Raw genomic sequence first — 57671 nt, 5'->3', positions numbered from 1 at the left:
ATTGATCGAGCACGGGCTCGCCCCAACCACGCCGGCGTTGTTTGCCGAATCGCTCGGCCGTCCCGATGAGCGGCTGGTCCGCACCACCATTTCGGAACTTGCAGAGCAGCTTGCGCGGGGCGGAGCGGCCTCCACGGCGGCCGTCATCCTGTTCGGCGCGCTGGCGGGGAATTATCCGTCATGACCGCCTCGTCCGCCCGTCGCCCCTTGACGCCCGGCCGGCGAAAGAGGCACACAGGAGACGCATGGTGCTCGATGCGGCGCAAAGCGCCGGAGCATAATCGGGAATGGGGATGGGCGGACCCAGTTGCGGCGCCCAAAACCCCAGCCGCCCCCGCGACTGTAAGCGGTGAGGGACTTCGATCAGCCACTGGGCCGCGAGGCCCGGGAAGGCCGGAGACTCCCAGTGAACCGCGAGCCAGGAGACCGGCCGTGCATGTTTTGAGGCCAAGGCCGTCGGGTGTGACGGCAAGAAGGATCTGAGCCATGCATATCGAACCCGGACTAGTCTCGGACGCCAAGCTCGTGCTGAGTTATGCAACCGGCATTGCCGTCGGCGGCGTTGCCTTGAAGCTCGCGGTTGAGACCGTGCGCGAGCAGGGCATCACGTCGTTCGCGGCGCGGACGCTCGCCACCACGGGACTTGTGTTTATCTTCTTCGAGATCCTGCCGCACTTCCCGGTCGGCGTCTCCGAAGTGCACTTCATCCTCGGCTCGACCTTGTTCCTGCTGTTTGGCGCGGCGCCTGCGGCCTTCGGCCTCGCGTTTGGCCTGCTGTTCCAGGGCATCTTCTTCGAGCCGCCCGACTTGCCGCAATATGGCATGAACGTCACCACGCTATTGGTGCCGCTGTTCGGAATCCAGGCGATCGCCACGCGGATCATTTCGAGCAACACGGCCTATGTCGATCTGAAGTACCGCCAGGCGCTGGCGCTTTCGACGACCTATCAGGCGGGCGTCATCGCCTGGGTGGCGTTCTGGGCGATTTATGGCTCCGGCTTCGGCGCGACCAACCTCGCCAACATCGCGACCTTCGCGGCGTCCTATGCGCTGGTCATCGTGATTGAGCCGCTCGCCGATCTCGGCGTGCTCGCGCTGGCAAAGTCGCTGCGCGGCGTCACCGCGCCCGGCCTCGTCACGCCGCGTTTGCACAGCGCGGCCTAGAGACAAGCGAACGGGCGGCCATGATGGCCGCCCTTCGCAGCCACCATGCTCACGCTCTCTCTGATAGGCATCGGTTGCGGCGATCCCGAGCAGCTCACGCGTGCCGCGATTACTGCCATCAACGCGGCCGATCTCGTCCTGATCCCCCGCAAGGGGACGGCCAAGTCCGACCTCGCCGATCTCAGGCGGACGATCTGCGCCGATCTGCTCACCAGCGACACGACCCGCATTGCCGAGTTCGATCTGCCCGTGCGGGACGCCGCTGAAGCGGACTATCGCAAGGGCGTGGACGATTGGCATGATGCCGTGGCCGCCGTCTGGTCGCAGACGATCGGGGATCATCTCGAAGGAGAGGGCAAGGTCGCGCTGCTGATCTGGGGCGATCCCTCGCTTTATGATTCCTCGCTGCGCATTGCGCGGCGGCTCAATCCCTCGCCAAAGATCGAGGTCGTGCCCGGCATCACCTCGATCCAGGCGCTGTGTGCGGCGCATGCGTTGCCGCTCAACGACATCGGCGAGCCCTTTCTAGTTTCGACCGGACGCCGCTTGCGCGATGGCGGTTGGCCGGCAGGTGTCGATACCGTGGTGGTGATGCTCGACGGCGGCACGGCGTTCCAGTCGCTTGATCCGGCGGGCCTGCACATCTGGTGGGGGGCCTATCTCGGCATGCCCGATCAGATCGTGATGTCCGGCGCGCTGGCCGAGATCGGCCCGCGCATCGTCGCCGTGCGGCAAGAGGCGCGCGAACGGCACGGCTGGATCATGGACAGTTACATCCTCAAGCGCAGGCTGTGAGGCAAGCGAGGCAGCATGCTCCCCGAATGGGTCACCCAACAATGCCCCGATATCTCCGCAGTCCATCGCGGGGCGGCGGTGGCGCGGCAGGCGCAACTGACGAAACCGACCGGCGCGCTCGGCCGGCTCGAGCAGCTCGCGATCGAGCTTGCGGGCCTGCAAGCAACCGAGCAGCCGCGCGCGGCGCGGGTGCCGATCATCATCTTCGCCGGCGATCACGGCATCGTCGCGCAGGGCGTCTCGGCCTATCCGCAGGAAGTGACGATCGCGATGCTGGCGAACTTCGCCTCCGGCGGTGCCGCAATCTCGGTGCTGGCGCGTGAGCTGGGCTCCAGCCTGGAGGTCGTCGACGCCGGCACGCTGGCGCAGGAGGAGATGGCTGGAATCGTGACCGACAAGCCGCGCAGCGGTACGCGCGATTTCAGCGTCGAAGCTGCGCTCACCCCCACGGAGCTGGCATTTGCGTTCGAAGCCGGCCGACGTGCGGTGACGCGCGCACAGGCCGGGCAGCCCGATCTTCTGATCTTCGGCGAGATGGGCATCGGCAACACCACGACATCGGCGGCGATCGCGGCCGGCTTGCTCGGCGTGAGCGCCGCGGAGATCGCGGGCAGCGGTACCGGCATCGACGCGGCCGGCCGTGCGCACAAGGCGCGGGTGATCGACGCTGCAATCGCACGCCATGACATTGCGGGCGCTGCGCCCGAAAAGATCCTGTGCGCCGTCGGCGGTCTCGAGATCGCCGCCATCTGCGGTGCCGTTATCGCGGCTGCACAGCACCGCATCCCCGTGTTGATCGACGGCTTCATCGTGTCGGTCGCGGCGCTGGCGGCGGTGCGGCTCAACCCTTCGTGCCAGCTGTTCCTGCTGGCCTCGCACCAGTCGGCGGAGCAGGGGCATCGGCTGGTGCTCCGCGCGCTGAACGTGCAGCCGCTGATCAGCCTGGATCTCAGGCTCGGCGAAGGATCGGGCGCGGCCATCGCGCTGCCGCTTGTGCGGTCGGCCTGCGCGCTCCACAACGGCATGGCGACCTTTGCGCAGGCCAATGTGCCTGATCGTCCGGCCTGATCAAATCGTCCGCTGATTGACGGAGACGACGCGCCAGCCGGTCGCGAGCCGGTCAATCCTGGTCAGCGACAGCGGATCGATCACGAAGCGCAGGGCCGCTTGTGGCGTCAGGTCGAGCGCGATGCACAGCGCCGCCCGGATCGTGCCGGAATGCACGACGAGCGTTGCGGCCCCGGTGCCGATCTTCGACAAACCCAGGCGGACCCGCGCGACCTGTTCCTCAAAGCTTTCGCCGCCGGACGGCCGTCCGCGCGCCGGATCGCTCCAGAACCGTGCATAGGCCTCGCCACCGGTCGCGGCGAGTTCGTCATGCCGACGGCCGGTCCAGTCGCCAAAGTCTTGCTCGCTGAATTCGTCCAGCTGCAGCGGCTCGAGCCCCAGCGCGCGGGCCGTTTCGACGGTGCGCCGCGACGGGCTCGCATAGCTCGCGGCGTCCCGTGGCAGGCGCTGCCGCAGTGCCTCCAGCTGCGCCCGAGCGCCGAGATCGGCCGGTGCGTCGGCCGCATGGATCGTCCCCGCGACGCCATCGACGGGCGCGTGCCGTATCAGCCAGAGGAAGGTCTCGCCTCCCATGCTTATCTCCAAGGAAACTGGTCGTTGTGGCAATAACGCCGCAACTGGCACATTGACTCTGTCTGGATCGTAATCCTAGATGCTCGCGACGGTTTCCCCGAGAGGGGATGAAAAGGGAATGCGGTGCGGGGAGTTTGTCCCCAATGCCGTGGCTGCCCCCGCAACTGTAAGCGGCGAATCTTGCGTCACGAGCCACTGGGTATCTCGGTCCCGGGAAGGCGATGCAAGGTACTGACCCGCGAGCCAGGAGACCTGCCGTCAGCCGTGGTCACACGCGAAGATGTCGGTCGGGGAGTACAGACATTCGGCTTCATCGGAAGGCTGCAAGCCGGACGATGGGACCCTGGTTCGCGGTGACGTGCCACTGACGTCACTCCGAGGTCCAAGACCGTGTATTCCCTTCGTATCGTACGACCACGCCGTTTCCTACTGGCATCCGCCGCTCTCACATCTTTCGTCGCCATCGACATGCCAGCGGCCTTGGCGCAGCAGGCCCGCGAGCCACTGCCGCCCGTCGAGGTGTCGGCGCCACAATCCCGCAGGCAGTCCAGCCCGGCCGGACGGGACGCGCAGAGCTCACGCCGCGCAGCAGCGCGCCGGCCGGGGACTGCATCCGCAGTGCCCAAGCCCGTCGTGCCGACCACGGCGGCACAGACGCCGCTCAACACCAATGCCGTCGCCGAAAGCGCTTCGCGCCTCGGCCTGACCGTGCGAGAAACACCCGCGACCGTGGAGGTGATCTCGGCCGCAACCATGCGCGAGCAGGGCTACCGCACAGTCTCCGACGTCGCGCACGGAGCGGTGGGCGTCACAGCCGGCGACAATCCGGCCGAGCCTTCGGCTTTCTCCATGCGCGGCTTCACCAACAGCCAGATCAACACGCTCTACAACGGCATCAAGATCGGTCCGCAGAACATGACCTCGCGGATCATGGACACGGCCAATCTGGAGGCTGTCGAATTCCTGAAGGGTCCGGCATCACTGATGTCAGGCGAGGGCGCCGCCGGCGGCGCGATCAACTTCGTCACCAAGCAGCCGCACACCGGTCCGATCCGGAACGAGGCGGATTTCTCCTGGGACTCGCTGAACTCGTTCCGGGCGCATTACGGCTCGGGCGGCAGCACCAATGTGCAGGGGCTGGACTACCGCTTCGACGTCAGCCGTTCCTCGCTCAACGGCTTTGCCGACGACACCAACACCAAGACGCTCAATGTCTCCGGCCAGCTCAACTACCGCATCTCCGACAGCCTCAAGGTCTGGGGCGCGATCGAGTATCGGGAAGATCGCTCGAAAGCCTATTGGGGTGCGCCGCTGGTGCCGATTGCCTTCAGCGGCTCGCATGCGACGACGGGGATCGTTTCCGGCAATTACGTCTCGAACTACAACAAAACCGATCTCGGTGCCGTCACGATCGACGACCGCACCTTCAATACTAACTACAACGTCCTCGACAACAGGAACGTAGCGAAGGAGGTGTGGCTGCGCGGCGGTTTCGAGCTGAATCTGGCGCCCGACCTGACGCTGAAAAGTCAAGCCTATGCTTACGGAGCTGAGCGCACATGGTTCAACAATGAGATCGAGGCGTTCAATTCCGGGACCAACATGGTCGATCGTGAGCGCTTCTATGTCGCGCACAGCCAACGCTTGGTCGGCAACGTCACCGATTTGATCTGGGATGCGAATATCGCCGGCTTTGACAACCGTTTGGTCACGACGCTTTCCTCAAGCTACCTTGATTTCGTGAGGCCGGGCGCCGCAAATTTCCCCGGCGATTCCGTTCCGCTGGTCGATCCGCCTCGCGGCTATTACGGCCTGCTCACCATTCAGCAGCAGACCGCGCGCATCGACAATGAGGCGCTGTCGTTCGAGGACCGGTTGAAGTTGACACGGACCTTTGCGCTGGTCGGCGGCCTGCGCGTCGAGCATATCGGGCTCGACCGCAATTCGACCGACAAGTTCGGTCTGGAGAAGGCGAACTTCCCGTTCTCGCAATCCTGGGTCCCGACCACGGGCCGTATCGGCTACACCTGGGAAGCCGTACCGGGCCTGACCTTTTTCAGCCAATACGCCACCGGCGCAGACATCTCGGCCAACAACATCTTCCTGCTCAATCCGACCGATCCGCTGAACCTGACCACCGCGCGCACCTACGAGACCGGCGTCAAGCACCTGTTCTGGGACAACCGGGCGGAGTGGTCGTTCTCGGCCTACGACATCCTGCGCAAGAACGTCTATGCCGCGGCCGGCGGCATGCAGCTCAACCTTGCCGGACGGCAGGAATCGAAGGGCGTCGAGCTTGCCGCGTCCGTGCGTCCGATCGGTCCCCTGCGTCTCTGGGGCAACATCGCCTATGTCGATGCGCGCTACGCCGACTTTAATTTTGTCGGCGGCTCGTTCTCCGGCAACACGCCGCCGAACGTGCCGCGCGTCGTGGCGAATGCCGGAGCGTCGTATCGGTTCTTCACGCCGTGGCCCGTGGAAGTCGGCGTCACCGGCCGTCACGTCGGCGACCGCTACAACACCGATGCGAATGTCGTGACGATGAAGGCCTACACTGTCGCGGACGTCTATGCCTTCGTCGACATCCCGAAGACGGTGTTCAACGCGGTCGACCAGGCTCGCCTGACTTTCCGGGTGCGCAACATCGCCGACAAGCGCTATGCGATCTGGGGCGATCCGTTCTATCCCGACCAGATCCTCTTGGGTGCACCGCGCACCTATGAACTCTCGGCCGCATTCAAATGGTAGGATGCTGATCGATGATGCGCGCGATCGTCCTGCTGCATCGATGGCTCGGGATCGCGTTCTGCCTGCTATTCGCGATGTGGTTCGCGACGGGAATCGTGATGCACTTCGTTCCGTTTCCGTCTCTGACGGAAGCGGAACGCTTCGCCGGGCTTGGGCCGCTGGATGGCGCCGAGACGAGGCAGCTTGCGGTCGCCGATGCCGTGGCCGCGAGCGGCATTGCTGATGCGACTCGCGTTCGCCTGATCCAGCGCAGTGACGGACCGGTCTATGTCGTCTCGGGGCCGTCGCGCGCGGGCGCAGTGCGTGCCTCCGACGGAGCCGGCGCCTCGGTCGCATCTTCCGACGTCGCGCTGGCCATCGCGCGAGACCACGCGCGCAGCCGCGGGCTGGATGCCGCGCGGGCCGCAATCCTTGCGCGCGCGGACTATGACCAATGGAGCGTGCCGAACGGCTTTGACCGCCACCGGCCCTTGTTTCGGGTTGCCCTGGGCGACGCCGCTGGAACGGAGGTCTATGTCTCCTCGCTCACCGGCGAGATCGTCCTGGATACGACGCGCAGCGAGCGGACCTGGAATCTCGTCGGCAGCGTGCTGCACTGGATCTATCCAACGATCCTGCGAAGCAATTGGTCGCTGTGGGATCGCGTGGTCTGGACCTTGTCGCTGCTGGCCCTGATCGCGGCCTTGCTGGGCGCTGTGCTCGGCCTTGCGCGGATCAAACCTCGAAGCGGTCTGATCGGCTCGCCCTGTCGCGGCTGGCATGCGCTGCATCATCTCATCGGCCTCGCGGCGATGGTGTTCGTGCTGACCTGGATTTTCAGCGGCTGGCTCTCCATGGATCACGGGCGGCTGTTCTCGCGTGGGCAATTGATCTCCGCTGAATCACGCGTGATGAACGCCTCACCGAACTGGACGACGGCTCCATCGTTCGATCGGCAGCCTGTATCGCCGTCGGCCCGTGAGATCGAATGGTTTGCCTTCAACGGCAATCTCTATCGGCGGGATCGGATCGCCCTTGCCGGTCAGACCTTGATCGAGGCAGGGGATGCGCCCCGCGATGGACCAACGAGATCTCTGGATGTGCACGAGGTCCAGGGGCTGACCGCGCGCCTCGCGGCCGGCTGCGGCGGTCCGTCTGTACTTGCCGAGGACGACAACTATCCCGCGCGGTCCACTGTCCCGGGCGCCCCGGTCTACCGCTCGTATTGCGGTGACCTCTGGTTCGACATCGACGGCGCCGACGGCAATTTGCTGCAAAGGCTGGATTCATCGCGGCGAGCTTATCGCTGGTTCTACGGCGCGCTGCATACGTTGGATTTTCCGGTTCTCGTCGCGCATCCGTTGCTGCGCGACGGCTTGGTCGTCGGGCTCTGCTCCCTTGGCTTTCTGTTCTCCATCACGGGCATCATCATCGGCTGGCGCCGCCTGCGTCCGTCCTTCGCGGCCTGAGAGCCGGAGCGGGCAAAACCACCGCTTACTGATCGTACAATAAAGAGAGGCTGAGCCGACTGCCATGCATAGCTCATAAGCAATCGCATGGTCCGTAGGGCCGGTCGATCGCCTGCAAATTAGACAGTGCGTGCGGGGCGCGTGGATTGCGCTGCAGCGGATGTGGTGTTTCGTCCGGGAAAATTCGTGGTGCGCCGCACTTATGTCGCGTCGAACGATCCACACCGACGTGCTCTCCATGCGGGCAGGGCTGCACTAAAATGTGCCTCGCCGCGCCGCGCCGGTCGCGGGCTGGTCCAGTGCATTGCGACAACTCTGGCCCTATCCCGAGGCCATCGCTCTGTCCCACGCTCGCAAGCGGTGGCATGACAGGGGATGATGATGAGCGCTCTCGGTTTGCGATTGAACCTCGCGAAGGACGGGAACCACCCGGCGTCCGGTTCGAATGTCGTCCGCAGCTGACCCACACATGAGCACTGACGAAAATCACTGGGAAGTTGGCACCGATATCGGCGGCACCTTCACCGACATCATCGCGATCCGACACTCCCCCGCGGAGGCACGGATCGCGAAGGTGCCGTCGCGACCTCAAGCTCCGGTTCAGGCGATGCTGGAGGCGATCGAGGCGGTCGGCCTGCGCAAGAGCGAGGTCAAGCGCTTCGTCCACGGCACCACGCGCGTGACCAACGCCATCGTCGAAGGACGGCTGCCGAAAGTGGCACTGGTGGCGACCGAAGGCTTTGCCGACGTGCTGGAGATCGCGCGCTATCGCCGCCGCGATCTCTATCGTCTCGACGTCCCGCCAAAATCGCTGCCGCTGGTGCCGCCGGAACGATGCTTCGGGCTTGCTGAGCGCCTCGATCACGAGGGCCGGGTGCTGAAGGCGCTGGATGACGCGGAGATCGAGCGTCTGGTGGCCTGGCTGAAGGGGACCGGCGTGCAGAGTGTCGCGGTCGCGCTGCTGCATGCCTATGCCAATCCGGTGCACGAGAAGATGCTCGGCGAGCGGCTCAAGGGCGTCGTTGCCCACGTCTCGCTGTCGCACGAGGTCAATCCCGAGGCGCGCGAATACGAGCGGACTTCGGCGACCGTGTTCAACGCCGCGGCGATGCCGATTGCGGTGGAATATCTCAGCGAACTGGAGCTGCGGCTGCCGATCGGTCCCGGCCTGCAGGTGTTTCATTCGGCCGGCGCCATGGTGCCGATCTCGGCCGTGAAGCGGCGGCCGCTGGTGATGGCGATGTCGGGCCCCGCGGCCGGCGTCTCCGCATCGGTCAGCATCGCGCGCCAGCTCGGCACGTCCCGGATGCTGACGTTCGATATGGGCGGCACCACGACCGACGTGTGCCTGATCGTCGACGGTCAGGCCGAGATGACCGACGGCCGCATGCTCGGCGACAAGCCGCTGCGCCAGCCGATGCTCGCGGTGCACTCGATCGGGGCGGGCGGCGGCTCGATCGTGCGCAACGGCTCCGGTGGCCTGACGGTCGGACCGGAAAGCGCCGGCTCCGAGCCTGGACCGGCCTGCTACGGCCGCGGCGGTACCGAGCCGACCATCACCGATGCCAACGCCGTGCTCGGCTATCTCAATCCGGACGCCAAACTCGGCGACCGGATCGGAATTGACATCAAGGCAGCCAGTGATGTCATCGCGCCGATCGCGCGCACTCTGGGGCTGAGCCTGACCGAAACCGCGCTCGGCATCATCAAGGTCGCGAACGCGACAATGGCGCGCGCGCTCCGCCGCGTCACCGTCGAGCGCGGCATCGACGGGCGCGACTGCACGCTGCTCGCCTTTGGCGGTGGTGGCCCGATGCATGCCGCGGGCCTTGCAGATCTCTACGGGATTGCCGAGGTCGTCGTTCCCAGCGCGTCGAGTGCGTTTTCGGCACTGGGCTGTCTCACTGCCGATTTCAGCTTCCTCCAGCAGCAAACTCTGCGCGCTGCGCTCGATGGCATCGACCTCGCCCGTGTGTCGGAGCGGATCGGGGTGCTGATCGACGATGCCTCGGCGCCGCTGATCGCCAACGGGGTTGCCGCGACCGAGATTCAGATCGAGCTGGTGGCCTTGATGCGCTACGCGGCGCAGAACGACGCCATTCCGGTGCCGTTCGCGCGACCGCTCGACGTCATCACGCTGAAGAAGGATTTTCTGGCCCGGCACCACGAGCTGTTCGGCTATGCGACGGGCGAGAGCTGCGTCATCGAGTCCGTGCGGGTGCAGGCGCGCCGTCCATCGACGACCGTCGTGAGCCGGCCGGCCATCGCGGTCAGAACGGTCTCCAAAGGCGAGCGCATCTGCTCGTTCGATGGCTTTCACGACATCGCCACAAGCATCATCAACCGTGCCTCGCTGACCGAAATCGTCAGCGGCCCGGCCATCATTGAAGACGCATGGTCGACCGTGGTGGTCCCGCCCGGCTGGCAGGCGAGGCCTGATGTTTCAGGCAATCTGTTCCTGACGCGGGGGGCCGCATGAAGCTCGATCCGTTCGTCGTCGAAGTCATCCGGCACGGGCTTTCGGCCGCCGCCGAGGAAATGAGCCTGGTGATGACGCGCTCGGCGCGCTCGCCGCTGCTGCGCGAGGCCGGCGACCTGTCGTCGGCGATCACGGACGCCCGCGGCGACCTGGTCGGGCAGGGCCGCGACATCCCGATCCATCTCGGCGCGATGGCCTACACGGTCCTCGAATTGCTGAAAGTGGTGCCGCGCGACAGCCTGAACGACGGCGACGCATTGATCTACAATGTCGGCCCGCTCGGCGGCAATCATCTCAACGACGTCAAGGTCGTGCGGCCCGTCTTCGTCGATGGCGAGATCGTCGCGTTCGCGGTCAGCCTCGCACACTGGCCCGATATCGGCGGCACCTGGCCCGGCAGCTATTTTGCGAAAGCCATCGACACCTTCCAGGAGGCGATGCGCATTCCGCCGGTTCTGATCGCCACGGCAAGCGGCGTCAATACGTCGATCGTGCAGCTGCTCAAGGCCAATGTTCGCGATCCCGAATCCTGCGAGGGCGATCTTCTCGCACAGATCGCCGCAACGAAAGCCGGCGAGAAGCGCATCGTCGAGCTCTGCCGCGAGCACGGCAAGGCGGTCTTCACGGCGGCGCAGTCGCGCCTGCACGATCTCTCCGAAATCGAGATGCGCGAGGCGTTGCGCGATCTGCCTGATGGCGTCTACGAGGGTGAGGACTATCTGGACGACGGCGGCGTCGACGACGCGCCCGCGCGCATTCATGTCAAGATCACCATCGCCGGCGACGAAGCGACCTTCGATCTTTCAGGAAGCTGCGACCGCGTCTCGAATTTCTGCAACACGACGCCGTTCATGGCGCGCTCGGCGGTGGCCTATGCCGCGCGCATCATGAGCGGGCGCGACATGAACCAGAACGCGGGCGCGTTGCGGCCGCTGACCATCATCACGCGCCCTGGCTCGATCCTGGAGCCGGGCTGGAATGCCTCGGTTGCTGCCGGCAATCATGAGACCTCGATGCGCATCGTCGATGCGATTTTTCGGGCAATGCAGGACACTATTCCGGAGCGCCTGTCTGCGGGCGGGGCGACCACGGCGGGCGTCCTCTTCTTCGCCGAACCGCGGCAGAACGGTTCGTGGAAGATGCTTTACGAGGTGCACGGCGGTGGCGAGGGCGCGCGGCATGATCGCGACGGCATCTCGGCGACGCGGGTGCATCTGTCCAACACCTCAAACACGCCGGTCGAGGTGATCGAGGCGAATTACGCGATCCAAATCGAGCAGCAGGCCATTCGCTGGCAGTCCGGCGGCGCGGGCGCCCATCGCGGCGGGGACGGCGTCATTCGTAGCTATCGCATCCTGGCACCCTCAATCCATCTGACCACCTGCATCGAGCGCATGGTGATGGCGCCGTTCGGCATGCAGGGCGGTAAGCCCGGCAAGGCCTGCCGCATCTCGCTGATCCGGCAGGGCGCGAACGTCGCGATCGACGGCAAGTCGAACCTGGTGCTGCAGCAAGGCGATCTCGTCACGATCGAGACCTGTGGTGGCGGTGGCTACGGCGCCGAGGCTGCGGAATGAGGGGATTGCAATGAGCAGATTGTTGCGAACCGGGCTGAATGCCGGCGACAGCGCGCCCATGGACGTGGTCGGCGGCGAGGGCGTCTATTTTCATCTCTCGGATGGTCGCAAGCTCATCGACGGCAGCAACACCGGCGGCGGTCTCGGACATCGTCATCCCGCGATGGTGGAGGCGATCCGCCGCGCCGCGGATACGCCCGTCGTGAACGAGGGCTGGACCTGGGTCGGCCGCGAGCAGGCGGCTGACGACTTGATGGCCACCGCGTTCAAGGGCGAAGACGATTGGGTCGGTGCGGTGCGCTTCTGCATCAGCGGCAGCGAGGCCAATGACATGGCGCTGTCGCTCTGTCAGGCCCTGACGCAGCGGTCCGCGCTGGCGACGCGCGAACGCGCCTATCACGGCATTACGGGCCTGTCGCGCAGCATGACCGTGCAGCCGCAATGGCATGGCGGCCTCGCGGTGCACTCAGGCGGCTCGAAGCTGCCGGCGCCGATGGCGCCGGTGCGGATATTGCCGGCGCCGCAGGGCGCGATCTACGGCGCGCCGGCCAACAATGTTCCCCCCAGCGAATATCTGGCCGATGCCACGCGCCTGCTTTCGGATACGGCAGCGACGATCATCGACTACACGCAAGGCGGCATCTACTACGATGGCGCCTATCAGGACGAGGTGGCGCGGTGCGCGCGGCAGGCCGGCTCCTACTGGATCGCCGACGAAGTGGTGACTGGTGCGGGCCGTGCCGGGCGCTGGTTCGCGTTCCAGGGAGCCGAAAGTCGTCCCGATATCGTGACGCTCGGAAAATCGCTCGGCGGTGGCGCGGCGGCGGTTGCCGCGGTCGTGGTGTCGAAAGACATCGTCGAGCGGCTCAAGGGCACGAGCTGGCAGAATTACGGCACGTTGCGCGGGCATCCCATCAGCATGGCTGCCGTCAGCGCCTATCTGAAAGTCATCAGCGATGACGAGATTTTGGAGCACGTCAGGGGTCTCGAAAAGCTGTTCACCCGCCGCCTTCTGGCCATCGCGCAGAAACATCCAAGCGTGCAGCGCCTGGCGGGACAGGGGCTGCACTGGACCGTGGAGTTGCACGGGCCGGACTGGCGCTCCTGGCATGCCGACACCACCGAGGTGCCGATTGCCTCGCGCGTCGCGGAGCGGGCGCTGGAGGCGGGCGCCGTGATCGGGACCAGCGGCGAGCAGACTTCCCTGTTCCTCGCGCCGCCACTCGTGATTTCCGAGCATGAGGCCGGGCAGCTTCTGGACGCGCTGGACCACGGTCTCGATATTGCGGATGAGGAGCAGACATGAGGATGGAGCGTGCAGCGCACACGATGCCGATGTGCAGGCGCCGGCTGGCAAGTCCGGGCGATGCTGCGTTATGCTGCGCGCGCCGGCACGTGCTTGAAACTGTAGCTTAGCTCAAAGACATCACCAGGAAATCGCTGATGCGTATCGTCAATGTTGCCGCCGCCCAGATGGGCCCGATCCAGAAAGCGGACAGCCGCGAGGCCGTGGTCAAGCGCATGATCGCGCTGATGGATGAGGCCAAGAGCAAGGGCGCCGACCTAATCGTCTATCCGGAACTGGCGCTCACGACCTTCTTTCCGCGTTGGTACGTGGAGGACCGGGCCGAGTTCGACAATTGGTTCGAGCGCGAGATGCCGAACGCGGCGACGAAACCGTTGTTCGAGCGCGCGGCGCAGCACCAGATGGCGATGAATTTCGGCTATGCGGAGCTGACGCCGGACGGGCATCATTTCAACACTGCTGTTCTCACCGACAAATCCGGCAAGATCGTCGGCAAATATCGCAAGATCCATCTGCCGGGCCATGTGGAATACGACACCAAGCGCTCGCACCAGCATCTGGAGAAGCGCTATTTCGAGCCGGGCGATCTCGGCTTCAATGTCTGGCGCGAGCTGGGCGGCATCATCGGCATGGCCATCTGCAACGACCGGCGCTGGCCCGAGACCTATCGCGTGATGGGCCTGCAGGGCGTCGAGATGGTGCTGATCGGCTACAACACGCCGTCGGTGAATGCGGAGAGGAGCGATGAAGGCGTCGAGAAACGGTTGTTCCATAACCGCCTCTCGGCGCAGGCCGGCGCCTATCAGAACGCGACCTGGGTTGTCGCGGTGGCCAAGGCCGGTAACGAGGACGGACACCCGCTGTTCGGCGGCAGCCTGATCGTCGATCCCAACGGCGAGATCGTCGCCGAAGCGAAGACGGAGGAGGACGAACTGCTGGTCCATCCTTGCGACCTCGATGCCACCACCTTCGGCAAGACCACGATCTTCAATTTCGCGCAGCACCGCCGCATCGAGCATTACGGCCTGATCACCAGCCGTACCGGCGCGGTGCCGCCGCCGGAGACGTGACGTCGATGACTGGCCAGAGCACATCCGGCATATCCTTGCGCGAGCTCGATCCGCGCGACCGCTACAAGCTGCTCTGCGGCGTGGTGGTGCCGCGGCCGATTGCGCTGGTGACGACGCTCGATGCCAACGGGGCGGTCAACGCCGCGCCGTTCAGCTTCTTCAACGTGTTTTCGGAGACTCCGGCGCTGATCGTGCTCGGGCTTCAGCACAAGCCGGATCACAGCCCGAAGGACACCACCCGCAACATCCATCGCGACGGCGAGTTCGTCGTTCACATGGTTGATGAGGCGCTCTCCGCGGCGATGAATGACTGCGCGGTCGATTTCCCGTCCGGTGACAGCGAGGTCGCCGCGGCAGGGCTGGCGACGCTTCCCTCTGTAGACGTGAAGGTGCCGCGCCTCGCCGCGGCACCCTTTGCGCTCGAATGCCGGCGCCATGTCGCCCTAAATTTTTCGCCCGATCGCGAACTGCTGGTCGGCGAGGTGCTCCGGGTTCACGCCCGCGAGGGCCTCGTCGACGAGGCCAACATGTATGTCGATCTCGACGCCTACCGGCCGATCGGCCGCATGTTCGGCAATCTCTACACGACGCAGCGGGATACGTTCGCGCTTGTCCGGGAGAGCCACGCGCAATGGCTCGCGCGGCAGGACGCCAAAGAGCTGAAGGACGCCTAGTGGTTCGAGAACTGCACCGTACCCAGCGCCATGGTGACGGCCGCCTGTGTCGGGTCGATCACGGCAATGCCGAGCGCCTCTTCCAGCGGGCGGCGGTGCCGTGCCATGCCGGCGCAGCCCATCACGATGGCACGGGCGCCGTCCTCGTCGCGCAGCGCGCGGCCGATTTCGATCATTTTGGCCAGCGTGCCTTCGCCCGAGGCGGTTTCCGCGACGCTCATGTTGAGCGGCCGCTCGCCGGCAAGACGTTCGGTCAGTCCCATCTGCCTGAGATAGCGCATGTGACGCGGGATCGAGCGCTGGGCGATCGCGATGACGCCAAAGGTCTCGGCGCGGGCCATCGCGGTCAGCACGCCGCACTCGGCAATGCCGAACACGGGCCGGTCGGTGCCTTCGCGACAGACCTGAAGCCCGGGATCGCTGTAGCAGGCGATGACAAAGGCCGCCGAGCTGTTGTCGCCCTCGACCAGCCGGCGCAGCGGCATGGCGACGCCATCGACATCGGCCTGGCTTTCGATGCCGAAGGGACCCTCGGCCAGCGTCTGGCAGACCAGTTCCGGCCCGCCCTCGAAACCGAGCGGCTTCAGCGCGTCCTCCAGCCCTCGCGTGACCGCAGGGTTGGAATTTGGATTGATGACGAGAATGCGCGGTCGGGACATGCTGGTCTTCCTGCAAAATTTCGATCACTTAACTTGAGCCTATCATGGAGTGCCTCATGACTGAACCCGCTTACGACCTGATCATTCGCGGTGGGCGCGTCGCGACGACGACCGACGTCTTTGAAGCCGATGTCGCCATCTCCGGTGAGACCATCGCCGCTATCGGCCGCGGGCTTCCGGCTGCGAAGCGCGAGATCGACGCGCGCGGGAAACTCGTTCTACCCGGCGGCGTCGACAGCCACGCCCATATCGAGCAATTGTCCGCTGCCGGCATCATGAACGCCGACACCTTCGAGAGCGCGACCGTCTCGGCGGCCTTCGGCGGCACGACCACGGTGATCCCGTTTGCGGCCCAGCATGTCGGCATGAAGCTGCCGCAGGTGGTGGAGGATTATCACGCCCTCGCCAAGAAGGGCGCAGTGATCGACTACGCCTTTCACATGATCATTGCGGATGCGACCCGGGAAACGGTCGAGGAGCACATTCCGGCGCTGGTGAAGCAGGGCCACGCCTCGATCAAGATTTTCATGACCTACGACCGGCTCAAGGTGGATGATGAGCCGCTGCTGGACATCCTTCTTGCCGCGCGCCAGTCCGGCGCGATGTTGTGCGCCCATGCCGAAAACCACGGCATCATCGCCTGGATGGTGAAGCGCCTGCTCGCGCGCGGCTACACAATGCCGAAATATCACGCCGTCAGCCACGCCCGCGTGTCGGAGGCGGAAGCCTTTACCCGGTTGATCGGCATGGCTGCGCTGATCGACCAGCCCATCATGATCTTCCACGTCTCCACCGCCGAAGGCGCCAAGGTGATCCGCGATTCGCGCGGGCAGGGGTTGAAGGTGTTTGCCGAGACCTGTCCGCAATACCTGTTCTTCACCGCAGCCGATCTCGACAAGCCCGAGGTGGAAGGAGCCAAGTGGATGTGCAGCCCGCCGCCGCGGACGCATTCAGACCAGGAGGCGCTGTGGCAGGCGCTGTCGCTCGGCGATCTCCAGACCATCTCGTCGGATCACGCGCCGTATCGCTATGACGAGACCGGCAAGCTGCGCGCCGGCCCCAATCCGAACTTCAAGCAGGTCGCGAATGGCCTGCCGGGATTGGAGCTGCGCCTGCCGCTGCTGTTCGACGCGATGGTGTCGAACGGGCGGCTGGGCCTGGAAAAGTTCGTCGAACTGACGTCGACGGCGCCGGCCAAGATTTACAATCTGCATCCGCGCAAGGGCTCGATCGCGGTCGGCGCCGATGCCGATATTGCAATCTGGGATCCTAATCGCGAGGTCGAGATCGCCGATGAGATGATGCACGACCTTGCCGGCTACACGCCGTTTGCAGGCCGCAAGCTGAAGGGCTGGCCGGTGTCGGTGCTGTCGCGTGGCCGAGTGATCATCGATGGCAACAAGTGCCTCGCGAGCGCAGGCAGCGGCCAGTTCCTGGCACGCAGCGGCGGCGAGGCGGCCATGCCGACGGGGCGGCTCGTGGCCGACATGGATCCCGAGCGCAATTTCGGAGCGAAGCTACTGTGACGGTGGATCGCGCGCGATGAAGATCGTCATCTTCGGCGGCACCGGCTTTGTCGGGCTCAATGTTGCGGAGGCGCTGCTCGCGCGCGGCCATGACGTGACGCTGTACGACCGTGCAGAGTTGCCGCCATCCGCGCGGCGGTCTCTTGCCGACTACGGCGCACGGCTCAAAGCGGTGCAGGGCGATATCACCGACGCAGATGCCATCGATGCCCTCATCGCCGAAGGAGTTGATGCGATCGTGCTCGGCGCGGCCATCACCGCCGGTGATGAACTGGAGAGGGCATCGACCGCGCGCGTTCTCGAGATCAACGTGATGGCGCAGATCCCGATCCTGCTCTCCGCGATCCGGCATGGCGTGCGCCGGGTCGTCAATCTCTCCTCGGCATCGGCCTATGGCGCCGCGGGCGCGCGGGTCGAGATTCTGGACGAGGACACGCCTTGCGATCCGGTCTCGTTCTACGCGATCAGCAAGTTCACATCGGAGCGATCGGTTGCGCGTCACGCCGAGCTCTTCGGCGGTGATTTCCTAAATGTGCGGCTGAGCGCGCTATTCGGACCGTGGGAGCGACCGAGTTCCGTGCGCGACACGCCAAGCCTCCAGTTCCAGATCTTGGCCGCGTTCGCGCGCGGCGAGCCGGCGATCATGCCTGAAGCGGGCATGCGGGACTGGATCTACGCGCCGGATGCGGCCGAGGCCGTCGCACTGCTGATCGAAGCCGAGCGGCCGCGCCACCGGCTCTACAACATCTCCCGCGGAGAACTTTGGCCTGCGCTGCAATGGGGCGAGGCCTTTGCGGCGTTGCATCCCGGCCTGGAGTGCCGGGTCGCGGCGCCCGGCGAGAAAACCGTCATCAAGCTGCATGGGCCCTATCGCGCGCCGCTGTCGGTGAACCGGATGGCGGATGAATTCGGCTGGCGCGCGCAGTTCGGCTGCGCCGAGTCGGCGGCCGCGATGAGCGCCTGGTTGACGCAGCATAAGGAGTGGATCTGAGATGCGGCTGCAGGGGCGCACGGCCATCATCACGGGCGCAGGCTCCGGCATCGGCCGCGCCAGTGCAAAGCTGTTCGCGGAAGAGGGCGCACGTCTTGCTCTGGTCGATCGCGATCCAGCCGGACTTCAGGAAACGTTGAGCTTGGTCGGCGAGGCCATGACGCATATTGGCGACGTCGGCGATGCCGATTTCGCCGAGGCGGTGGCAAATGATGTGGTAGCCCGGCACGGCCAGCTCGATATCCTGATGACTGCCGCTGGCTTCTCCTGTGGCGGCACCGTGTTGACAACGGACCCCGCCGATTGGGATGCGGTGTTCCGCACCAATGTCGGCGGCACCTGGCTGTGGGCGAGGGCAGCCGTGCCGCAGATGCAGCGGCAGAACAGCGGTTCGATCATCACGCTGGCGTCGCAGCTTGCGATTGCCGGCGGCAAGGGCAACAGTGCCTATATCGCCGCCAAGGGCGCGATTGTCAGCCTGACCCGGACGATGGCGGTGGATTTCGCGGCGGACGGCATTCGCGTCAACGCCATCGCGCCCGGTGCGATCGACACGCCGATGCTTCGCCGCAGCTTTGCGCGCCACGCCAATGCGGACGAGGTGCGCGAAGCCTCCCGCGACCGCCATGCCATGAAGCGGTTCGGCCAGGCCGATGAGATCGCGCAGGCCGCGCTCCACCTCGCAAGCGATGCCTCCTCGTTTACGACCGGCACCGTGATGGTGGTCGACGGAGGCTGGCTCGCGGCATGAGTGATGCGCTGACAGAACTGGAAGCGAACGTTCGCGCCGATCTCGCGCGGATCGCGCATCCCGGTGCCGCCTGGCTCGAACCGAAGACGGGACCGGATGGCAAGCCGGCGCTGGATGTGCTCGTGATCGGCGCCGGCCAATCCGGCATCGCCATCGGCTTCGGCCTGCTGCGCTCCCGCGTCAGCAACATCCTGCTGCTGGACAAGGCCGAGGAGGGGAAGGAGGGGCCATGGCTCGCCTATGCCCGCATGCCGACGCTGCGCAGCCCGAAGGACTATACGGGACCTGACCTCGACATCCCCAGCCTGACCTATCAATCCTGGCATGAGGCCCGCTTCGGCACGGAGAGCTGGCAGACACTCGACCTGATCCCGCGCTGCCACTGGGCTGAGTATCTGCTCTGGCTGCGGCGCACAGTCGGCTTGCCGGTGCGCAACGGGAGCGAGCTTCTGGAAATCCGGCCGGCGCGGGATGGTTTGCTGGCCGCACGCGTGAAACGTGGCGATGGCGTCGAGACACTCCATGCGCGCAAGATCGTGCTTGCGACGGGGCAGGAGGGGATGGGGAACTGGATGATCCCCGAGCCGCTGAGCCATCTGCCCATGAGCTCGGTCGCAACCGTCGCCGACGACATCGACTTCGAAAACCTTCGCGGCAAGCGCGTCGCCGTGATCGGCGCCGGCGCATCCGCCTTCGACAATGCGGCAACCGCGCTGGAGGCTGGCGCGGCGGAGGTGCACCTGCTGTGTCGTCGTGCGCAGATCCAGCTGATCCAGCCCTATCGCTGGCTGACCTTCCGCGGCTTCCTGCGCCATTTCAGCGATCTCGACGATGCCTGGCGCTGGCGCTTCATGCGCACCATCCTCGAGATGCGCGAGGGCTTTCCGCAGGCAACTTACGATCGCTGCGCAAATCACGCCAATTTCACATTGCACGAGGGCGCGCCGATCGAGGCGGCCCGCGAGACCGATCGTGGTGTGGAATTGCAGACGCCGCGCGGCGCCATACCTGCGGATTTCGTCATCTGCGGCACCGGCATCGACATGGATTTTTCCGGCCGTGGCGAGTTGCGCGCATTTGCCGGCAATATCGCAACCTGGGCCGACCGCTACCAGCCCCCGGAGAGCGAGCGCAGCGCGCGGCTCGGTCGCTTTCCCTATCTCGCAGACGATTATGCCTTCACCGAGCGTGTCGCGGGCGATACGCCGTGGATCTCGAATATCCATCTCTTCGCCATCGCCTCCACCATGAGTTTCGGTCCGTCGGGATCGTCGATCAACGCGATGACGACCGCGGCGCCGAAGCTGGTGAATGGCCTGACGCGCGGCCTGTTTCGTGCCGATGTCGAACGGCATTGGGCCTCGCTTCGCGCCTATGACGTGCCGCAGGCCGTGGTGACGCGGGCAGCGCGAAACTTGGAGGAATCGCGATGATCGTCCATGCGCCGCCGCGACAAAGCGTCCACAAGAGCGCATCAAGAGACTGGCGCGCAACTTGCTTCTTTCTTAACCTGTCCTGTCGGCGTTCTTGTCGAAAATTTTGGGGAAAACGAATGCGTTTTGTGTCTTTCAGGATGGCATCCTCCGTGCTCGCCACCACTGCGCTTCTGCTTGTCGCCGCTGCGCCTGCGCAAGCGCAAACCAGGGTGGAGACGCTGCGCTATGTCACCGGTGCATCGGTCAACACGCTCGATCCCAACATCCCGGGCTCGACGCGGGAATCCTTCGCACTGAGCATGAGCACTTACGACCGCCTTGTGGCGTTCGGCCGCAAGCAGCTCAACGGCAAATGGGTGTTCGATCTCGACAAGATCGCCGGCGAGCTCGCCGAATCCTACGACGTCAGTCCGGACGGACTGAAGCTGACATTCCGTCTGCGCAAGGACGCCAAGTTCCAGGACGGCTCGCCCGTGACCGCCGAAGATGTGAAATGGTCGCTCGATCGCTGCGTCACCGCGCCGATCCTCGGCAAGGCGCAATTGCTGACGGGATCGCTGACGTCGGCCGACCAGTTCAAGGTGATCGATCCCCTCACAATCGAAGTGACGCTGCCGAAACCCGACAAGCTCGCGCTGCCGAATCTCGCGACCGTCTACCCGCTGATCATCAACTCGAAAGTCGCAAAGGAGCATGCGACACCAGAGGATCCATGGGCCACGGCCTGGCTGAAGGAGCACACCGCCGGCAGCGGTGCTTATGTGATCGAGAGCTTCAAGCCCGGCGAGCAGGTGATCATCAAGCGCAACGAGGCCTGGAACCGCGGCTCGCCCGACAAGCCAGCCTTTTTCAAGCGCGTGATCGTGCAGTCCGTGCCGGAGCCCGCGACCCGGGCCAATCTGGTCGAGCGTGGCGATGCCGATCTCGTCGTTGATCTCCAGGCCAGCGACGTGCAGTCGCTCGAAGTCAAGGGCAAGCTCAAGGTGATCTCGACGCCGCAATACAATTCGATCACCTTCGTCTCGATGAACAACCAGATCCCGCCTTTCGACAACGTCAACGTCCGCCGCGCCGTCGCCTTCGCGCTGCCCTATGAGGACATGTTCAAGGCTGCCCTGTTCGGTCGCGGAGCCCCGCTGTTCGGTGCGACTTGGCCGGATGGCAAGCCGTTGAACGGCATCTATCCGTTCCAGGCGCCGGTGAAGACCGATCTCGACAAGGCGAGGGAGTATCTGAAAGCTGCTGGACTCCCGGAGGGTTTTTCGACCACCTTCAGCTTCAACGTCGGCCAGGCCTCGACCGCCGAGCCGATGGCGGCCCTCGTGAAGGAATCGCTTGCCAAGATCGGGATCAAGGTCGACATCCAGAAGCTGCCGGATGCGCAGATGTCCACGCAAATCAACGAGAAGAAGCTGCCCTTGTTCACGGAAGGCATCGTCGCCTGGCTGCCCTCGACCGATTACTTCTACCGCAATTTCTACACCGGCAATCAGCGCTGGAACTACAGCTCGATCAACAATCCGGAGCTGGCGACGATCGCGCAGGAAGCGCGCTTCGAGCCCGACAAGGCCAAGTACGAGGAAGCCGGCCGCAAGCTCAACGCGATCCATTTCAGCGAGATGCCGCAGATCCCGCTGTGGCAGCCCAACCAGGACGCCGTGATGGCCTCGTCGATCGAGGGCTACACCTATGAATTCCATCGTCAGGTCGACTATCGCGACGTCAGCCGCAAGTGACTTCAAAAAGTAACTTGAGCAAGAAATCATGTCTGCAAACCAGAGGCTCTGAAGGTGATGACAGGTCTTGGTGCGACGGTGGCGCGGGCGGGGAGGCGGCTTCTGTCGTCGCTGCCGGCGTTGTTCGGCGTGCTGGTCTTCACCTTTCTACTGATGCGGGTCCTCCCCGGAGATCCCGCGGTGTTCTTCGCCTCGGGGCCCAATGCCGGCAAGGAAGAGATCGAGCAGATCCGCAAGCAGATGGGGCTCGACAAGTCGGTACCGGAGCAGCTCGTGTTCTATCTGTCCGATATCGGGCGCGGCAATCTCGGCCGCTCCATGATGACCGGCCAGCCGGTCCTGAAGGACCTTCGCGAACGGCTGCCGGCCTCGCTGGAGCTCACCTTCACGGCGCTGCTGATCGCGCTGATCGCGGCGGTCCCGCTCGGCGTGGTCGCAGCCTTGAAACCGGGATCGCTGGTCGATCACGGCGTGCGGCTGTTCTGTGCGCTCGGCGTCTGCGTGCCGACCTTCGTCTCGGGCCTGCTGCTGATCTATGTGTTCTACTATCTGCTCGGTCTTGCGCCTGATCCGACCGGGCGGATCGACGTCTTCACCTCACTGCCGCCGCAGCGCACTGGGTTCCTGTCGATCGATTTCCTGCTCGCGGGGGACATCGAAGGCTGGTGGGCGGCCTGCAAGCAGTTGATCCTGCCGGCGCTGAGCAAGGCCCTGTTCGTCATCGCGCCGCTGGCGCGGATCACACGTGCCTCGATGCTGGTCTCGCTCGGTAGCGATTTCGTGCGCACCGCGCGCTCCGTCGGATTGTCCTGGCAGAAGGTCGTCGTCACCTATGCGCTGCGCAATGCGATCCTTCCCGTCATCACCATTGCAGGCATCGTGTTCTCGACCATGCTTGGCGCGAATGTCCTGGTGGAGAAGGTGTTCTCCTGGCCGGGCGTCGCCTCCTACGCGCTCGATGCGCTGCTGTCGTCCGACTATGCGCCGGTGCAGGGTTTTGTGCTGCTGATGGCTGGCATCTTCGTGCTGGTCAATCTGGTCGTCGATATCTGCTACGGCATCGCCGATCCCAGGGTGTCGATCGGATGATCAGCGCAACCCTCCGCCATTCGGTCTGGATTTTGCGCGGCAACCCGCTGACCGGCGTCGCCGCGGCCGGTGTCCTGCTGTTCGTCCTGGTCGCGATCTTCGGACCGTGGCTCGTGCCCTATGATCCCATCGTCTCCAATGTCTCGGAGGCCTTGCAGCCGCCGAGCGCGGCGCACCTTGCCGGCACCGACCAGCTCGGGCGCGACGTGTTCAGCCGCCTCGTCGTTGCGGCACGGCTCGACCTCGCCATCGCGGTCTCGGCGGTCGGCATCTCCTTCGTCATCGGCGCCGTCGTGGGCTCGTTCTGCGGCTATGCCGGCGGCAGGCTCGACCGCTCGGTCGGCCGCTTCGTCGATGTCATGATGGCCTTTCCGCTGTTTGTGCTGGCGATGGCGATGGTTGCGGCGCTCGGCAACCGGATCGAGAACATCGTGATTGCGACCGCGATCATCAATCTGCCCTTCTACATCCGCTTCGCCCGTGCCGAGGTCAACGTCCGGCGCAATGTCGGCTGGGTGGAGGCGGCGCGTTCCTGCGGCGAGAGCCATTTCTCGGTGGTGCTGCGCTTCCTGTTGCCGAACATCCTGCCGGCGATGGCGGTGCAGATCTCGCTCAACCTCGGCTGGGCGATCCTGAACGCCGCCGGCCTGTCCTTCATCGGCCTTGGCGTCAAGCCGCCGACGCCGGAATGGGGCATCATGGTCGCGGAGGGCGCGCGCTTCATTTCGACGGGGCGGTGGTGGCTGGTGGCCTTTCCGGGCCTCGCGTTGATGATGGCCGTGCTGTGCTTCAACCTCCTCGGTGACGGGATGCGGGACATTCTCGATCCGCGCATGCGCACATGAGCGAGGAATTGCTCAGGATCGACGACCTCCACGTCGAATTCTCGACGCGACGAGGGATGGTCGAGGCCGTGCGCGGTGTGACGCTCACGGTCGAAGCCGGCGAGATGCTTGGCCTCGTCGGCGAAAGCGGCTCTGGTAAGTCGGTCACCGGTTTTGCCACGACGCGGCTGCTCGATGCGGCCGGCCGCGTCACCGCAGGCAAGATACTGTTTCGCGGGCAGGACGTCACAAAACTCAGGGGTGACGATCTCCGGCAGCTCCAGGGCGCCGCGATGTCGATGATCTTCCAGAACCCGCGGGCGGCGCTCAATCCGATCCGCGCGATCGGTTTGCAGATCGCGGACGCGATCCTCACGCACAAGCGGATATCGAAGGATGCCGCCCGCGCCGAAGCGCTGGAGCTGTTGCGCGCCGTCCAGATCCGCGACCCCGAGACGCGGATGAACGCCTATCCGCACGAACTTTCCGGCGGCATGTGCCAGCGCGTCATGATCGCGATCGCGATTTCCTGCAATCCCGCGCTCTTGATCGCCGATGAGCCAACGACCGGACTCGATGTCACCACGCAGAAGGTGGTGATGGACCTCCTGGCGGAGATTGCCGCCGCGCGCGGCATGGCGACGATCCTGATCACGCACGATCTCGGGTTAGCGGCGCGATATTGCCGCCGTATCGCGGTGATGGAACGCGGCCGCATCGTCGAAGAGGCAAGCCCCAGGACGCTCTTCGGCGCGCCGCAGCACGCCTATACCAGGCGGCTGGTGGCGGCGTCGCCAACCGCGACCTCCGGGATCGCGGACCTCGTGACGGAAGAGGAGCGGGAAGGCTACGCGGCTGTCATCGGCAGGCCCAGACGGGAGCCCGTCCACGGGACTCCGCCGCTGCTGGAGGTGCGCAAGCTCGCAAAACGCTTCGACGAGGGCGCTGCGGCGGTGGCGGACTTCTCGATGACGATGGCGGGCGGCGAGAGCGTCGGCCTCGTCGGTGAATCCGGCTCCGGCAAGAGCACGACGTCGCGCATGATCTGCCGCCTGATCGACCCGAGCGAGGGCGAGATCGTGTTCGACGGCCAGGCGATCGGCCATGTGGCGTCGCGCGACTTTCACCGCTCGCAGTTCCGCAAAGATATCCAGATGGTGTTCCAGGACCCGAACGAGAGCCTCAATCCGCGCTTCACCGCCTTCGACTGCATCGCCCATCCCCTGATGCGGCTCGATCGTATGCGTGGGGGCGATGCGCTGCGCAAGCGGGTGGAAGACTGCGCCGATCGCGTGGGGCTGCCGCTGGATCTGTTGCCGCGCTTTCCGCATCAGCTCTCCGGCGGCCAGAAGGCGCGCGTCGGCATCGCCCGTGCCATCGCCTGCCGGCCGCGCCTTCTGGTGCTGGACGAGCCGACCGCTGCGCTCGACGTCTCCGTTCAGGCCGTGGTGCTGCAACTGCTCGACCGCCTGCGGCGCGAGAACGACATCGCGCTGCTGTTCGTCAGCCACGATCTCAACGTGGTGCGGATGCTCTGCGACCGCACCATCGTGCTGCGCAATGGCGGCATCGTGGAGCAGGGCGAGAGCCGGGCGTTGTTCGACAATCCCAAGACCGACTACACGCGCAAGCTGGTCGAGGCGATCCCGCATATCGAGACCGGCCCGGTGCTGGCGGCCGCGCTTTGAGGTCTCGACTGGCCCAGCTAGTGCGGATATCGCGCTGGCGAAGGTCTGGTTAGTGGCATACCATTTGCACGCCAATGAGCTCTGGTTTCACCTGTTCTTGGCCAACGATGGCCGGCATCACGGCACTATTGGGAGGATTTCATGGATCGCAGGACCGTATTGAAGGGACTGGCCGGCGCGGGCGGTCTGGCATTGAGCGGCCTCTCGGCCCCTGCGATCGCACAAGGCGCCTCCGCGCGCACCCTGCGCTTCGTGCCGCAAGCAAATCTCGCCAATTTCGACCCGATCTGGGGCACGCAATATGTCGTGCGCAATGCCGCCGCGCTGGTCTGGGATACGCTCTACGGCGTCGATTCCGCGCTGCAGCCGCAGCGGCAGATGGTCGAGTCCGAGGAAGTGACCGACGACGGCACCACCTGGACGTTCAAATTGCGGCCGGGGCTCAAATTCCACGACGGCGAGCCGGTGCTGAGCAAGGACGTCGTTGCGAGTCTCACTCGCTGGGCGGCACGCGATCCGATGGGGCTGATGCTCAAGGCGCTGCAGCAGGAACTCACCGCTGTCGACGACCGCACCTTCAAATGGGTGCTGAAGCAGCCGTTCCCGAAGATGCTCTACGCGCTTGGCAAGAACAATTCGCCTTGCGCCTTCATCATGCCGGAGCGCATTGCGCAGACCGACCCGTTCAAGCAGATCGGCGATTATGTCGGCTCGGGGCCGATGAAGTTCGCCAAGGGTGAGTGGGTCCCGGGCGCCAAAGCCGTGTTCGAAAAATTCGCCGACTATGTGCCGCGGCAGGAGAAGGCATCGTGGCTCGCCGGCGGCAAGCAGATGCTGCTCGACCGCGTCGAATGGATCGTGATGCCGGATCCGGCGACCGCCGCGGCCGCGTTGCAAAACGGCGAGATCGACTGGTGGGAGAACCCCATCGCGGACCTCGTCCCGGTCCTGAAGAAGAACAAGAACATCAGCGTCGACATCGGCGATCCCCTCGGCAATGTCGGCTCGTTCCGCATGAACTTCCTGTATCCGCCCTTCAACGACGTGCGGGCGCGGCGCGCAGTGCTGATGGCGATGAGCCAGGAAGACTATATGCGTGCGCTCGTCGGCGACGACAATTCGCTGTGGAAGTCGCTGCCGGGCTTCTTCACGCCCGATACGCCGCTCTACACCGAGGCGGGCGGCGAAGTCTTGAAGGGCAAGCGCGATCTCGACGCCGCCAAGAAGCTGCTCGCGGAGAGCGGCTATTCCGGCCAGCCGGTGACGTGCCTGGTGGCGCAGGATCAGCCGATCACCAAGGCGTTCGGCGATGTGACCGCCGATCTCCTGAAGAAGCTCGGCATGAATGTCGACTTCGTCGCGACCGATTGGGGCACCGTCGGCTCCCGCCGCGCGCAGAAGACACCGCCCGGGCAGGGCGGCTGGAACATGTTCCACACCTGGCATGCAGGTTCGGACTGCATCAATCCGGCGCCCTACACCGCCATTCGCGCCAACGGCGACAAGGCGTGGTTCGGCTGGCCGAGCAGCCCCGGCACCGAGAAGGAGGTCACGTCCTGGTTCGAGGCCAAGAACCTCGACGAGGAGAAGGCCGCGGTCGCTCGCCTCAACAAGGTCGCGCTCGAGGACGTCGTCTACGCGCCGACCGGCTTCTTCCTCAGCTACACGGCCTGGCGCAAGAACGTCTCCGGCATCACGAAAGGGCCGCTGCCGTTCTTCTGGGGCGTGTCGAAATCCGCATGACCCTGCGCTGAAGCCAGATGCTCTCCTACATCCTCCGGCGTATCGCCTCGACCTTGCCCGTGATGGCGATCGTCGCGCTGTTCGTGTTCAGCCTGCTCTACATCGCGCCGGGGGATCCCGCCGTGGTGATCGCGGGCGATCAGGCAAGTCCGGAGGATGTGGAGCGCATCCGTCAGAGCCTCGGGCTCGACCGACCCTTCCTGATCCAGTTCGGCAGCTGGGTCTGGCGCATTCTGCACGGCGATCTCGGCACCTCGATCTTCACCAATCTGCCGGTCTCGACCATGATCGGCCAGCGTCTCGGGCCGACGCTGTCGCTGATGATGGTCACGCTCCTGCTCACGATCGTGGTCGCGGTGCCGCTCGGCGTGCTGGCGGCCTGGAAGGCGGGAAGCCTGATCGACCGGGCCATCATGGCCTTTGCCGTGTTCGGCTTCTCCCTGCCGGTCTTCGTCGTCGGCTATGTCCTCGCCTACGTCTTTGCGCTGGAGCTCGAATGGCTTCCCGTGCAGGGCTATACGCCGCTCGCCCAGGGCCTCTGGCCCTGGCTGCAAAACCTGATCCTGCCGTCGATCGCACTCGGCTGTGTCTACATCGCGCTGATCGCGCGTATCACGCGCGCCACCATGCTCGAAGTGCTGCAACAGGATTATATCCGCACCGCGCGCGCCAAGGGCCTCGGGCAGGGCGGCATCCTGTTCGTCCACGCGCTGAAGAACGCGGCAGTGCCGATCGTCACGGTGATCGGGATCGGCATTGCGCTTCTGATCGGCGGCGCGGTCGTCACGGAAAGCGTGTTCGCGATTCCCGGCCTCGGCCGGCTCACGATCGACGCGATCCTGCGCCGCGATTATCCCGTCATCCAGGGCATCGTGCTGCTGTTCAGCTTCGTCTACGTCCTCGTCAATCTGATGATCGACGTCGTTTATACGCTCGTTGACCCGAGGATCCGCTATTGACCGACACGACCGTCAATCCGCAAGCGCTGCCGGCGGGCTTCGTCCTCGCGCCGCAACTGCCGGAGATTCTTCGGCCCGTCGTGATCCGGCGCGGCTTCATCGGCCTGCTGCGGGGCCATCCCACCGTCGCCATCGGTGGCACGTTGCTGCTGATACTCGTCCTGATCGCGATTTTTGCGCCTTATCTTGGCACGGTGGATCCGACCGCACTTGCGCCGGCCAAGCGCACCCGCGCGCCGTCGGCGCTTTACTGGTTTGGCTCCGACGTGCTCGGTCGCGACATCTATTCACGCGTGCTGTTCGGCGCGCGCGTCTCGCTCACGGTCGGCTTGTCCGTTGCGATCTTCGCCTCCGCGGCCGGTCTCGCCATCGGCATCGTCTCCGGCTTCATCCGCTGGGCCGACGGCATCTTGATGCGCTTCATGGACGGCCTGATGTCGATCCCGCCGATCCTGCTGGCGATCGCGCTGATGGCGCTGACACGCGGCAGCGTCGGCAACGTCATTCTGGCGATTACGGTTGCCGAAATCCCGCGGGTTTCCCGTCTTGTCCGTAGTGTGGTGCTGTCGCTGCGCGAGCAGCCTTACGTGGATGCAGCGGTAGCCTGCGGCACGCGCACACCGATGATCATCCTGCGCCACATCCTGCCGAACACGCTGGCGCCGATGCTGATCCAGGCGACTTACATTTGCGCCAGTGCGATGATCACGGAAGCGATCCTGTCCTTCATCGGCGCGGGAACGCCGCCGACCATTCCGTCCTGGGGCAACATCATGGCCGAGGGGCGGGCGCTGTGGCAGGTCAAGCCCTACATCGTGTTCTTTCCGGCGGCGTTTCTGTCCGTCACCGTGCTCGCCGTGAATTTGCTCGGCGATGGCCTTCGCGATGCGCTCGATCCGCGCATGGCCAAGAGCCTGTGATGGCGAGGGGTTGATCGCGATGGCACTGCTTGAAGTCGAAAATCTCCAGACCCACTTCCGCACGCCCAGCGGCATCAACCGCGCGGTGGAAGGCGTGTCGTTCCATGTCAACGAGGGCGAGATGCTCGCCATCGTCGGTGAGTCCGGTTGCGGCAAGTCGGTGACCTCGATGTCGCTGATGCGGCTGATCCCGGAACCGCCCGGCAGGATCGCCGGCAGCATCCGCTTCGCGGGCAAGGACCTGCTGCAAATGTCGGATCGCGAGATGCGCGCGATCCGCGGCAACGACATCTCGATGATCTTCCAGGAACCGATGACCAGCCTCAACCCGGTCCTGACCGTCGGCCGTCAGATCCGCGAAACGCTGATGATTCACCAGCGGCTGGACAAGCAGGCCGCCGAGGCGCACGCGATCGAGATGCTGATTCTGGTCGGCATTCCCGAGCCGAAGCGGCGCGTGCGGGAATATCCGCATCAGCTCTCCGGCGGCATGCGCCAGCGCGTCATGATCGCCATTGCACTCGCCTGCAATCCAAAGCTTCTCATTGCCGACGAGCCGACCACAGCCCTCGACGTGACGATCCAGGCGCAGATCCTGAAATTGATGCTGGATCTCAAGCACCGGGTTGGCGCGGCGATCATCCTGATCACCCACGATCTCGGTGTCGTCGCCGAGATCGCCGAGCGCGTCATGGTCATGTATGCCGGCCGCAAGGTCGAGGAAGCGCCGGTGGCGGACCTGTTCCGGTCGCCGCGTCATCCCTACACGCAAGGCCTGCTCGGCGCAGTGCCGCGGCTCGGCTCGTCGCTGACCGGCACCGCGAGGCGGCTTGCAGAGATTCCGGGGCAGGTGCCTGATCTGCGCAAGCCCATCGTCGGCTGCGTCTTCGCCGGACGTTGTGCGCTCGCGACCGATCTCTGCCGGCAGTATGCGCCGGGGCTCGAAGAGAAGGGGCCACGTCACGTTGCGGCCTGCCACTATGCGGCCAAGGGAGCGGTCGCGGCATGAGTCCCCCGCTGCTCCAGGTCAACGACCTCAAGAAGCACTTCCCGGTCAAAAAAGGCTTGTTCAGCCGCAAGTCCGAATGGGTCTATGCGGTGGATGGCGTGTCGTTCGAGATCGCGCGCGGCGAGACGCTGTCGCTGGTCGGCGAGTCCGGTTGCGGTAAATCGACGGTCGGCCGCGCGATCCTGCGCCTGTTCGACATCACGGCGGGGCAGGTCATCCTCGACGGCCAGCGAATCGACGACGCCCATCCGAGCACGATGCGCCAGATGCGCCGCCGCGTGCAGGTGGTGTTCCAGGACCCGTTCTCGAGCCTCAATCCGCGCATGCGCGTGCGCGACATCCTGGCCGAGCCGATCCGCAATTTCGGCCTCGCCAAATCCGCGATCGATCTCGAGACACGCGTGACGGCGCTGATGGACACCGTGCGCCTGCCGCGCGAGGCGCTGAACCGCAGGCCGCACGAATTCTCCGGGGGCCAGCGCCAGCGCATCGGCGTCGCGCGTGCGCTCGCCGCCGAGCCCGAGCTGATCGTCTGCGACGAGGCGGTGTCGGCGCTCGACGTCTCGGTAAAGGCCCAGATCGTCAATCTGCTGCAGGATCTGCAGCGCGAGTTCGGCCTGGCGCTGCTGTTCATCAGCCATGACCTCGCGATCGTCGAGCACATGACCCATCGCGTCGCGGTGATGTATCTCGGCAAGATCGTCGAGGTGGCGCCGCGCTACGAGATCTTCGCCGCGCCAAAGCATCCTTACACCAAGGCGCTGCTCTCGGCGGTGCCGCTGCCCGAGCCTGGCGCTCAGCGCAATCCCATCATCCTCAAGGGAGACGTGCCGAGTCCGATCAACCCGCCGAGCGGGTGCCGCTTCCACACCCGTTGCCCATACGTATTCGATCGCTGCCGGACCGAGGAGCCGACATTGCGCGCGGCTGGACCCGAGCAGTGGGTGGCCTGTCATCTCGAAGAAGGTGCGACGGTGACGAGCGGCTAGCCGTCTGGGCGGTCGCAAAGCTCTGGATCGAGGCGCAGGGGCGTCAATCGGGCGAGGATGACACTCTGCTCCTGTTTTGCCCGACGAGTCAAAAACGTTTGCGACGAAAATTCATGTGTAAAAACAACCTCATTCTACTGTGCATGGGGTTGTTTTCGCGTTTTTTGTTTTAGCCGCCTTCAACCCTGGCGGCGCAGGAAGCCCGTGATCGTGACCTTTTCCCAGATGTCGGCCGCGGCAAACGGATCGGCTTGGTTGAAAGCCTCGACCTCGCTGCGGCCGGGCGCCTCGATCAGGAACAGGCTGCCAATCATCCTCTCGCCGTCGTCGGAGACCAGCGGCCCTGACATCACGATCTTGACGCCGAAGCGCGAGGTGTCGCTCAGGAAAGCCTTGTGGGCGTCGTAATTGGCGAGCCGGATCGGCAGCGCGCCGGCGCGGTCGAGGGCGTGAATGGCGAACAGCATGATGGTCTCCGTTTATATCACGTTTTCTTGGGACGGCCGCGGCTGCGGCCGTCCGGGCTTGTCGTGATGGCGGCGGTTGGTTACTTGCCGCCGAGCTTGCTGGCTTCTTCGAAAGTCGGGCAGCTCCGTTGCTCCAGCGGCACGTCGAACGGCTGGTAATTGTCCTTGGTGATCACGGTCGGCTTCAGCACGATCTCAGCAATGACGGGCTGGTTGCGCAAGGAGCGGATCGCCATCATGGTGCCGAGGCAGCCTTGAAAGAATCCGTTGTAATCGCCGCTCGCGAGCAGCTTGCCGGACTTGATCGCGTCGATCGCTTCCTTGGTGCCGTTGATGCCGATCACCTGCGCCTTGCGGTTGGCGCCGTCGAGGGCCTCGATCGCGCCGACCGCCATGGCGTCGTTGGCGGCGAGCACGCCGTCGATCTGCGCGTTCGACTGCATCAGATTCTCCATCACCTGGAGCGCCTGGAGCCGCTGGTAATTGCCGGGCTGCGAGGCCAGCAGTTTCGCACCGGCGTTTTCCTTCAACGCGTCGTTGAAGCCGCGGACGCGGTCGACATTGGTCAGCGAGCCCTTGACGCCCTCGATGATGACGATGTTGCCCTTGCCGCCGAGCGTCTTGAGCAGGAAGCGCGCGGTCTCGAGCCCGAGGCTGTAATCGTCGGCGCCGACGAAGGACAGGAACTTGCCGCCGGCCGAGCGGTCGGTGATGTTGACGACGGGGATCTTGGCGTCGTTGATCTTCTCGACGCCCGGCACCATCGCCTTGTAGTCGACCGGCGTGAAGACGATGGCGCTCGGCTTCTTCACCACGACGTCTTCGATCTGGCTGAGCTGCTCCGGAATGCTGTCGGGCTTGGTCGGGATGTACTGCAGCGTCTTGGCGTTCAGCGTCTTCGCCATGTTGTCCGCGCCGACTCGCACCGTCTGGAAGAACGGGTTGGTCTGGTTCTTGGTGAAGACGGCGATGGTCTCGCCGTCGGCTCGCGCTTGCGTGGTGAGCGCAGCCGCCATCAGCAGCGGCAGCGCCAAATAGCCCAGTGTCTGTTTCATGTTGCCTCCATCCCTCGTTTTGCTTGTTGGTCGTTCAAGAACTCATTGCGCGCGGCGGCGGGTCTTCATGTCGAGCCAGACCGCGAGAATGACGATGATGCCGGTGACGATCGGCTGCCAGTTGGCGCTGACCGACAAGAGGTTCATGCCGTTCAGCACCAGCGTCAGGATCAGTGCGCCGATGAAGGTGCCGAACACGGTACCGACGCCGCCAAACAGCGAGGTGCCGCCGATCAGCACCGCGGCGATCGCGGGCAGCGTCAGGCTTTCGCCGATGTCGGCCTCGGCCGAATTGAGCCGCGACAGGAAGATGATCGAGGCGAGCCCCGCCATGGTGCCGGAGACGGCGTAGACCAGCAGCAGGCGTCGGGCGACCGGAATGCCGGAGAGCCGCGCCGCGACCGGATTGGCGCCGATCGCGTAGATCTCCTGGCCCCAGATCGTTCGCTGCGCAAACAGCGTTCCGATCCCGAGGAACACCAGCAGCAGATAGACCGGGATCGGCAGGCCGAATAGATAGCCGCTGCCGATCTGGCGGAAGCCGGCCGGGAAGCCGTGAAGGGTTTCGCCCGCCATGTACCAATAGGTGAGGCCGTTCAGCACCCAGAGCATGCCGTAAGTGGCGATGAAGGAGGGGATGCGCAGCGCGGTGACCATGACGCCGTTGAGGAGCCCAACGATGCCGCCGCAGGCAAGCCCCGTGAGTATGCCGAGCGCCGGCGAGCCGGTCTTGTGGATCACGGTCCCGGCGATGCAGGCGGACAGCGCCACATTGGCGCCGACGGAGAGATCGAGGCCCGCGGTCAGCACCACCAGGGTCAGGCCGGAGGCGATGAAGAAGGTCAGGCTCGCCTGCCTGAGCACATTGAGAATGTTGCCGAGGCTCAGGAAGGAATCGCTGAGCACGGCGAGCACCGCACAGATCAGCAGCGCCGCAAGCAGGCGATAGAACATTTGGATCGCGTCCTGCGACAGGAACGAGCGGGGCGGCGCGATGGCGTCTTTGCTGATGTCGGTCATGCGCGGCTCCGTAGGCCGTCAAGGAAGAGGGCAACGATGACGAGGACGCCGACGCTTGCGACCTGCACCGAGGACGGCAGCGAGATCAGGTTCAGCCCGTTGCGCAGCACGCCGACCGAGAGCACCCCGAGCAGCGTGCCGAGCAGCCAGCCATTGCCGCGCTCGAACGACGTGCCGCCGACGGCGACGGCCGCGATCGCATCGAATTCGAGACCGAGGCCCGCGGTTGGATGCCCGGAATTCATCCGCGCAGTCATCAAGAGGCCGGCGATGCCGGCCATGGCGCCGCCGATCGCATAGACCGCGATCAGCAGCTTATTCGGTGAGAGGCCGGCGTAGCGCAGCGCCTCGCGGTTGCCGCCGAGCGCGAAGATGTAGGTGCCGAAGCGGGTGTGATAGAGCAGGCCGTGGAAGACCGCGTAGGTCACGAGTGCCATCACGATCGGCACGGGAATTCCCAAAAGCGTCGCCGAATAGATGTCGCGCACGCTGTGGGGGATGCCGACCACGCTCTGGCCGTCGCTGACGATCAGCGATAGGCCCTGCGCCATGCCGAGCGTGCCCAAGGTCGCAACGAAGGGCGGGATGCCCACGATGGCGACCAGCCAGCCATTGGCGAAGCCGAAGGCCGCGCCGACGAGGAGCCCGGCACCGAGGCCGAGCAACATCGAGTGGGTGGTGAGCGAGACGATGGCGACGCAGAGCGAGGTCAGCGTCAGCACCGCGCCCATCGACAGGTCCAGCCCCTCGGTCATGATGATCAAGGTCATCGGCAGCGCGAGCATGGTCAGGATCGTCGACTGCACCAGCACGTTGGAGAGGTTGGCGACCGACAGGAAGCCGGGCGCGATCGTGCTGAACAGCGCGATCAGCAGCACCAGCACGATGGCAACGCCGGGAATCCGTTGCAGCGGATTCGGTTGAGAGACGACCGCGGCCTCACGCATGATGCATCCCCAGTCGCACGATGTTCTCCTCGGTCAGCTCGCTACGCGCGAGATGCCCGGCGATGCGCCCTTCGCGCATCACATAGGCGCGGTCGCAGACGTGGCAGATCTCGACCTGTTCGGACGAGATCATCAGCGCCGCCGCGCCTTCCGCGACAAGGCGGTCGATCAGGGCGAAGATTTCGGCCTTGGCGCCGATGTCGATGCCCCGGGTCGGCTCGTCGAAGATGAAAAGCTTTGAGCCGGCGGCGAGCCACTTGCCGATCACGACCTTCTGCTGATTGCCGCCTGAAAGCAGGCCGACGGTCTGCCGTGCGCTAGGCGTCGCAATGCGTAGCTGACGGATCAGGCCGTCGGCAGTGCGCTGCGCACTGCGCTGGTCGAACAACCCGCTCGGGAACAGTTTTCGCAGCGCCGACACTACCAGATTGTCGCTCACCGATCGCAGCAGCGCGAGACCTTCGCTCTTGCGGCTCTCCGGGATCAGCGCAATGCCGCGGCGGGCGGCGAGGTCGGGCTCACCGGAAATGACTTTGCCGTCGAACACGATCTCGCCTGATGTCACGGGATCGGCACCGAAGATCGCGCGCGCGACTTCGCTGCGACCGGAGCCGACCAGGCCACACAGGCCGACAATCTCACCGCGGCGCACCTCGATGTTGATGTCGGCGATCCCCGTCGATGAACTCAAGGCCTTGACCTCGAGCAGCAGCTCGCCGGGCTTGTCGGCAAAATTGCGCGGGTAGGTCATGTCAACGTTGCGACCGACCATCATGCGGACGAGCTGGTCCGGCGTGACGTCAGCAGGTTTGACGCCGTCGATGCGGCGGCCGTCACGCAGCACGGTGATGCGGTCGCCGAGCGCGAACACCTCCGCCATGCGGTGCGAGATGTAGACGATCGAGACGCCGTCGGCCTTCAGCCGCGCGATCAGCGCGAACAGCAGCTCGGTCTCGCGATCGGATAGCGCCGCAGTCGGCTCGTCCATCACCAGGATGCGGGCGTTCTGGCTGATCGCCTTCGCGATCTCGACCATCTGCTGCTGCGCCACCCCCAGCTTGTCAACGATGGTGGAGGGATCGATGTCAAAGCCGATCGTGCCGAGCACGCGCGCCGCGTCGGCCAAAATCTTGCGGCGATCGATCGTGCCGGGGATGCGGCCCTTCGGCTCGCGGCCGAGAAAAATGTTCTGGGCGATATCGAGATGGGGGACGAGGGAGAATTCCTGGAAGATCACGGCAATGCCGAGCTTCTGCGCGTCCGCGGCCGAGTGGATCGCGACCGGCTCGCCTCTGTAGTAGAACTCGCCGGCATCGGCGCGATAGGCGCCGCACAGCACCTTCATCAGGCTCGACTTGCCGGCGCCGTTCTCGCCCAGCAGCATGTGGACTTCGCCGGGGAAGACGGCAAAGGAGACGTCGTCCAGCGCCTTGACGCCGGGAAACTCCTTACTGATGCCGCGCAGCTCAAGGAGCGGGACAGGTGAGGCGGGCTCGACGGCTAATGCGGCGGTGCTCATGCCTGCGCTCCGCCTGCAAAGATCTTTCCGGGGTTCATCAGTCCGTCAGGGTCGAGCGCGCTCTTGATCGACCGCATCACATCGACGGCCTCGCCGAGCTCGTCGGTGAGATAATCGATCTTGCCGAGCCCAATGCCGTGCTCGCCGGTGCAGGTGCCGTCCATGGCAATCGCGCGGGCGACCATGCGGGCCTGCAGCGCCTTGGCGCCTTCGGCTTCCTCGGGCCTGGCCGGGTCGACCAGGATCAGCATGTGAAAGTTGCCGTCGCCGACATGGCCGACGATCGGCGCGGTGAAGCCGTGCGCGTCCGCGTCGCGCCGCGTTTCGGTCAAGCATTCGGCGAGCCGCGAGATCGGCACGCAGACATCGGTGATCACTGCGCGCGCGCCGGGTCGCAGGCCCAGGCCGGCATAGAGCGTATTGTCGCGGGCGTGCCAGAGCCGACTGCGATCCTCCGGCGCCTTGGCCCAGGCAAAACCGTGGCCGCCATGGTCGGCGGCGATCGCCTCTGCGGCCTCGGCCTGTTCGGCAACAGAGGCCTCGGAGCCGTGGAATTCGAAGAACAGCGTCGGGGCTTCGCGATAGCCGAGCTTCGCATAGGCGTTGATGCCGCGCATCATGACGTCGTCGAGCAGCTCGATACGCGCCACGGGGATCGCGGACTGGATCATCGAGATCGCGCTGTCCACGGCGTTGGGCAGGGTGTCGAAGCTGCAAACCGCGGCCGAGATCGCCTGCGGCACGGGATGCACCTTCAGCGTGATTTCGGTGATTAAACCGAGCGTGCCCTCGGCGCCGACGAACATGCGCGTCAGGTCGTAACCGGCGGCTGACTTGCGCGCGCGTCTGGCGGTCCGGATCACGCGGCCGTCGGCCAGAACCACCTCCAGCGCCATGACGTTGTCCTTCATGGTGCCGTAGCGCACCGCCATCGTGCCGGAAGCTCGCGTGGACGTCATGCCGCCGATCGAGGCGTCGGCGCCGGGATCGATCGGAAAGAAAAGCCCAGTGCCGCGCAGCTCCGCATTGAGCTGCTTTCGGGTGATGCCGGGCTGCACGACGACGTCCATGTCGCTATCGTGCACCGTCAGCACCTTGTTCATGCGTGCGAAGTCGAAGCAGACGCCGCCCGCGACCGCGGCCGCATTGCCTTCGAGCGAGGTCCCGGCGCCGAACGGTACGATGGGCATATTCGCGCCAGCGCACAGCTTGACGATCTCCGCGACTTCCTGCGTGGTTTCAGGGAAGACGACGATGTCGGGCGGCAGGTTGCGATAATGCGACTCGCTCTGCCCATGCTGATCGAGCACGCCACGCGCGACGCTCGCGCGCGGGCCGATCATGCCTGTGAGGCGATCGGCCAATATGCTCGTGCTGACTCGCGGTCCCATTCTTACTCCCTGTCTGGCCCTGTTGTCGGACTCTTGTCTGGTCCGCCGTCGTTCAGCTTAAGCGGCTCTTGCGCTGCTAGCGACCTGCTTCAGGCCGAAATCATAGTTGAGGTGAAAATACTCGATGTCTACCATGCGACCATCGGGCGCACGGCCGGGCGGGCACTGCACAAATTCGCGGATCAGGCTGTCCTTGACGCCGAACACCACGTCGCTGTCGAGATACTGGTCGCCGGCCACGAACACATGGGTCACGAGTTGCTCGAAGCCGGGCGCCGAGATCATGAAATGCACGTGCGCCGGGCGCCAGGGATGGCGGCCCTGGACCGCCAGCATGTCCCCAACTGTGCCGTCATGTGGGATCGGATAGGCAGCCGGCTTGATCGACCAGAAATTGAAGCGGCCGTTCTGGTCGGTGTGGAAGCGCGCCCGCATCGCAAGGTCGCCGATCTTGTCGAGCTGCTGCACGTCGTAATAGCCATCATCGTCGGAATGCCAGACATCCACGACGGCGCCGGCAAGCGGCCGTCCGTCGACGGTCGACACCGAGCCGGTGACGAGCATCGGATCGCCTTCCATCGGGCCGGAGATGTCAGCGCCGTTGTCTTTCTCGGGCGACGCCTGCACGAAGAACGGACCGAGCACCGTGGTTTCGGTGGCGCCTTCCGGCACGGGATGATTGATCGCGTCGACCAGCATGGAGACGCCGAGCGCGTCCGACAGCAGGATGAACTCCTGGCGCTTGTCGTCGCACATGTGGCCGGTGCGGGTCAGGAACTCGATGCCGTATTCCCATTCCTTCTGGGTCGGTCGCACCTCGCGGACGAAGGCATGAAGGTGGCGCACCAGCGCTTCGCTGACCTGCTTGATCCGCGGATCGGTCGCGCCTGCGATCCGATCCAGCACCGCGTCCGTGATCGTGTTCTCGTTGAAATTTCGCATAGGTGCCTCCGTGAATCAGAGTTTGGGCTCGCCAAGGCCGGACAGCCGCTCGAGGTGCTTGACGGTCGCGATGAAGTCGGCGTCGCCGTCGCCCTGCGCGACCAGCGAGCCATAGGTCTCGCGCACCTGGGCCGCGAGCTGAAGCGGCACGCCGACGGCGTGGCCGGCACCGAGGATCAGATCGAGATCCTTGGCCATCTGCCTGCAGGAGAAAGTCGAGTCGAAATCGCGGCTGCGCAGCGGCGCGGTCTTGTATTTCACCATCGGCGAGGCGACCGCGCTGTCGTCGAGGACTTTCAGAATGTCCTGCCAGCCGATGCCGCCCTTGCGCGCCAGCGCCAGACTCTCCGCCATCATCGCGGCCGACACCGCGATCATCAGATTGACCGCAAGCTTCGCATATCGCGCTTCCTCGCCGGGCCCAAGATAGGTCTGGGCGCGGGTGAAGGCGGCAAGCAGCGGCTTTGCGTTTTCGTAGGCGTCCTCCGGGCCCGAGACGAAGCAGCTCAGCGCGCCGGTGTGGACGATACTGGCATTGCCCGAGACCGGCGCCCGCAGGTAGAAGACACCGCGCGCCTGGGCGGCGGCGTCGACCTCTGCGGACGCCTCGACGCTCACGGTGCTGGTCTCGATCACAACAGATCCAGCCGCCATCGCGGCGATGAGGCCGGTTGGGCCGAGCAATGCGCCGCGCAAGGCAGCGTCATCGGGCAAGGACGTGACGATCGCGGCCTTGCCGTCCACGGCCTCGGCCGGTGAAGCGGCAATCGAAATGCCTTGCGTGCGAGCCTCCTCGAGCCGTGCGGCGCTCCGGTCGAACGCGGTCACCGCATAACCGGCCTTGGCGACGAGCACCGACATCGGCAAGCCCATCTTGCCGATCCCGATGAAAGCGATGTGTTTCGAAGCGTCCGTCATTGTTGTTGTCCTTGACGCCCTCAGGCGGCGTGTCCCTGTCGTTCGATGTCGTGCACCAGTCGCCGGCCGGATTGCACGAGCAGTTCCTTCTTCGCCCCCAGGCCCTCGGCCAGCAGCCGACCATTCCGCTTCTTCCACACGCCGCCGATCATCACGGCCTCGATATTGGCAAGGCTCGTCTGCATCACCACGGTGGAAACGGGATCGTGCACCGGGACGAGGTTGAGATCGGAGCAATTGATGATGACGAGGTCGGCGAGCTTGCCCGGTGTCAGCGAGCCGATCTGGTCCTCGCGGCCGAGCATGCGGGCGCCTTCCGTCGTGATCCAGCGCAGCGCCTCGCGGACGGGGATCGTGGTCGTCGCCGGAATGGTGCCGCTGGCCTTGCGCGACTCGGCGTTGTCGAGCGCCCGCTGCATCGAGAGCGCAACGCGCGCGGCGGAGAAGAGGTCGCCCGCCAGTACGGATTCCAGATCGATGCCGATGGTCGGCCGCACGCCGCGCTTGAGCAGCCGTCCGGTGATCGGAAAGCCGTGGCCCTGGATCATTTCGTTCTCCGGTGTCACCGAGAAGGAGACGCCGAGATCGACCATCCGGTCCAGCAGTTCGTCAGGCAGGTCATTGCCATGGACGATGTTGATTCCGGCGCCCACGAGACCCGCCTCGATCAGCTTCTCCCAGCCACCGGGCGTCTTCGCAGGACCACCGCCCTGATGCATCGATGCGATCAGCTTGAGTTCCCGCGCCATGCGAAAATCGTGCATGGCGACGTCCAGCGTCGAATAGTGCGGGCCGAGGATCGCGAGTCCAAGCGTGACGAGGCCGTCGCGGTCGGCGAGGGGCCCCGCCAGCAGTCGCTCGACCTCACGGCGTGGATGCGGGATCTCCGAGAAATGCGGTTCGCCCGGTTTCGGTTCGGGCTTGGGCGAGCCGTGGAAGAAGGCCGCCCGGATACCGCATTCGATCAGGCCACGCACCGCGGCGTCGGTATGATCGGGCGTCGGATTGTTGTGGCACCAGTCGACCAGCGTGGTGGTGCCGTGATTGATCTGGTTCAGCACACCCACCAAGGTCGCGATATAAATGTCCTCGGGCCTGAAGACCGTAGCGAGACCAGCATGCATGCGGCGGAAATATTCCAGCAGCGTCCAGTTGGCGGCATAACCGCGCAAGCCCGTCTGCCAGGTGTGCATATGGGCGTTGATCAGGCCGGGGATGACGATGCGGCCGGTGCCATCGACGATCTCGGTCTCGGTCGCGCCGCCGACGTCGATCGATGGACGCACATCAACGATGCGGCTGCCCTCGATCAGCACGTCGCCGCCAGGTAAATCGCCGATCGTGTCATCCATGCTGATGATGACGGCGGATTTGATGAGCGTGCGCCGCATCGAATCAAACTGCCGTTTTGATGGCGCCGGGCGGCTCGCCGGCCCAGGCGCGCGCGATCAGGTCGCGAATGGCGTCGCGTTCGAGCGGGCGCGGGTTCCAGTAGGCGTTGGTGACCGCGAGGTCGGCAGCCTTGTCGATGCCGCCTTCGGGCATGCCGATGTCGCGCAATGCGACCTTCGCACCCAGCCGCTTCGCGAGCTCGAAAAGTCCTTGCGGTGCATCGGCGGCGCCGATTGCGCGTGAGATCCGCGCCATCGCATCGGGCACGGCCGGCGCGTTATAGGCCAGCGCGTGCGGCAGCACGATGGTGTGGGTCTCGGCATGCGGCAGGTCGAAGGTGCCGCCGAGCGTGTGGCAGAGCTTGTGATGCAGCGCCATGCCGACGGTGCCGAGGCAGACGCCGCACAGCCAGGCGCCATAGAGCGCTTCGGTGCGAGCCTCGCGATCGTCGCCCTTGGCGGCGATGGCGGGCAGGGCACGCGCCAAGGCGCGAATGCCTTCTTCTGCCATCAGCGAGGTGACGGGATTGGTGTCGCGCGCGTAGAGCGCTTCTACCGCATGTGCGATGGCGTTGATGCCTGATGTCGCGGTCAGGCTCGCCGGCAGCGTCAAAGTGAGATCGACATCGTAGATCACGGTCTCCGGCAGGATGGCGGCGTCGCGGACCGTGGTCTTCAGGCCATTCTCGGTCTGGCCGACGATCGGCGTCATCTCCGAGCCGGCATAGGTCGTGGGAATGCAAAGCTGGTTGATGCCGGTGCGCAAGGCCAGCGCCTTGCCGAGGCCGGTCGTGGATCCGCCACCGAGGGAAATGACGCAGTCGGCCTCGCACGCCTTCATCGCCGCGAGCGCCCGCTCCGTGACCTCGACCGGCGTGTGCATGGTCGCGCCCGGAAAGATGCCGCCGTAGAGCGGACCGAGCGCCGCGCCCAAACTTTTGCCTTGCGCCTCCTGCTGCGGCGTCGTCAGCACCAGGGCGCGCTTGCCACCGAGCCGCTCGACCTCGGCCTTGGCCGAGGCCAAAGCTCCGCTGCCGAACACGACGCGGCAGGGCAGGTTTTCAAAGGTGAACGTACCGATCATGCGCCGGTCTCTTTGATGGGATAATCGACCTGGAAGCGTCCGATCCGCAAGTCGCCCAGCGCCTCGCGCACGCGCAGATGTTCCGGGTGGGTGGCATAGGCCGCGAGCGCAGCGTGGTCGGTGAATTCGGAGAACAGAACGACGTCGCAGGCGTAGTCGACATCGCTGACATCGAGACCGACTTCGATATGGGTGAGGCCGTCGATCCGGCCGCGCAGCCCCTCGAACAGGGTCTTGACCTTGACCCGGGCGGCAGAACGCTCCGCCGGCGTCTCGCCGCGCAGCCGCCACATCACGATGTGCCTGATCGGGCCCGACATTTCCCTGTTTCCTCGCCTGCTATCTTGCTTGTGTTTAGGCCATTTTGACTTGCGGGATACGGAAATAAAGCTCAATAATCGTAAGTCTCTTTTCCTGTTTGCGAAAAAATGGACCGCCTGCTCCAGTTGGAAGTATTCGCCAAGACGGCCGAGCTCGGCAGCATGTCCAAAGCTGCCGAAGCCCTACGGATGTCGAATGCTGCCGCGAGCCGCCATCTCAGCGCTCTCGAGGAGCGCCTTGCAGTCCGGCTGATCGAGCGCAACACCCGTCGGCTGTGGTTGACTGAGGCGGGGCAGGAGCTGCTGGAGCGCTCGAGCCGGGTTTTGAGCGAGTTGGCCGAGGCCGAGGACATCGTCAGCGATCGGGCGCTGTCGCCGCAAGGCATGCTGCGGGTCACGAGCTCGCTGTCCTTTGCGGTGATCTATCTGGCGCCGATGCTGCCAGCCTTCCGCGCGCGCTATCCGAAGCTCAACATGCAGATCACCACCGCCAACCGGTACTCCGATTTCATCGAGGCCGGCATCGACGTGGCGATCAGGACGCGCGAGCAGGAGCCGGATTCCAACATCATCGTCCGCCGCATCGGCCAGATGCGGCGGGTGCTCGCTGCTGCGCCGTCCTACCTCGCAAGCTGCGGCGAGCCGGAGCAGCCCGCCGATCTCGCGCGCCACAACATGCTGATCTACAATCTCGCCAACGATCCCTATTCGCTGCGCCTGCGCAAGGGCAATGGCGCGCAGACTGTTCGCATCACGTCGACGCTCGACAGCAATGACGGCCAGGTCATCCGCGGCGCCGCGCTGGCGGGGCTCGGCATCCTCATCCAGCCGCTCTATATCGTGCAAAGCGATATCGCTGCGGGCCGCCTCGTCCCCGTTCTGATGGACTGGGAGCTGCCGCTGCTCACGATGAACATCGCCTACCAGAACCGTGCCGGACTGCCTGCCAAGATCAGGGTCTTTTCCGACTTCCTGGTCACCCACATCCGCGAGCATTCGCAGCCGGGGATCTGGATCGACGCGGCGAAGTGAGCGACATTTTCGAATTCAGGCGGCTTTGTAGAAGGCACATCCATTGAAAGCCAGGACATCCGGCACCGCATGGCGGCATGCCAACATCGGTCGGCTGCTCAACAACGCGGTGCGGCGCTTCGAAGGTCGTGTGCTCGAACTGATGAGCGAGAAGGGGCATGGCGAAACGAGGATCGCGCATGTCGGCCTCACACGTAATCTCGACGTGGAGGGGACCAGACTGACGGAGCTCGCCCGCCGCGCCTCCATGAGCAAGCAGGCGATGGGCGAGCTGGTCGATCAATGCGCCGAGCTCGGCTTGGTCGATCGGATCGCCGATCCGACCGATCGCCGCGCGCGCATCGTCATGTTCACGCCGGCCGGGCGCAAATGGCTCGATGCGTTCCGCGACGCGGTCGACGTCGCCGAGCAGGAGATGCGCGCCGAACTCGGCAAGGCCACGATGGATGCAATCCTGAAGGGACTGGCGGTCTATGGCGCGACGTTCGATACGCTCGATGACGCCAAGTAGTCAGGCTACTTGACGATATCGTCAGGCGACCTTACCATGCGGAATAATGCTGGTTGGGAGAAGCGCCTTGGAAACATGTCTGACGGCCTCGGTGCTCATCGTGGGTGGGGGGCCCTGCGGCCTGATGCTCGCCAACGAGCTCGGCCGGCGCGGCGTGTCCGCGATCCTGGTCGATGAAAAGCCGGGCACGGCATTCAATCCGCAAGCCAATGCGACGCAAGCGCGCTCAATGGAGCACTATCGGCGGCTGGGTTTTGCCGACGAGATCCGACGCGAAGGTCTGCCTGCGGATTATCCGACCGACGTTGCGTATTTCACGCGCTACACCGGTTACGAGCTGGCCCGATTTCAATTGCCGTCATCGTCACGCGCGGGCGAGCTCGTCAAGGGCATGTCGGGCTCCTGGAGCGCCGCCGAGCTGCCGCATCGGGTCTCGCAAAAATACGTCGAGGCGGTGCTGCGCCGCCACGCCGAACGGCTTCCCGGAATACGGCTCAGCTACGGTCATCGTCTGATCAGCTACGTCGAGAGCGGTGACGGCGTTATCGCCGAGATCGAATGTCTCGATGACAACAGCCGCTTTCAGGTCCGGGCCGACTTCCTGGTCGGAGCCGACGGGCCGCGCTCGATGGTCCGGCAATCGCTCGAGATCGTCTACGGCGGCGAAACCGGAACGCAGCGCGATTTCATGGGCGGCCGCATGCTGGCGGTCTATCTCCGTTCGCCTGGCTTCTACGCGAGCATCCCGCATGCCAAGGCGTGGATGTACAATTGCTTCAACGGCGACCGCCGCGCCTTCATGGCATCCGTGAATGGTCGCGACGAATTTGCGTTTCACACGCAGCTTCGGCCCGGGGAAGACGAGATTGCGATCACAATCAACGAGGCCAAAGCAGCGTTCCAGCGCGCTTGCGACGCGCCGATTGACTGCGAAGTGCTGTCATTCGTGACCTGGACCGCCGGCCACGCGCTGGTCGCGAACGGAATGCAGCGGGGCAGAGTGTTCCTCGGCGGCGACGCGGCGCATCTGTTCACGCCGACCGGAGGCCTTGGCTACAACACCGCGATCGAGGATGCGGTCAACCTCGGCTGGAAGCTCGCAAGCGTCGTCAAGGGTGTGAGCCCGGCGGGGCTGCTCGACAGCTATGAGGTCGAGCGGCGTCCGGTGGCGCTGCGCAACACCGATTATGCGCGTCGCTTTGCCGACTCGCTCGGTCTGTTCGCTCCCGCGCCTGACATCGAGGACGCCACCGAGGCCGGCGACGAGGCGCGGCGGACGGCGGGCGTCTATCTCGAACAGCACGCCCGCGCGGAATTCAACATTCCCGGCGTCACCTTCGGTGGGCGCTACGACGGCTCGCCGATCATCGTCTCCGACGGCAGCCAGCCGCCGCCCGATGCCGCGAACGTCTACGTTCCGAGCGCCTGTCCCGGCGGCCGCGCCCCGCATACGTGGTTGGAGGACGGCGTCTCGCTGTACGACCTGTTCGGGTTCGAGTGGACGCTGCTCCAGTTCGGCGAGGTCATGACCTCTCAAGCGTCAGTCGTCGAGACCATCCGTGCGATCGGGGTTGATGTGAAACTCGTCACGCTGCCGAAATCCCTGCGCGATCTCTATGAGGCGGATCTGGCTTTGATACGCCCCGACCAGATCGTGGCTTGGCGCGGCAGCGCGTCACAGGCTGGTACGATCGGGCGCGTCCTTGCCCGAGCACTCGGACACAACGCGAGCGACGGCGCACGGCTGGCAAGCTGATCGACTCTCGCCGTTGCATCCGACCAGCGGCTGCGGCGGCCAATAACAACAAGACAACAAAACGACAAATGACACCGGAGGAGGAAACCGTGACGACAAGAGCATTGGAGCACTACGACGACCATGCCGCCGCCGGCGCCACTGCCGAGCAGACGGCGAGCAGCCGCCGGCGTATCCTGATCGCCGGCACCATCGGCACCGCGATCGAATGGTACGACTTCTTCATCTACGGCCTGATCGCGCCGCTGGTGTTCGATCAATTGTTCTTTCCGAAGTTCGACCAGCTCACGGCGACGATTGCGGTGTTCGCGACGTTTGCCGTCGGATTTTTGGCGCGTCCGCTCGGCGGGCTTGTATTCGGCCATTTCGGTGACCGTCTCGGCCGAAAGTCCGTCTTGCTGTGTACGCTGCTCATGATGGGACTTGCGACCATGTCGATCGGATTGTTGCCGACCTACGCCAGTGCAGGCGTGGCTGCGACCGTCGCGCTCGTGGCGTTGCGCTTCGTTCAGGGGTTTGCGCTCGGCGGCGAATCGACTGCGGCGATCCTTATGGCGATCGAGACGGCGCCCGGGCACCGGCGCGGCTTCTCGGCCGCGGTGATCCAGGCCGCAGGACCCGTCGGTGTCGTGCTCGCCTCGTTTGCGGCGCTCACGATCGCGCGGCTGCCGGAAGCGGACCTGCTGTCATGGGGCTGGCGCGTGCCGTTCCTGATCAGCGCGGTTCTGGTCGCGCTCGGCGTCTATATGCGCCTGCGCATCGAGGAGAGCGCGACATTCCGAAAGGCGAAGGTGACGGAAGTAGCGCCTGTGGTCGAAGCGCTGCGGGAACATTGGCGGCCGATCCTCATCGTATTCTTCGCCGAGATGGCGCAGACGTCCTATTTCTATCTGACAGCCATCTTCACCATCTCCTTCGCGACCCGTCAGCTCGGCGTCCAGAAAGACGTCATCACGCAGGCCGTGCTGTTCGCCAATCTCGTCGGGCTCGTTGCGATGCCACTCATCGGAGCCTGGTCCGACCGTATCGGACGAAAGCGTCTGTTCTTGGCCGGCGTGGTGCTTGCAGCCATCTCGATGTTTGCATTCTACGGTGTGGTCGCGAGCCGCGACACGGTGCTGGTGACGGGCGCGGTGATCCTCGCCGCGGGGGTGATCCATCCGCTGATGTTCGGCAGCGAAGGAAGCTATTTTCCGGAATTGTTTCCGACCCGCATTCGCTTCACCGGCGTGTCGATCGGAAAGCAGCTCGGGACGGTGCTCGGCGGCGGCATTGCGCCGCTGGTCGCCACCAGCCTGTTTGCGCAGACGGGCTCCACCTACGCGATCACAGGATACTACGTTGCGCTCGCGCTCGCGGCGATGATTGCGCTCGGCTTTGCGCGTGAAACCGGAAAATCGCGGCTGCTCGGCTAGAGCGAGCGCCATTATCAACCCCAGGGAGGTTTTTCATGGACGTCAGTCTTCTCATCAACGGGCAGGATCAGGCCGCTTCCAGCGGCAAGGTGTTCGAGCGGCGCAATCCGCTGTCGCAGGAGGTCGCAAGCCGCGCGGCCGCCGCGACCGCTTCCGATGCCGACGCCGCGGTGGCGGCGGCCTCCGCCGCGTTTGCCGCATGGTCGGCGCTCGGCCCGAATGCGAGGCGAGCCCTGTTGCTGAAGGCCGCAGATGCGCTTGAGGCCAAGCGCGACGCCTTCGTCCGGATCATGATGGCCGAGATCGGCACGACGGAGATCTGGTCGGCCTTCAACGTCAAGCTCGCGACCGGCATGCTGCGCGAAGCGGCGTCGCTCACCACGCAGATCGCCGGCGAGGTGATCCCGTCGGACAAGCCGGGATGCCTCGCGATCTCCATTCGACAGCCCGCCGGCGTGTGCCTCGGCATCGCCCCGTGGAATGCGCCGATCATTCTCGGCGTTCGCGCCGTGGCGACGGCGCTCGCCTGCGGCAATTCCGTCGTGCTCAAGGCCTCCGAGATATGCCCGGGGACGCACCGGTTGATCGGCGAGGTCTTCAAGGACGCAGGCTTTCCGCCCGGTGTCGTAAATGTTCTGACCAACGCACCGGCCGATGCGCCCGCTCTGGTCGAGCGCCTGATCGCCAATCCGGCCGTGCGGCGGATCAATTTCACCGGCTCGACCCGCGTCGGTCGCGTCATCGCCGAGCTGGCCGGGCGCCAGCTCAAGCCAGTGCTGCTCGAACTAGGGGGCAAGGCGCCTCTGGTCGTGCTCGACGATGCCGACGTCGATGCCGCCGTCGCGGCCGTGGCGTTTGGCGCCTTCATCAATCAGGGCCAGGTCTGCATGTCGACCGAACGGGTGATCGTCGACGAGGCGGTAGCGGCGTCCTTTGTCGACAAGCTCGCGAAGAAAACGGCTGCGCTTCCGGCCGCCCCGCGCTCCGGTCCCGTTGTCGTCGGCTCGATGATCGACGAGGCGCCGGCCAAGCATGTCGTTGCGTTGATCGACGACGCGGTCGCCAAAGGCGCCGTCAAGCTCGCGGGCGGCGACCGGGTTGGCACGGTCGTCCCGGCCACCGTGCTCGACCGCGTGGTGCCCGGCATGCGCATCTATACCGAGGAGAGCTTTGGTCCCGTCGTCTCGGTGATCCGGGCAAGTGGCGTGGATGACGCGGTGCGGCTTGCCAACGATACCGAGTACGGCCTCTCGGCCGCCGTGTTCGGCCGCGACGTCGCGCGTGCGCTGACGGTGGCGCAGCGGATCGAAAGCGGCATCTGCCACGTCAACGGCTCGACCGTGCATGACGAGGCGCAGATGCCGTTCGGCGGCATGAAGGGATCGGGCTACGGCCGCTTCGGAGGTCAGGCCGGGATCGCCGAGTTCACCGATCTGCGCTGGATCACCATCGAGACCCAGCCGCAGCACTATCCCTTCTGACCGCGCAACAAGCGAAGCCCATCAGGACGCTATTCATGAATTCGAAAGTTCTCACGGTTCGGGAAGCGACCCTCGGTGTGCTTCGCTCCTTTGGCGTCGATCGCGTTTTCGGCAACCCCGGCTCGACCGAGCTTGCCTTCCTTGGCGACTGGCCCGACGACATCGACTACGTGCTCGGATTGCAGGAAGCCTGCGTCGTCGGCATGGCAGACGGCTATGCGCAGGCCACGGGACGAGCGGCGTTCGTCAATCTGCACTCGGCGGCTGGGCTCGGTCATGCCCTCGGCAATCTCTTCACCGCATTCCGCAACAAGACACCGATGGTCGTGACAGCCGGGCAGCAGGCGCGCAGCCTATTGCGGATGCGACCCTATCTCTTCTCCGAGGACGCCGCACAGTTTCCAAAGCCCTATGTGAAATGGAGCGCCGAACCGGCGCGCGCCGAAGATGTTCCAGCGGCGATCGCGCAGGCCTTCCTCACCGCCATGCAGCATCCCCGCGGTCCGACATTCGTGTCGGTCCCGTCGGATGATTGGGCGCGGCCCGCAACCGCTCCACCGGTCCGCTGCATCGCGACGGAGTTTGCGCCCGATCCGGCGGCGATCGTTCGGCTCGGCGCGGCGATCCGAGCCGCCAAAAAACCTATCTTCGTTGTCGGACCCGAGATCGATCGCAGCGGCTGCGTCGACGCGATGGTCGCTGTGGCCGAGCAGGCGAGCGCGGCCGTTTGGGCAAGCCCGATGTCGAGCCGTTCGAGCTTTCCGGAATTGCATCCGCTGTTCGCCGGCTTCCTTCCGGCAGCACCGGGAGGGCTCGCCCGCGCATTGCGCGGCGCCGATCTGATCGTCGTGGTCGGCGCGCCGGTGTTTACTTTCCATGTCGAAGGACAATGCGAATTGCTCGACGATGGAACGCCGGTCTGGCAGATCACGGATGATCCGACGGAAGCCGCATCCGCTTCTGTCGGTGACACCATCATCAGCACGCTCCCGAAGGCGCTGGCTGGGCTGCTGTCGGTGATGCCTGACATCGCGGAGCGCGAGGTGCCGGCCGCGCGGTTGCGGCCTGCCGCTCCTGCCGCGCAAAATCCGATTCCGCCGGGCTATGCGCTCGCCCGGCTCTCGGCGTTGATGCCGGGCGATGCGATCGTGGTCGAGGAGGCGCCGTCGCATCGCCCCGCCATTCAGCAATTCCTGCCTCGGCCCGGCGCGGACAGCTTCTACACGATGGCGAGCGGCGGACTTGGTTATAGCCTGCCGGCCTCGGTCGGCGTGGCGCTGGCGCGGCCGGGCCGCCGCATCGTCGCCCTGATCGGTGACGGATCGGCGATGTATTGCATCCAGGCAATCTGGACCGCGGTGCAACGCCGCCTGCCGATCACTTTCGTGATCATGAACAATTCAGGCTATGGCGCGATGCGCGCCTTCAGCCAGCTGATGCAGGCGCATCGCCCGCCCGGGATCGACCTGCCCGGGCTCGACTTCGTGGCGCTCGCAAGGGGAATGGGTTGTCCGGGGCAGCGCATGACCGATGTCGGCGACGTCGACGCCATCTTGACCGAAGCGTTGGCATCAAGCGGTCCCGCGCTGGTCGATATCGCCGTCGACGACGCCACGACGGACCTGTTCAGCCATCCGCGCTAGCTGGCGGCAGAGGGGCTGGTCCGCGGCGACAAGACAGCCGATGGAAATTTGCCTCCGAAGGCACGGGTCTTCGGTTGGACACGCGACCCGTCGATCACCTCGAGTTGTCCGCAGCGATTCAAGGTATGCAACTTCCTGCCGGGCCATGCTGGCCCTGGCCGCAGAGAGTGGCGGATAATCTGCTTGAACGTCGTCGGCGACAGTTCGACGATTTCCGCCAGGGCGAGCGCTGCCCCATATCCGCCGGCACAATCCTGGACCGGGCGCCACAATTTGTCATTGATGGTGACGAAATTCCCCGCAGGCCGCGTGCTCGCGCGGTCGATCAGGACCGGGTTGCTGGCATGCGGCAACCACGGGCCCATGAGGTGCTCGGCGTGATAGATCGCCAACGAATCCGAATACCCGCCAGTGCCATCGCGCCAGGCTCCGAACAGATAGTGCAGGCCGTTGTGCCGCGTGATCGTCACATCGGCGAGTTCAAGTCCTGAAAGCAGCGTCGCGTGGCGCTCCCATTTGTCCGGGAACCGAACGCATTTATAGATGGCGACGTCCCCATTGGTCGAGCTCTCCGGGATCATCCACAATGCGCCATCGTCCTCGATCAGGAACGGATAGGAGAGGTGCCAGGGCTCGTCCAATACGGGCACGACCGCTCCGACCGGGCCCTTATCGTCGAACTCGATCGCGGAAATGATTCCTTTTCCAATCCGGTGATCGAGATCCTCAAAGAAGACGAATGTTCTTCCCTGCCACGTGATGGGGAAAGGATCGGCGTAGAAGTGGTTTCCGGGATCGGCAAGGACGTTCCAGCGAGGCCCTGACAGGTCTCCGGTCTGCCAGACGCCTGCGCCCTTGTTGATGCGCCATCCGACATGCCAATGCGGGGCATAGCAGCAGAGGCGATAGATCTCCTTGGCGATCGATATGGTGAGGCCGCGCGCGACATAAGCCGTTGGCGGGCGGCCGTTGTCCGCTCGGGCCGGTCGTGCCAGCTGCGGCACGATGCGCGGTCGTCCCGACAGGATGGCGGCCACCATGGTCAGGGTTCGCGCCATGACCGTTTCCAGGCCCCCGCTCAGACCGGCCGCGATTTCGGCGGAGGGATGGCCACGATCGAGGACTGCACCGTCGACCTCGTCGACGATTTCGATCACCGGCAGATCGCCGGCGAGAATGGCGGCAAGAGCTGCGTTTTCGCCTGCCACTCCATTGAACAGCGGGCGGAGATACTGCCGGGCGGAGCAGTTCGGATCCCGCGCGCCACCGGTGAAATCGACGACGACGTCTGCCGTGCCGGCGCGAGCCTGCATCCGGTCCGGACTGATCTTCAGCCTTTCGGTGCCGCTGTGTTTGCCCTTGTGCAACACCAAACGTTCGAGCTCGAACAGCATGTCGAGACCCGCCGGCCGCGGCTCCGCCGTTGCCGTCCACGCGATCTGGACCGGTACATCCCGCCCGTCGATCGACAGCGTCTCGCGGCCCATCCACCGCCGCGCATTCTCAATTTCACAGCGAAACTCGATGGTCATGTCGAGCCGATCCGTTTCCATGCGCCCCGATCAAATGACCTGGCCGAGAATTCGAACGTATTCCTCCACCATGGCGTCCACTGAATAGCGCAGCTTCAGGCCTTTGGCGTTTTGCCGCAGTTCGTCGCTCAGTCTTTGGTCCGTCAGGAGCCTCGAGACGGCCGCTGACAGCTTGGCGTGATCGGAGGTATCGACGAACAGCGCTGTCGGCTTCCCTTCGACGGACAACACTTCGCGCAAGACCGGAAGATCGGTGACGACCGAGGGAACGCCGGCGTTTGCAGCCTCCACAGCGGCGAGGCCGAAGGTCTCCGCCTGCGTCGGAAATACGAACACGTCGAGAGCGGCGAGAAACTCCGCCATCTGGCGCGGGGTGATTTCGCCGAGCAGATGCAGCCTGTCCGATACTCTCAGCTCATCCGCCAACTGCCGCAGCCGGGCCTCGTCGGCTCCCTGGCCGGCCAGCGCGAGATGCCAGGATGGTTGATCCGGCAACAGACGTATCGCCGCGTCGAGCCGCTTGTGCGGGTGCAATCTTGCTGCGCAGCCGAGCAGGGGGCTATCCGGCGGGAGATTGAACTTCTGTCGCGCAGCTTGCTTCGACAGGGTGAGCGCCTTGTCGTCGAAGCCGTGCGGGACATGCACCATGCGCGCGCGATAAGCCCTGGGGTAGCGCGAATACTCGCGCTGCATGTCCAGCGAGTTGAGCGTGATGCGGTCGAAGAAGCCGAGGCTGCCCATGACGATGTCGGCCGTACGGACCGGCCAGCTCATCGACAGCGCGGATGAAACCTGATTGGCGATGACAGGTGCGCGGCAGATCAGGCGCGCCACACCGGCGCCGATGACATTGCCGAAGTGCTGAAAGGTCAGAACGGCGTCAGGCCTGGTGGCCCTGATATGGCGGCCGAGCGTCCACAGCATTTGCAGCAGCGCCAGCGGATTTCCCGGCCGGCTCGACGCGCAATAGACCGTGTGGGGCGGCTCATCGAACGAATCCGACTTGCGGAAGAAGAAAAGATTGGTGACGCGATAGCCGCGGGCGGTCAGCCCGGCGCCAAGCAGGCGCGAGATCTCCTGCGCACCGGCGTTCTCAGCCTGGGTCTGTACGAGCAGCACGTGCGGCTTGCGTCCGCCACCGTTGGGCGACGGGAGTGCTGTCGCAGTCGTCTCGCCCAACGCCTTGTTTGGCTGGTAATGCAGCACGGACCCCGACCCATTAGAGAAGCGAATTTTTCACCTTCTTAACTCCGTATCTACCATGCGGGCATCGCGCGGACACCGACTAGCAATAAACGGAGTTAATGCGCCCTGCCGCAAGGGCATGAGGGAATTCCGCTGGTTCCGACGAAGTGCAGAGGACGCGGGCAACCGCCGATTAACCATCGATATTTGGGTTGGAGCGGGCCCACTAAAGCATATGAAAACGACGCACATTCCGCCGGTGCGCCGACGGCTGCTGGTGCGCTCTCCTTCATGCGGGACACGCGCGACATATGCTGACGCTCTATTCGCCGGAGTCCGCGCCACGGACCGCGTAGGCGCTGGGCTTCGATGCGGAGAAGCGCAGAAGCCCTAGAATCGAAGGATCGACGCCGGTTCGCCGGCGACAGAGGATGTTGAGGACGATGGTCGCTAACGCGAGCGACACAGTGGCCGAGATCGCTGCGCCAAGAACGCCGAGCCAGGGAATGAGGACGAGAAATCCAACCAGCCGTAGCGCTACGTTCCCGGCAATCACGGGGACATACTCGCGCTCATGGCCGGTCAGTTGCAATATCGCCGCAGACGGACCGCCCGCCGCCTGGACCGCCGTTCCGATCGCGAGCACGATCAGGACCCAGTGCTGCGCAGCGAAATGTGGCCCGAACAAGTTGAGTAGATGGGGACCTCCAACCCAGATCAGGAGGAGTCCGCTGACCACGCACACCGCGGTCACTTCCGCCATGAGCCGCAACGTTCGCTCGAATTCCTGATGGTTCTTGCTGAAGTACAGCGAGGGGAGCCGACGTGCGCCAAAGCTGTACAATGCGGCCGACAGCATGGCGAAGATGTTGGCCAGGCGCGAAGCGGCAAAATAAATTCCGGCGGTTGCCGGGTCCAGCATCCAGTAGACCAGAATGACGTCGAAATACTGGTTCGCGGCTTCGAGAATGGATGCGACCCAGAAATGAAGCGCGCTCGATCTCCAGCGCGACGGCTCGGAACGCACCGCCGTGCCGCGGAAATCCGGTAGAACTCGCGCAATCGCGATGATCTGTGCGACCAGTCCGACCGACATGGCAATCGTCATCACGGCGATCAATTCGGCGGGATCAAGCTGCCGATGGCCGAACATGATTGCGAGCAGAAACAGCACCACGCTGACTCGCCAGAAGAACTCCCTGTTTCCTTCCCCCATGAGAATGCTGACCAGCGAGCGTGCGATCTGGCTGCCAAGCATCAGTCCGGCATTCACGGCTGTGTAGGCCGACACCGCGACAACCAGCAGCCACGAGGCGCCTTTGATGTTCGCGCCGATCGCGATTGCGCCGATCGCAATCAGCATCGCGACGGAGGAAATCTTGAAGCTCGATAGCAGCACGCCCTTGGTGAGATCAGGCTGATTTCCCACCCGATACTCGTTCAGAAATCGCACCAGCAGCGATTCCTGGCCCACCAGACCGACGACCGCTGCCATCTGGGCGACCGAAAGCCAGGTCGCAAAGATGCCAAACCCATCGGGCGACATCGTTCGTGCCGCAAGCGAGAACAACGCGAACGCAAGCGCGCCGCTACCAACCTTGAGAAGGATGGTTCCGGCAACACCGCGCGTCACGTCGCGCCGCATGAACTGGACGATGGATTCGATCATGGAGATTTAAGGGGCAACTTCCCCTGAAGAGACATTTTCCGATTACCTGCGACAGCCTAGCATGCCGAAAAACCGCGAGTGTTAATGGACGGCCTCCATGATCCCGCCGGCCGCGGCGACGTCGCGGCCATGCCTGTTGCTTCACTATGGAACATCGCTGACCCCATTGTCCCAGATAGAGCAAAGTGCGGCCCGGTCGCGTGGCGGCAGAGCGCCGCATCGACGGCCGATGAGGCGAGATGAGCCGTTGGAATGCGGACCGGCTCGGCGGGAATGGCCATCCCGAGCAAGGCGCGTGCCGGATCTCATCGGGCCGGGCAGGTCTCCGCTGCGTTAACCGAGATATCGAGAAATGATCGCGTTTGGTCCTGCGATGCGACATCAGGCGAGAGAATTGCACGGGCAACCATCGTTGACCGTGGGAGCCTGGACCATGACGGCGGATAGCAACGTGACCGAGCCGAGCGCTGGATCTGCGACCGCGGCGATCGTCGTCGACATCGCGATCGTCGGCGGCGGCCTTGCGGGCTCGCTCGCGGCGGCCGTGCTCGCGCGGGCAGGGCATCGTGTCGCTCTCGTCGACAAGCGCGCGGTCCATCCGGACGAGTTTCGGGTCGAAAAAATAGGCGGCCGTCAGCTGGAGATGTTGCGCAAGCTGGGCTTCCTCGATGCGCTCGACAACGTGGCCTGTCGATATGATCAGGTGCTCAACATCAGGGAAGGCAAGGTGGTCGATGTCAGCGTCGGCCGGGCTTACGGGCTTCCATATGCCGATCTCGTCGCCATGGCGCGCAGCCAGCTGCCTGATCCGTCCAGCCTCATTGTCGATGAGGTCACTGCGGTCAATTGTCGCGACGATCTCCAACATGTCGAGCTCGCGTCAGGGGGGCGCATAACTGCGCGCCTCGTCGTGCTGGCCACGGGCATGGCGGGCGTGCTCGGCTACAAGCTCGGCATCAAGCGGCGCGTGCTGGCCGAGCGCCATTCGGTTTCGTTCGGCTTCACGATCGCCCGCCGCGACCACGCGCCGTTCGATTTCGAGGCGTTGACCTGTTATGGGGAGCGCACAGCGGACGGCATCGATTATCTCAGCCTGTTTCCCGTGCGTGCCGGCATGCGGGCAAATCTCTTCATGTTCCGAGACCCGACCGATCCGATCATGCGCGAGCTGCGCCGTGAACCGGAGGCGACGGTCTTGCGCCTGCTTCCGGGATTGCGGCCCTACCTTGGCGACTTCCACGTGATCGACCGGGTGCAGAATTGGGTGATGCACCTGTCCGTCGTGGAAGGACATCTCCAGCCCGGAGTCGTGCTCATCGGTGATGCGTTCCAAACGAATTGTCCGGCCGCCGGCACGGGCGTCGCCCGTCTGCTGGTCGACGTCGAGCGCCTCTGCACCGAATATGCGCCGCGTTGGCTCGGGACCGAGGGCATGGGTCGGGAGAAGATTTCTGAATTCTATTCCGATCCCGACAAGGTCGCGGCGGACCAGCAGTCACTGAAGATGGCGCGCTTCCGGCAGGCCCTGACGTCCCGCAACGATATTGGCTGGGACGTGCGGCGGCGGCTGCACTTCCTGCGACGCAGTATCACCCACCGGCTCGATCAGATGCGGCCCGGCTGGCTCGCGCAGGTTCGAAGCGCGCTACGCGCCTGAGAGCGGCACCCGGTCGGCCCCTCGCACCGGTCAGCGCGTCGGCGTTGAGGTCCGGGTCGGCAGGAACCTGAACTCCGACATCCGCTTGGCGGCCAGCTTGAGCCAAGGCGCCTGTTTCAGTGCGAACAAGGAGATGGCGCCCGTGGTGCTGCCCGCCTGCGTGACCGTCCACATCGGTGAAGGCTGAGCGCCGAACTGCTTCTTGTAGGGCTCGTCGCCGATGGTGAAATCGAGCATCTGATCCCCGCGCTCGATGCAATCCTTCGCCACCTGCTCGAACATCAGCGCGCCCAAGGACTGGCTTTTGTATCCGGCAATGTCGAAGGCGCCCATGATCACGAGGAAGCTGCCGTGATGGCTGAGTCCGAGCACGGCTGCGATGACCTCGCCGTTCATCTTCATCGCATAGAGCCGGACAAAGGAGCCGAGGCCGCGCTGCGCCACGTCGGAATAGAAGCCGTAATATTCGGGGCGCTGGAGCAGATCTCCGTCGCCGTGTGCCTGAAAGCGCGGCCCGCGAAATTTCTTCATCACGTCCAGCACCTCCAAGACAGCGGCACTGTCGCGGCAGCATGAAAAACTCAAGTCCCCCTTCTTCTGGAGCTGCCGGGCTTTCTTTGCGAGCTCCTTCTGGTAGGAACGGTCCAGCGCACTGGCGCGCCATTGCTCGAACGGCGCGACCAGAACGGTCGCATAGGCATTGGTGTCCATCGCTATGCGGCGGGGCGCAGCCAGCAGGTTCTCGATCGGAAGCCGTCCATCCGGCAGCTTGGTCATCCGGAGCAGATCGAACGGGCGGACGAGGCACCGGATTTCTGCGCAGGCACTCTCGTCCTTGAGCAGCTCGGAAAATACCTGCGGGCTGCATACGGGCGCGAGGTAGTCGGAAACGCGGAGGTCGGCGAATTCGACGGTCCGTATCGGGCCGCGCCGGATCCGCAGCAAGGGCAACACCATCGCAAGGGCGCCCGTCGCGCGGTGGCGGACCACGACAACCAGAGGAGTTGCGCTCACATGAGACGCGAGCCTGGTGTAGAGGGTGTCGAGCCAAAGCGGATGCTGGAACGCGGTGGCGGCCGAGTTGTCGAACAGCTCCGCGTAGTCCGGCGACAGGAAGTCGAATCCCTGCTCGATGGCGATGTCGAATGTGTTGCTAGGTCTGTTCATACGCAACCAAGAAAGCAGATGGCTCGGGACGATTGATGGAGCCGGATCTACGCTCTATAGCAGGGTCGTTACGGGGGAGACACCGGCGGCGTATGATTTGCATTAATCCTTCGAGCGAGGCGCGTATGGTTACCAAACCGCTAATTCCTCATCGAGCGGCCTCGCAGCCGAAACAGCCACGACCGCGTCAACCCCCCTCGTCAGAAATATTCCACTTTACCGAAATTCGGTTTTAGCGTATGTGTCGTCCATCCCGGCTCATCCTTGAGGGGCGATCTTGTGGTCGTCATGTTCGCGAGCCGGGCTTGCGGTGGACGCGGCAGCGTTCGGGTGCGAGAGGCCAAGGG

48 protein-coding genes and 2 riboswitches (1 of these 50 running past the window's edge) are annotated in these 57671 nt (G+C 64.8%); of the genes, 31 read left to right on the top strand and 17 right to left on the bottom strand.

Annotated elements, in window-relative coordinates; genetic code table 11:
* The 4 genes from cobA to cobT form a co-directional block, all read left to right on the top strand.
* On the top strand, positions 1 to 184 hold the final stretch of the coding sequence (gene cobA, locus IVB50_RS38745; RefSeq protein ID WP_018458670.1) for a uroporphyrinogen-III C-methyltransferase. It extends 548 nt beyond the left edge of the window; the window shows 184 of its 732 coding nt (coding positions 549-732); its start codon lies off the left edge, out of view; the stop codon is at positions 182 to 184.
* Positions 185 to 229: 45 nt separating this feature from the next.
* Positions 230 to 450, top strand: a riboswitch (cobalamin riboswitch).
* A gap of 36 nt (positions 451 to 486) precedes the next feature.
* Positions 487 to 1164: an energy-coupling factor ABC transporter permease gene (locus IVB50_RS38740; protein ID WP_018458671.1), complete on the top strand. Its 678-nt coding sequence runs from the start codon at positions 487 to 489 to the stop codon at positions 1162 to 1164.
* Positions 1165 to 1209: 45 nt separating this feature from the next.
* Positions 1210 to 1959, top strand: a complete 750-nt coding sequence (gene cobF / locus IVB50_RS38735) for a precorrin-6A synthase (deacetylating) (RefSeq protein ID WP_018458672.1) — start codon at positions 1210 to 1212, stop codon at positions 1957 to 1959.
* 15 nt (positions 1960 to 1974) lie between these two features.
* Positions 1975 to 3027, top strand: coding sequence for a nicotinate-nucleotide--dimethylbenzimidazole phosphoribosyltransferase (gene cobT / locus IVB50_RS38730; protein ID WP_247300151.1), 1053 nt, complete (start codon positions 1975 to 1977; stop codon positions 3025 to 3027).
* On the opposite strand, the gene IVB50_RS38725 is transcribed toward cobT, so the two are convergent.
* Complete coding sequence (locus tag IVB50_RS38725) at positions 3028 to 3600, bottom strand: histidine phosphatase family protein (protein WP_018458674.1); 573 nt, start codon at positions 3598 to 3600, stop codon at positions 3028 to 3030.
* 72 nt (positions 3601 to 3672) lie between these two features.
* Positions 3673 to 3875, top strand: a riboswitch (cobalamin riboswitch).
* A 115-nt stretch (positions 3876 to 3990) separates the two neighbouring features.
* Here IVB50_RS38725 and IVB50_RS38720 point away from each other — a divergent pair.
* From IVB50_RS38720 to IVB50_RS38690, 7 genes are all read left to right on the top strand, one after another.
* Entirely contained in the window at positions 3991 to 6348 is a 2358-nt protein-coding gene (locus tag IVB50_RS38720) for a TonB-dependent receptor (RefSeq protein WP_026233635.1), read from the top strand.
* A gap of 11 nt (positions 6349 to 6359) precedes the next feature.
* Positions 6360 to 7796: a PepSY domain-containing protein gene (locus IVB50_RS38715; protein WP_018458676.1), complete on the top strand. Its 1437-nt coding sequence runs from the start codon at positions 6360 to 6362 to the stop codon at positions 7794 to 7796.
* Between the two features lie 469 nt (positions 7797 to 8265).
* A complete protein-coding gene (locus tag IVB50_RS38710; protein WP_018458677.1) occupies positions 8266 to 10275 on the top strand; it encodes a hydantoinase/oxoprolinase family protein in 2010 nt (669 codons plus the stop codon).
* Positions 10272 to 11852, top strand: coding sequence for a hydantoinase B/oxoprolinase family protein (locus tag IVB50_RS38705; protein ID WP_018458678.1), 1581 nt, complete (start codon positions 10272 to 10274; stop codon positions 11850 to 11852). Before IVB50_RS38710 ends, IVB50_RS38705 begins: the two co-directional genes overlap by 4 nt.
* Positions 11853 to 11862: 10 nt before the next feature.
* The gene (locus tag IVB50_RS38700; RefSeq protein WP_018458679.1) at positions 11863 to 13158 is read left to right on the top strand and encodes an aminotransferase class III-fold pyridoxal phosphate-dependent enzyme; all 1296 of its coding nucleotides are present in this window, start codon (positions 11863 to 11865) and stop codon (positions 13156 to 13158) included.
* Between the two features lie 137 nt (positions 13159 to 13295).
* A complete protein-coding gene (locus tag IVB50_RS38695; RefSeq protein WP_018458680.1) occupies positions 13296 to 14228 on the top strand; it encodes an N-carbamoyl-D-amino-acid hydrolase in 933 nt (310 codons plus the stop codon).
* Positions 14229 to 14233: 5 nt separating this feature from the next.
* Positions 14234 to 14902 carry a flavin reductase family protein gene (locus IVB50_RS38690; protein WP_026233636.1) on the top strand — a complete coding sequence of 223 codons (669 nt, stop codon included), beginning with the start codon at positions 14234 to 14236 and terminating at the stop codon, positions 14900 to 14902.
* Here IVB50_RS38690 and IVB50_RS38685 read toward each other — a convergent pair.
* The gene (locus IVB50_RS38685) at positions 14899 to 15561 is read right to left on the bottom strand and encodes an aspartate/glutamate racemase family protein (RefSeq protein WP_094183570.1); all 663 of its coding nucleotides are present in this window, start codon (positions 15559 to 15561) and stop codon (positions 14899 to 14901) included. The two genes, IVB50_RS38690 and IVB50_RS38685, sit on opposite strands and share 4 nt — an antisense overlap.
* Positions 15562 to 15617: 56 nt before the next feature.
* Between IVB50_RS38685 and hydA the strand changes: the two genes are divergently transcribed.
* The 13 genes from hydA to IVB50_RS38620 all read left to right on the top strand — a co-directional run bounded on the left by hydA (position 15618) and on the right by IVB50_RS38620 (position 31222).
* Positions 15618 to 17087 (top strand): dihydropyrimidinase, encoded by a 1470-nt coding sequence (hydA, locus tag IVB50_RS38680; protein WP_026233637.1) that lies wholly within the window; start codon positions 15618 to 15620, stop codon positions 17085 to 17087.
* Between the two features lie 16 nt (positions 17088 to 17103).
* On the top strand, positions 17104 to 18078 hold the full coding sequence (locus IVB50_RS38675) for an NAD(P)-dependent oxidoreductase (protein ID WP_018458684.1): 975 nt from the start codon (positions 17104 to 17106) through the stop codon (positions 18076 to 18078).
* Between the two features lies 1 nt (position 18079).
* On the top strand, positions 18080 to 18829 hold the full coding sequence (locus IVB50_RS38670) for an SDR family oxidoreductase (RefSeq protein ID WP_018458685.1): 750 nt from the start codon (positions 18080 to 18082) through the stop codon (positions 18827 to 18829).
* Positions 18826 to 20262, top strand: a complete 1437-nt coding sequence (locus IVB50_RS38665) for an NAD(P)/FAD-dependent oxidoreductase (RefSeq protein ID WP_018458686.1) — start codon at positions 18826 to 18828, stop codon at positions 20260 to 20262. The genes IVB50_RS38670 and IVB50_RS38665 overlap by 4 nt, the downstream gene beginning before the upstream one ends.
* A 119-nt stretch (positions 20263 to 20381) precedes the next feature.
* Positions 20382 to 22001: an ABC transporter substrate-binding protein gene (locus tag IVB50_RS38660; protein ID WP_026233638.1), complete on the top strand. Its 1620-nt coding sequence runs from the start codon at positions 20382 to 20384 to the stop codon at positions 21999 to 22001.
* Between the two features lie 57 nt (positions 22002 to 22058).
* Positions 22059 to 23090, top strand: coding sequence for an ABC transporter permease (locus IVB50_RS38655; protein WP_247300149.1), 1032 nt, complete (start codon positions 22059 to 22061; stop codon positions 23088 to 23090).
* Positions 23087 to 23935, top strand: a complete 849-nt coding sequence (locus tag IVB50_RS38650) for an ABC transporter permease (protein ID WP_247300147.1) — start codon at positions 23087 to 23089, stop codon at positions 23933 to 23935. Before IVB50_RS38655 ends, IVB50_RS38650 begins: the two co-directional genes overlap by 4 nt.
* On the top strand, positions 23932 to 25602 hold the full coding sequence (locus IVB50_RS38645) for an ABC transporter ATP-binding protein (RefSeq protein WP_018458690.1): 1671 nt from the start codon (positions 23932 to 23934) through the stop codon (positions 25600 to 25602). The genes IVB50_RS38650 and IVB50_RS38645 overlap by 4 nt, the downstream gene beginning before the upstream one ends.
* A gap of 141 nt (positions 25603 to 25743) precedes the next feature.
* A complete protein-coding gene (locus IVB50_RS38640; RefSeq protein ID WP_018458691.1) occupies positions 25744 to 27345 on the top strand; it encodes an ABC transporter substrate-binding protein in 1602 nt (533 codons plus the stop codon).
* Positions 27346 to 27362: 17 nt separating this feature from the next.
* On the top strand, positions 27363 to 28304 hold the full coding sequence (locus IVB50_RS38635) for an ABC transporter permease (RefSeq protein WP_085352392.1): 942 nt from the start codon (positions 27363 to 27365) through the stop codon (positions 28302 to 28304).
* Positions 28301 to 29224: an ABC transporter permease gene (locus tag IVB50_RS38630; protein ID WP_018458693.1), complete on the top strand. Its 924-nt coding sequence runs from the start codon at positions 28301 to 28303 to the stop codon at positions 29222 to 29224. Before IVB50_RS38635 ends, IVB50_RS38630 begins: the two co-directional genes overlap by 4 nt.
* Before the next feature lie 19 nt (positions 29225 to 29243).
* On the top strand, positions 29244 to 30233 hold the full coding sequence (locus tag IVB50_RS38625) for an ABC transporter ATP-binding protein (protein WP_247300145.1): 990 nt from the start codon (positions 29244 to 29246) through the stop codon (positions 30231 to 30233).
* Positions 30230 to 31222, top strand: a complete 993-nt coding sequence (locus IVB50_RS38620) for an oligopeptide/dipeptide ABC transporter ATP-binding protein (RefSeq protein ID WP_247300143.1) — start codon at positions 30230 to 30232, stop codon at positions 31220 to 31222. The genes IVB50_RS38625 and IVB50_RS38620 overlap by 4 nt, the downstream gene beginning before the upstream one ends.
* Before the next feature lie 179 nt (positions 31223 to 31401).
* Here IVB50_RS38620 and IVB50_RS38615 read toward each other — a convergent pair whose 3' ends face one another.
* From IVB50_RS38615 to IVB50_RS38565, 11 genes are all read right to left on the bottom strand, one after another.
* The gene (locus IVB50_RS38615) at positions 31402 to 31689 is read right to left on the bottom strand and encodes a YciI family protein (RefSeq protein WP_018458696.1); all 288 of its coding nucleotides are present in this window, start codon (positions 31687 to 31689) and stop codon (positions 31402 to 31404) included.
* Positions 31690 to 31769: 80 nt separating this feature from the next.
* The gene (locus tag IVB50_RS38610) at positions 31770 to 32744 is read right to left on the bottom strand and encodes a sugar ABC transporter substrate-binding protein (RefSeq protein ID WP_085352393.1); all 975 of its coding nucleotides are present in this window, start codon (positions 32742 to 32744) and stop codon (positions 31770 to 31772) included.
* 42 nt (positions 32745 to 32786) lie between these two features.
* The gene (locus IVB50_RS38605; protein WP_018458698.1) at positions 32787 to 33764 is read right to left on the bottom strand and encodes an ABC transporter permease; all 978 of its coding nucleotides are present in this window, start codon (positions 33762 to 33764) and stop codon (positions 32787 to 32789) included.
* Positions 33761 to 34711: an ABC transporter permease gene (locus IVB50_RS38600; RefSeq protein ID WP_018458699.1), complete on the bottom strand. Its 951-nt coding sequence runs from the start codon at positions 34709 to 34711 to the stop codon at positions 33761 to 33763. The genes IVB50_RS38605 and IVB50_RS38600 overlap by 4 nt, the downstream gene beginning before the upstream one ends.
* The gene (locus IVB50_RS38595; RefSeq protein WP_018458700.1) at positions 34704 to 36230 is read right to left on the bottom strand and encodes a sugar ABC transporter ATP-binding protein; all 1527 of its coding nucleotides are present in this window, start codon (positions 36228 to 36230) and stop codon (positions 34704 to 34706) included. The genes IVB50_RS38600 and IVB50_RS38595 overlap by 8 nt, the downstream gene beginning before the upstream one ends.
* The gene (locus tag IVB50_RS38590; RefSeq protein WP_026233640.1) at positions 36227 to 37621 is read right to left on the bottom strand and encodes an FAD-linked oxidase C-terminal domain-containing protein; all 1395 of its coding nucleotides are present in this window, start codon (positions 37619 to 37621) and stop codon (positions 36227 to 36229) included. The genes IVB50_RS38595 and IVB50_RS38590 overlap by 4 nt, the downstream gene beginning before the upstream one ends.
* 57 nt (positions 37622 to 37678) lie before the next feature.
* A complete protein-coding gene (locus IVB50_RS38585; RefSeq protein WP_085352397.1) occupies positions 37679 to 38563 on the bottom strand; it encodes an intradiol ring-cleavage dioxygenase in 885 nt (294 codons plus the stop codon).
* Positions 38564 to 38578: 15 nt separating this feature from the next.
* On the bottom strand, positions 38579 to 39481 hold the full coding sequence (locus IVB50_RS38580; protein ID WP_018458703.1) for an NAD(P)-dependent oxidoreductase: 903 nt from the start codon (positions 39479 to 39481) through the stop codon (positions 38579 to 38581).
* 20 nt (positions 39482 to 39501) lie between these two features.
* Positions 39502 to 40872 (bottom strand): amidohydrolase family protein, encoded by a 1371-nt coding sequence (locus tag IVB50_RS38575; RefSeq protein ID WP_018458704.1) that lies wholly within the window; start codon positions 40870 to 40872, stop codon positions 39502 to 39504.
* 4 nt (positions 40873 to 40876) lie between these two features.
* Complete coding sequence (locus IVB50_RS38570) at positions 40877 to 41956, bottom strand: maleylacetate reductase (RefSeq protein ID WP_018458705.1); 1080 nt, start codon at positions 41954 to 41956, stop codon at positions 40877 to 40879.
* Positions 41953 to 42276, bottom strand: a complete 324-nt coding sequence (locus IVB50_RS38565; protein ID WP_018458706.1) for a Dabb family protein — start codon at positions 42274 to 42276, stop codon at positions 41953 to 41955. Before IVB50_RS38565 ends, IVB50_RS38570 begins: the two co-directional genes overlap by 4 nt.
* 108 nt (positions 42277 to 42384) lie before the next feature.
* Here IVB50_RS38565 and IVB50_RS38560 point away from each other — a divergent pair, with 108 nt between their 5' ends.
* The 6 genes from IVB50_RS38560 to mdlC all read left to right on the top strand — a co-directional run bounded on the left by IVB50_RS38560 (position 42385) and on the right by mdlC (position 50114).
* On the top strand, positions 42385 to 43308 hold the full coding sequence (locus IVB50_RS38560; RefSeq protein ID WP_018458707.1) for a LysR family transcriptional regulator: 924 nt from the start codon (positions 42385 to 42387) through the stop codon (positions 43306 to 43308).
* A gap of 43 nt (positions 43309 to 43351) precedes the next feature.
* The gene (locus tag IVB50_RS38555; protein ID WP_018458708.1) at positions 43352 to 43819 is read left to right on the top strand and encodes a MarR family transcriptional regulator; all 468 of its coding nucleotides are present in this window, start codon (positions 43352 to 43354) and stop codon (positions 43817 to 43819) included.
* A gap of 46 nt (positions 43820 to 43865) precedes the next feature.
* Positions 43866 to 45575, top strand: a complete 1710-nt coding sequence (locus IVB50_RS38550; protein WP_026233641.1) for an FAD-dependent oxidoreductase — start codon at positions 43866 to 43868, stop codon at positions 45573 to 45575.
* Between the two features lie 89 nt (positions 45576 to 45664).
* Positions 45665 to 46990: an MFS transporter gene (locus tag IVB50_RS38545; RefSeq protein ID WP_026233642.1), complete on the top strand. Its 1326-nt coding sequence runs from the start codon at positions 45665 to 45667 to the stop codon at positions 46988 to 46990.
* 35 nt (positions 46991 to 47025) lie between these two features.
* Positions 47026 to 48471: an aldehyde dehydrogenase gene (locus tag IVB50_RS38540; RefSeq protein WP_247300141.1), complete on the top strand. Its 1446-nt coding sequence runs from the start codon at positions 47026 to 47028 to the stop codon at positions 48469 to 48471.
* A 35-nt stretch (positions 48472 to 48506) separates the two neighbouring features.
* Positions 48507 to 50114: a benzoylformate decarboxylase gene (gene mdlC / locus IVB50_RS38535; protein ID WP_018458712.1), complete on the top strand. Its 1608-nt coding sequence runs from the start codon at positions 48507 to 48509 to the stop codon at positions 50112 to 50114.
* On the opposite strand, the gene IVB50_RS38530 is transcribed toward mdlC, so the two are convergent.
* The 3 genes from IVB50_RS38530 to IVB50_RS38520 all read right to left on the bottom strand — a co-directional run bounded on the left by IVB50_RS38530 (position 50111) and on the right by IVB50_RS38520 (position 54500).
* On the bottom strand, positions 50111 to 51646 hold the full coding sequence (locus IVB50_RS38530) for a hypothetical protein (RefSeq protein WP_026233643.1): 1536 nt from the start codon (positions 51644 to 51646) through the stop codon (positions 50111 to 50113). The genes mdlC and IVB50_RS38530 overlap by 4 nt on opposite strands.
* Before the next feature lie 30 nt (positions 51647 to 51676).
* Positions 51677 to 52852 (bottom strand): glycosyltransferase family 4 protein, encoded by a 1176-nt coding sequence (locus IVB50_RS38525; RefSeq protein ID WP_018458714.1) that lies wholly within the window; start codon positions 52850 to 52852, stop codon positions 51677 to 51679.
* Between the two features lie 301 nt (positions 52853 to 53153).
* The gene (locus tag IVB50_RS38520; protein ID WP_018458715.1) at positions 53154 to 54500 is read right to left on the bottom strand and encodes a polysaccharide biosynthesis C-terminal domain-containing protein; all 1347 of its coding nucleotides are present in this window, start codon (positions 54498 to 54500) and stop codon (positions 53154 to 53156) included.
* Positions 54501 to 54933: 433 nt separating this feature from the next.
* On the opposite strand from IVB50_RS38520, the gene IVB50_RS38515 reads away from it, so the two are divergent.
* On the top strand, positions 54934 to 56157 hold the full coding sequence (locus IVB50_RS38515; RefSeq protein WP_018458716.1) for an NAD(P)/FAD-dependent oxidoreductase: 1224 nt from the start codon (positions 54934 to 54936) through the stop codon (positions 56155 to 56157).
* Between the two features lie 30 nt (positions 56158 to 56187).
* On the opposite strand, the gene IVB50_RS38510 is transcribed toward IVB50_RS38515, so the two are convergent.
* A complete protein-coding gene (locus tag IVB50_RS38510) occupies positions 56188 to 57324 on the bottom strand; it encodes a GNAT family N-acetyltransferase (RefSeq protein WP_018458717.1) in 1137 nt (378 codons plus the stop codon).
* Positions 57325 to 57671: the final 347 nt, after the last annotated feature.

Source organism: Bradyrhizobium sp. 87 (assembly GCF_023073015.1).
Classification (GTDB): domain Bacteria; phylum Pseudomonadota; class Alphaproteobacteria; order Rhizobiales; family Xanthobacteraceae; genus Bradyrhizobium; species Bradyrhizobium canariense_D.
Note: the sequence above shows the minus strand (reverse complement) of the source record. Positions and strands in the feature narration are given on the sequence as shown.

Bases quoted from the DNA above. Each gene is read 5' to 3' on its own strand.
- IVB50_RS38740 (WP_018458671.1), top strand. From the start codon at position 487: ATGCATATCGAACCCGGACTAGTCTCGGACGCCAAGCTCGTGCTGAGT.
- cobF (WP_018458672.1), top strand. From the start codon at position 1,210: ATGCTCACGCTCTCTCTGATAGGCATCGGTTGCGGCGATCCCGAGCAG.
- cobT (WP_247300151.1), top strand. From the start codon at position 1,975: ATGCTCCCCGAATGGGTCACCCAACAATGCCCCGATATCTCCGCAGTC.
- IVB50_RS38725 (WP_018458674.1), bottom strand. From the start codon at position 3,600: ATGGGAGGCGAGACCTTCCTCTGGCTGATACGGCACGCGCCCGTCGAT.
- IVB50_RS38715 (WP_018458676.1), top strand. From the start codon at position 6,360: ATGATGCGCGCGATCGTCCTGCTGCATCGATGGCTCGGGATCGCGTTC.
- IVB50_RS38710 (WP_018458677.1), top strand. From the start codon at position 8,266: ATGAGCACTGACGAAAATCACTGGGAAGTTGGCACCGATATCGGCGGC.
- IVB50_RS38705 (WP_018458678.1), top strand. From the start codon at position 10,272: ATGAAGCTCGATCCGTTCGTCGTCGAAGTCATCCGGCACGGGCTTTCG.
- IVB50_RS38700 (WP_018458679.1), top strand. From the start codon at position 11,863: ATGAGCAGATTGTTGCGAACCGGGCTGAATGCCGGCGACAGCGCGCCC.
- IVB50_RS38695 (WP_018458680.1), top strand. From the start codon at position 13,296: ATGCGTATCGTCAATGTTGCCGCCGCCCAGATGGGCCCGATCCAGAAA.
- IVB50_RS38690 (WP_026233636.1), top strand. From the start codon at position 14,234: ATGACTGGCCAGAGCACATCCGGCATATCCTTGCGCGAGCTCGATCCG.
- IVB50_RS38685 (WP_094183570.1), bottom strand. From the start codon at position 15,561: ATGTCCCGACCGCGCATTCTCGTCATCAATCCAAATTCCAACCCTGCG.
- hydA (WP_026233637.1), top strand. From the start codon at position 15,618: ATGACTGAACCCGCTTACGACCTGATCATTCGCGGTGGGCGCGTCGCG.
- IVB50_RS38675 (WP_018458684.1), top strand. From the start codon at position 17,104: ATGAAGATCGTCATCTTCGGCGGCACCGGCTTTGTCGGGCTCAATGTT.
- IVB50_RS38670 (WP_018458685.1), top strand. From the start codon at position 18,080: ATGCGGCTGCAGGGGCGCACGGCCATCATCACGGGCGCAGGCTCCGGC.
- IVB50_RS38665 (WP_018458686.1), top strand. From the start codon at position 18,826: ATGAGTGATGCGCTGACAGAACTGGAAGCGAACGTTCGCGCCGATCTC.
- IVB50_RS38660 (WP_026233638.1), top strand. From the start codon at position 20,382: ATGCGTTTTGTGTCTTTCAGGATGGCATCCTCCGTGCTCGCCACCACT.
- IVB50_RS38655 (WP_247300149.1), top strand. From the start codon at position 22,059: ATGACAGGTCTTGGTGCGACGGTGGCGCGGGCGGGGAGGCGGCTTCTG.
- IVB50_RS38650 (WP_247300147.1), top strand. From the start codon at position 23,087: ATGATCAGCGCAACCCTCCGCCATTCGGTCTGGATTTTGCGCGGCAAC.
- IVB50_RS38645 (WP_018458690.1), top strand. From the start codon at position 23,932: ATGAGCGAGGAATTGCTCAGGATCGACGACCTCCACGTCGAATTCTCG.
- IVB50_RS38640 (WP_018458691.1), top strand. From the start codon at position 25,744: ATGGATCGCAGGACCGTATTGAAGGGACTGGCCGGCGCGGGCGGTCTG.
- IVB50_RS38635 (WP_085352392.1), top strand. From the start codon at position 27,363: ATGCTCTCCTACATCCTCCGGCGTATCGCCTCGACCTTGCCCGTGATG.
- IVB50_RS38625 (WP_247300145.1), top strand. From the start codon at position 29,244: ATGGCACTGCTTGAAGTCGAAAATCTCCAGACCCACTTCCGCACGCCC.
- IVB50_RS38620 (WP_247300143.1), top strand. From the start codon at position 30,230: ATGAGTCCCCCGCTGCTCCAGGTCAACGACCTCAAGAAGCACTTCCCG.
- IVB50_RS38615 (WP_018458696.1), bottom strand. From the start codon at position 31,689: ATGCTGTTCGCCATTCACGCCCTCGACCGCGCCGGCGCGCTGCCGATC.
- IVB50_RS38610 (WP_085352393.1), bottom strand. From the start codon at position 32,744: ATGAAACAGACACTGGGCTATTTGGCGCTGCCGCTGCTGATGGCGGCT.
- IVB50_RS38605 (WP_018458698.1), bottom strand. From the start codon at position 33,764: ATGACCGACATCAGCAAAGACGCCATCGCGCCGCCCCGCTCGTTCCTG.
- IVB50_RS38600 (WP_018458699.1), bottom strand. From the start codon at position 34,711: ATGCGTGAGGCCGCGGTCGTCTCTCAACCGAATCCGCTGCAACGGATT.
- IVB50_RS38595 (WP_018458700.1), bottom strand. From the start codon at position 36,230: ATGAGCACCGCCGCATTAGCCGTCGAGCCCGCCTCACCTGTCCCGCTC.
- IVB50_RS38590 (WP_026233640.1), bottom strand. From the start codon at position 37,621: ATGGGACCGCGAGTCAGCACGAGCATATTGGCCGATCGCCTCACAGGC.
- IVB50_RS38585 (WP_085352397.1), bottom strand. From the start codon at position 38,563: ATGCGAAATTTCAACGAGAACACGATCACGGACGCGGTGCTGGATCGG.
- IVB50_RS38580 (WP_018458703.1), bottom strand. From the start codon at position 39,481: ATGACGGACGCTTCGAAACACATCGCTTTCATCGGGATCGGCAAGATG.
- IVB50_RS38575 (WP_018458704.1), bottom strand. From the start codon at position 40,872: ATGCGGCGCACGCTCATCAAATCCGCCGTCATCATCAGCATGGATGAC.
- IVB50_RS38570 (WP_018458705.1), bottom strand. From the start codon at position 41,956: ATGATCGGTACGTTCACCTTTGAAAACCTGCCCTGCCGCGTCGTGTTC.
- IVB50_RS38565 (WP_018458706.1), bottom strand. From the start codon at position 42,276: ATGTCGGGCCCGATCAGGCACATCGTGATGTGGCGGCTGCGCGGCGAG.
- IVB50_RS38560 (WP_018458707.1), top strand. From the start codon at position 42,385: ATGGACCGCCTGCTCCAGTTGGAAGTATTCGCCAAGACGGCCGAGCTC.
- IVB50_RS38550 (WP_026233641.1), top strand. From the start codon at position 43,866: ATGCTGGTTGGGAGAAGCGCCTTGGAAACATGTCTGACGGCCTCGGTG.
- IVB50_RS38540 (WP_247300141.1), top strand. From the start codon at position 47,026: ATGGACGTCAGTCTTCTCATCAACGGGCAGGATCAGGCCGCTTCCAGC.
- mdlC (WP_018458712.1), top strand. From the start codon at position 48,507: ATGAATTCGAAAGTTCTCACGGTTCGGGAAGCGACCCTCGGTGTGCTT.
- IVB50_RS38530 (WP_026233643.1), bottom strand. From the start codon at position 51,646: ATGACCATCGAGTTTCGCTGTGAAATTGAGAATGCGCGGCGGTGGATG.
- IVB50_RS38520 (WP_018458715.1), bottom strand. From the start codon at position 54,500: ATGATCGAATCCATCGTCCAGTTCATGCGGCGCGACGTGACGCGCGGT.
- IVB50_RS38515 (WP_018458716.1), top strand. From the start codon at position 54,934: ATGACGGCGGATAGCAACGTGACCGAGCCGAGCGCTGGATCTGCGACC.
- IVB50_RS38510 (WP_018458717.1), bottom strand. From the start codon at position 57,324: ATGAACAGACCTAGCAACACATTCGACATCGCCATCGAGCAGGGATTC.